The sequence below is a fragment of the Bradyrhizobium algeriense genome, assembly GCF_003062295.1.
Taxonomy (GTDB): domain Bacteria; phylum Pseudomonadota; class Alphaproteobacteria; order Rhizobiales; family Xanthobacteraceae; genus Bradyrhizobium; species Bradyrhizobium algeriense.
Genome location: NZ_PYCN01000003.1, coordinates 1 through 56466, shown reverse-complemented (window position 1 = coordinate 56466; position 56466 = coordinate 1). Strand labels below are relative to the sequence as shown.

The following is a 56466-nucleotide window of genomic DNA, read 5'->3' as shown; positions in this document are numbered from 1 at the left end:
ACCTGATGGCATCATCGTGCTGGGGGCATCAATTGAAGCCGATCTCTCCGTGGCGCATGGAACGCCGGTGGTGCGCGGCGCGCCGGACCGGATCATCGCTGCCGCCGCGCTGGCGAGGCGATATCCCAATGCGCGCGTGGTTTTTTCCGGCGGCAGCGCGAACCTCGTCTCGAACGATGCCAGGGAAGCCGATTTCGCCGGCGCCATCTTCGAAAGCCTCGGCGTCGACAAATCGCGGCTGATCATGGAACGGGGATCGCGCAACACCCAGGAGAACGCCGAATTCGCCAAGGCGCTGCTCAAGCCGAAGCAGGGCGAACGATGGGTGCTGGTGACCTCGGCCTTTCACATGCCGCGATCGGTCGGCTTGTTCCGAAAAGCGGGATTTGCGGTGGAGCCCTATCCCGTCGATTGGCGGGTCGGCGGACGCGATGACTTAGTGGCGCTTTCAAACGTTGCCGTCGAGGGGCTCGGGCGGACCGACCTTGCGGTGCGCGAATGGATGGGCCTCATCGCATATCGGCTCACCGGCAAGATCGACGAGTTGGTGCCGGGCCCGGCGCCGAAGTAAGAGGTCGCAACCCCCATCGAGCCGGGCTACAATCAGGCAAGGCGCTGTTCAGCGCGCCGATGACGGGAGTTGACGCCATGCAACAGCAGACGCCGGAAGCGCTCGATTTGGCCGGCATGGTGGCCGACCTCAACAGCCTGCTTCGCCTGAAGACGACCGTGATCGGCATCAAGATGTTTGCCCGCGTCGAGGAGATGACCGCGATTCCGAAAATCCGCCGTCCCTCGGCGGTGCATACCACCGACCAGATCGTCAGCATGGCCTCGCGGCTCGGCTGGACCGTCGGCATCACCGGTGACGATCTGGTCGGCGCGCAATGTCGTGCGGTCATCGGGCTGGCGCCGCAGGACGAAAAGTTTCTCGCCGGCGAAAACTATGTCGGCGTCTGGCACGGCACGGCCGAGGACGCGCGCAAGCGCCAGGAAGCGCTCGACGTCGTGCCTTTCGGCCGGTACCAGGCGATGGCGGTGAGCCCGCTCACCAGCGGCCGGCTCAACCCGCCCGACATCTGCCTGGTCTATGCGACGCCCGGTCAGATGATTATCCTGATCAACGGCCTGCAATATACCGGCTACAAGAAGTTCGAATGGGGCGTGGTCGGCGAGACGGCGTGCGCGGATTCCTGGGGCAGGGCGCTCAAGACCGGCGAGCCAAGCCTGTCGCTGCCGTGCTTTGCCGAGCGGCGCTATGGCGGCGTGCCTGATGAAGAGATGCTGATGGCGCTGCAGCCTGCGCATCTGGCAAAGGCCATCGTGGGCATGAAGCAACTGGCGAAGAACGGCCTGCGCTATCCGATCGCGCCCTATGGTATCCAGGCCGATGTGCGCGCCGGCATGGGCGTGTCCTACGCGAAGAAATAGGCTTGCGAAAGCGAGAGGAAACCGTCATTGCGAGCGAAGCGAAGCAATCCATGGCGCCGCAAGAGGGAGATGGATTGCTTCGCTCCGCTCGCAAATGACGAGAAGTACTAAAGGGAATCCAAGTATGTCTTCGTCGAAATTCGACATCGTCGTCTATGGCGCCACCGGCTTCACCGGGCAGCTCGTCGCCGAATATCTCGCCGCGCAATACAAGGGCGACGCCAATCTGAAATGGGCGATGGCCGGGCGCAGCAAAGACAAGCTCGCCTCCGTCCGCGACGCGATCGGCGCGCCTGCCGATACGCCGCTCCTTGTGGCCGATGCCAGAGATCCCGCCTCGCTCAAAGCGATGGTGGATCAGACGAAATCCGTGATCAGCACGGTCGGCCCGTATCAGTTTTATGGCAACGAGCTGCTTGCGGCCTGCGTGGCCTCGGGTACCGACTATTTCGATCTCTGCGGTGAGCCGCTGTGGATGCGGGAGATGATCGACAAGCACGAAGCAGCGGCGAAAGCAAACGGCGCGCGCATCGTGTTTTCGTGCGGGTTCGACTCGGTGCCGTTCGAACTCGGCGCCCTCTTTGTGCAAGAGGAAGCCAAGCGGGTGTTCGGCTCGCCGGCTTTACGCGTCAAGGGTCGCGTACGCGACATGCGCGGCACCCTGTCCGGCGGCACCGCCGCGAGCGCCAAAGCTACCTTCGACGCAGTTGCCAAGGATCTCAGCCTCGTTGCGATCCTCAAGGATCCGTTCGCGCTGACGCCCGGGTCCAAGGGGCCAAAACAGCCGCCGGGCAGCAAGCCCACCTACGAGGAAGACCTGCAGTCCTGGGCCGCGCCGTTCATGATGGCGCTCATCAACACCCGTAACATCCATCGCTCGAACATGCTGATGGGTTTTCCGTACGGGAAGGAGTTCGTCTACGACGAAATGGTGCTGACGGGGGCTGGCGAGAAGGGCGAAGCCAACGCCAAGCTGGTGATGGCCGCAAACACCGAAAAGACCGGTCCGAACGCGCCGAAGCCGGGCGAAGGGCCGTCGAAGGAAGAGCGCGAGAACGGGCTCTATGATCTGCTCTACGTCGCCATCGCCCCCGATGGTCGTCAGGTCCGCGCCGCAGTGAAGGGTGACCGCGATCCCGGCTATGGCTCGACGTCAAAGATGATCTCGGAATGCGCGATCTGCCTGCTGCGCGATACGCCGGACGTGCCGGCGGGAATTTGGACGCCGGGGGCGGCGATGCAGCACAAGCTGATCAAGCGGCTTGTCGATCATGCTGGGTTGACGTTCACGGTGGAGAAATAGCGTCGAATTGTACGGTGGGTTACGTCGGTGCCATAATTGCGGAATTGCTGTTCGCCTTCCAGCGTTCGGCGGCGACGAACATGCCCCACATCGTGCCCAGCATCATCCAGAAATGCCGCCAATGGTCGGTATCGATGATAAAGCTCTCGCCGACTGTGCCGAGGAAGGCTGCGAAGACGGCCAGATAGGTCGGCTGCCAGGGCACGCGGACGAACACATAGCGGAAGCTCGTCAGCACCGTGACGAAAATTAGCGCGGGATAGCAGACGCCGGAGAGCCAGCCGCCCGACATGAACGCGTTCAGGTAGGAATTGTGGGTGTCTTCGGGAAAGAAGCGATTGAACTGCAGCGGCCCGATGCCGAAGGGCAAGCCCAGCGCCATCTCGGCGCCGAGGATATGCCGGCCGAAGCGGCCGAAACGGCCCTCGTCATAGCTCTGGTCGAAACTGGCGCGCTGTTTGAACAGCTGCGAGATGGAATCGAACGACAGCAATACCGCGACCAGCGCGGCCGCCAGCACCACCACGACCAGCGCCATGACGATGATGCGCGAGCGCTGCGACTGCGAGCGGCTGGTCAGCACCATCAGCGCCAGCATGACGGCGGAGGTGATGACGAGCATGCCCCACGCCGCGCGTGAAAACGCCAGCAGGATCGCCAGCGACATGATGCCGAACGCGATCGCGTTGCGGAGCGATTTGCCGAACTTGTCCGAAACGACGCTTTGCAGCGCGAACAGCGCAGGCAGGATAAGGAACGCACCGTATACGTTCGGGTCCTTGAAGGTGCCGCGGGCACGGTCGTACAGCGTCAGCAGGTCGCGCCCACCGGGAACGAGATTGAAATAACCCGCGATGCCGGCGAGCGAAGCAATCACGGCGCCGAGGACGAGGCCGCGCCGGAGCATGTCGAGCCGCGCCGCGGTGTCCTCGGAGATGACCATCGCGAAGAAGATGACAGTGACCGCCATGTACCAGGAGGTTGCGATCCAGTTCGGCACGTTCGGGCGGTCCATCACGGCGACCGCGCTGATGCTGTAGCCGATATTGATCAGGAACAGGAGCAACAGCAGCGGGATGAACACCAGCCGCATCCGCAACCCCGTTGCGAAGAAGATCAGCGAGGCGGCCAGCGTCGCCAGCTCATAGGGCGAGGGTTCGATAAAGACGATGGCGCCGCATGCGCCGACCAGCCACACCATCGCGCGCTGCAAGGCAAGCACGCCGGGCGCGGCCGTCATCGATGGGAGCGATCCCCCGGCTGTCGCCGCATACGCCATTACACACTCACGCAACGCAACAAAACAATGCAGCCGCTACTTGCGTCATTGCGAGGAGCGGAGCGACGAAGCAATCCCTCTTTCCCAGCGTTGCGCCGTGGATTGCTTCGCTGCGCTCGCAATGACGGCGAGGTATCCTCAACTCAATACGCGTTCTCGCTTTTGGTCATCAGCGCCAGCGGCGTCTTGAGCAGAATGTAGAGATCGAACAGCACCGACCAGTTCTCGATGTAATAGAGATCGAACTCGACGCGCTTCTGTATCTTCTCGTCGGTATCGACTTCGCCGCGCCAGCCGTTGATCTGCGCCCAGCCGGTGATCCCCGGCTTGACGCGGTGGCGCGCGAAATAGCCGTCGACGGCCTCGTCGAACAACCGGCTCTGCAGCTTGCCCTGCACGGCGTGGGGACGGGGACCGACCAGCGAAAGGTTGCTCTTGAACACGACGTTGAAGAGCTGCGGCAATTCGTCGAGGCTGGTCTTGCGGATGAAGCGCCCGACGCGCGTGACGCGGGGATCGTTTTTGGTTACGACCTTGGAGGCGGTCGGATCGGCCTGATGGTGGTACATCGAGCGAAATTTGAAGACGTCGATGCGTTCGTTGTTGAAGCCGAATCTTTTCTGGCGGAACAGCACCGGCCCCGGGCTGTCGAGCCTGACCGCAAGCGCGACCAATCCCATCACCGGCAGTGCCAGCACCAGGATCACGAAGCCGACGACGTGGTCGAACAGCCACTTCATCACCAGGTCCCAGTCGGTGATCGGCGCCTCGAACACGTCGAGAGTGGGCACCTCGCCGAGATAGGAATAGGAGCGGGGGCGGAAGCGCAGCTTGTTGGTATGGGCTGAGAGGCGGATGTCGACCGGCAGCACCCACAGCTTCTTCAGCATCTCCAGAATGCGGGTCTCGGCCGAGATCGGCAGCGCGAACAGCACGAGGTCGATGCGGGTGCGGCGCGCGAATTCGACGATGTCGTCGACCTTGCCGAGCTTGGGGCTGCCGGCGCAGGTATCCAGCGCGCGGTCGTCGTTGCGGTCGTCGAACACGCCGAGCACCTGGATGTCGGAATCATCCTGGGTCTTGAGCGCCTGGACGAGTTGCTCGCCGTTCTCGTCCGCGCCCACGATGATGGTGCGGCGGTCGAGCCGGCCCTGACGGGCCCAGCCACGCACCAGCGAGCGCAGGAACACCCGCCCGGTCACCAGCGCCGCAATACCGCCAAGGAAAAACGCCGTGAGCCAGAGTCGCGAAATTTCGCTGCCGAGCTTGACGATGAAGGAGGCGCCGATGAACAGCAGGAACACGAACGCCCAGGATGAAATCATCCGGGTCATCTGGCGAAGGTGGCCGCGGAATAGCTGCACCTGGTAGATATCGGCGGCCTGGAAGCAGATCACGGCCGTTGCGGCCACGCCGAAGATCGCCGCGAGAAATTCCCAGTAGAAGCCGGAGAGGGGGACGACATATCCGAAATAAAGCGCGACGCCGATCGCGCTGAGCATCGCAAAATCCATGACGCGAACTGCGCCTGCGATCACGATCGGCGAATAGGCGCGGCCGACTTTCTGGTTGCTGACGGCAATAGCGGCCGAGGTAAGTCTGCGGCGCCGTTCGATCGGTGGGTGATCGGCGGTGACGGTCATCGCGGCCGTTGCCGCGGCATCGAGCATCGAGCGTGCGTTAATCGGTTCCACTGGTCCACGTCCGTTCTGGAGCATGCACATAGGAGCGTGCCTGCCGGTGCGGAATTCCCCACGCCCACGGCTTACGGGACAAATCGGAAGAAACGGTTACGTTGGTAAAGAACGGTTAACGATTGGCAAACGCGTCGCGATATCCGGCAAAGACGCCCTCGACCATCGCCTTCTGCGAAAAATGCATGAAGATTCGCTCGCGCAGCGATTTCGCCCGCGCGGTCGCTGCCGCCGGATCCTTCAGCGCGGCTTCGATCGCTTCCGCCATCGCGGCCGCGTTGCTGGGAGCAAACAAGGCATCGCCATGCGGACCGAAAATCTCGGGGATGCCGCCGATGTTGGCGGCGACCATTGGAATCCCTGCAGCCGCCGCCTCGATCACGACATAGGGCATCGAGTCGCCGCGGGAGGGAACCACCAGCAGCGAGCCTTTGGAGAAGCCGAAGCGCGCCTTGACGTGGCCGATGAACCGCACGGCGTCGCCGAGGCCGAGCTGTTCCACCTGGCCTTTGAGGCTTGCGCTTTCCTCGCCGTCGCCGGCGAGCGTGAGCGTCACCGGACGGCCGCCGGCGCGCAGCCGTGCCACCGTGTCGATCAGGAGGTCGGCGCCCTTGATGTGCCGGAACTCGCCAACATAGATCAGGTCGGTGGCGTCATCGGCCTTCACGACCGCGTCGAATTCAGTGGCGGTGACGCCGTTGAACACGCAGCGCACCAGTCCCTTCGGCGTGCCGATGGTGCGCTGATAGGTGTCGCGCGCAAACGCGCTTTCGAACAGGAACAGGTCGGTATCGTTCATCAGCGCGCGTTCGACGCGGGCGTAGATGTTGCCCTTCAGCGTCGCCACCGGATAATGCAGCGAGCCGCCATGGGGGGTGTAGACCCGGATCCTGTCGCGGGAAGCGGTCCGCAAACGCATGAAGGCGCCGGCCTTGGCGCCGTGACCGTGCAGCACGTCCGGCTTCAGTTCGCGGATCATGCGCTGGAACCGGGCCCACACCAGCATGTCGGTCGGAAGCGGCTCGCGACGAATGGCCGTGCGGTGAACGCCGAGCTTGAGGCGCGGGGCGATTTCCGCCAGCGCCTGCTCGGCGCGTTCGCCGCCGGTGAGGCTGTCGGCGATGATGCCGACGTGATGGCCGCGGTCGGCCTGGCCGTTGGCGAGATCGAGGATATGGCGGAAAATGCCGCCGACAGGCGCGCGCGTGGCGTGCAGGATACGAAGCGGCTGACCGTCAACGACAGGCATGATCAGAACCAGCGCTCGCCGAAGAGCACGAGCGCAGCAACCAGACATGGGATTCGAGCGGGTACGCCTCGCATTACTAGAGTCCTGAAAAAAATGTCGCCCGATTAAGGCCTTTGATGGTTAACAAAAAATGACCGCGTGCCAATAGCCCGTGTTTGCGGGCCGCGAAATGGGGCAAATTAACCCAGCGGCAACCATAATGGAGTGTACTCGGGCCAGGTTCGAGTGGACCAGCAGTGGCGTCCGCGGGAGTGTGCGATGCGTTTGGCGTTCTGGCGTGCAGGCAAGGATAAGCCGGTGGTGCAGCGGGCGATGGCAAGGCCTGCGCCTTCGGCCCCGAAGCCCGTCGCCGCATCAGAATCCGGCGATCTCGATCTGCATGCGCTCGGCCAGACGCTGATGCGCAAGCGAAGTTTGATCATCGTCCCGACGGTTCTGGTGCTGGTGGCATCGCTGGCCGCGGTCAATATGATCACCCCTCGGTTCAAGTCGGAAGCGCGCATCCTGGTGGATGGGCGCGAAAACGTATTCCTGCGGCCGACCGGCGAGCGCAACGAGGAGCGCAGCGCGCTCGACGCCGAAGCCGTGACCAGTCAGGTGCAACTCGTGCAGTCGCGCGACCTGGCCCGCGAGATCATCAAGAAGAACAGACTGGCCGAACTCCCAGAATTCGATCCGGTGTTGCGTGGCGCTTCGCCGGTCAAGTCGCTGCTCGCCTTGATTGGCGTTGTGCGCGATCCGTTTTCGCTCACTCCGGAAGAGCGCGTGCTGGAGGCCTATTACGAGCGCTTCACGGCCTATGCGGTCGACAAGTCCCGCGTCATCGTCATCGAATTCCAGTCGCGCGATCCCGATCTGGCCGCCCGCGTCGCCAATTCGATCGCGGAAGGCTATCTGGTGCTGCAGCAGGACGCGCGGCAGGATCAGGCAAAGGACGCGGTCAAATTTTATACCGGCAGGATCGACGAGTTGCGCAAGGAGGTTTCGCAGGCCGAATCGCGGGTCGAGGAGTTTCGTTCCAAGTCGAGCCTGTTCGTCGGCACCAACAACACCACGCTGTCCAATCAGCAGATGGGCGAGCTCAACACCCAGCTCAACAACGCGCGTGCACTGAAGTCGGATGCGGAAACCAAGGCGCGGCTGATTAAGGAGATGCTTGATACCGGTAGGCCGATCGAAGCTTCCGAAATTCTCAATTCAGAGCGGATCCGCGGGTTGTCGGAGCGGCGCGCCACGCTGCGCACCCAGCTTGCCGAACAGTCTTCCACGCTGCTTGGCGGCCATCCCCGTATCAAGGAATTGAAGGCGCAGCTCGCCGATATCGATCGGCAGTTGCGTGAGGAGGCGGGCACGGTGTCCCGCTCGCTGGAGAACGACGCGCGTATTGCCGGCGGCCGGGTCGAAAGTGCCGTGGCAAGCCTCGAACAGTCGAAGAGACAGGCGTCCTCGAGCAACGGCCAGGACGTTCAGCTCCGCGCGCTCGAGCGCGATGCCAAGGCGAAACGCGACCAGCTGGAGTCCTTTCTCGCCAAATATCGCGACGCGAGCGCGCGTGAAAACCTCGAGGCGACGCCGACCGACGGCCGCATCATCTCGCGGGCCACCGTTTCCAACACCCCGGCCTATCCGAAGAAGCTGCCGATCGTGCTGATCGCGACGCTGGCGACCTTGCTGCTCACCTCGGGTGCTATTGTGACCGGCGAGCTGTTGCGCATGACCGCGCCGCGGAGACCCGGTGCGGCGTCGCCGGAAGTTGTGCGCGAAATCGCGCCCGAAATCGTCATAGCTGCTCCGCCGGAACCGGTGCGTGCGCCGGCGATCGCGCCAGAGCTTCCCGTGGCGGACCTCGCTGACGTGGATCACGCCGAGCCGGTGTTGAATGAACCGCGCGTGGACAGCCCTCGCATGGACACCGCGGCGGAAATCGGTGAAATCGAGCAAATGGCGGATGTTCTGGTTGGGGCAGGCACCGCGGCGCGCAAGGTGACCGTGCTCGGCACGGCATCGAGCGAGAGCATCACGCTGACTGCGCTGACGCTGGCGCGGCTGATGGCCCAGCAGGCGAAAGTCGTGGTCGTCGATCTCGTGGCTTCCTCGCCGATGATGACGGCAGCATCGGCCGATCCGGTTGCGCCCGGGCTTGCCGAACTGATGCAGGGTGAGGCGTCGTTCGCGCAGATCATCACCAAAGACCGGCTGTCGCGCGTTCATCTCGTCGGCGCCGGACGCCCGGGTTTCGACCGCGCGCAGCTCCAGTCGCCGAGGTTGACGCTTGCGATCGACGCGCTGCTGCGGGTCTATGACCATGTGCTTATGGACGCCGGCACGGCCTCCGATCTGCCGGCCGAATTGCTGACGTCACAGGCGCAGGCAGTCGTGGTGCCCGAAGCATCGATGACGCAAGATGCGCGCGCGCTGATGTGCGACCAGCTCAGGGCGGTCGGCTTCTCCGAGGTGACGATGCTGAGCAAGCCGTGCGAGGTGTCCGATACGGTCGAGCCGGGCCCGCGCGTGGTAGCGGCGTGAGCGAATTCGTATGGTGGACAAAGCGAAGCGTGCCCACCATTCAACGACTTGAAATCGGATAGATGGTGGGCACGGCGCTATCGCGCCTTTTGCCCACCCTTCGGCATTTTGTTTAGCTGAACGCGCTGCGCAGCTTTTGCGCCATCTCCAGCAGCGCCGGATTGTGCTTCACCAGCCGCTTGGTGCGGTTGAGGCCTGACATCACGCCGGCGGCGAGCTTGCCGCGCTGGCTGAGCGGAATGAAGCTATCGAAGATCGGCTCGTCGCTCTTGCAGAACAGTCGCTTGTAATCGTCCGATCCGATCCCCAGGTCGAGCGCGCCATAACCCTGTCCGGCATAGTGATCGATGATGTCGCGCATCAAAATCAGGCCGGGGCTGTATTTCGAATTCGTCGACATCGTGTAGGTATTGAACATCATCGAGAAGCGATGGCCGTCGGCGACGCCGGCGAAGATCGCGATCACTTCCTCGTCGCATTCCAGCGCGTGGATATCGATGGCGTGCTTGCCGCCGCCGAGCCGCGCGGTGCAGGCGCCGCGGACGAAATCCTCGATGCCGGGATCGGCGAACACGTTCGGCAGCTTCTGTTCGGCCATCCGCAGCGGCTTGACGCGGAAGAACCAGTCGAGCAGCCGCGTGATGTCGGCCTCCGATGACGCGACGTGGCTGCGATAGCCGGGCAGGGACTGCAGCCTGCGTTCCTTGCCCTTGAGGCGGCGCCGGAACGAATTGCTGACCAGCGCCGTGGACGCGGCGCCGGGCTCCATCACCAAGAGCGGGCAATCATTGGCGGAGGGCTGATGCGGCAGCAAGGCAAGCGGATTGGGCAGATCGCGCCAGCGAACCGGTTGCTGGTGCAGTGTGAGGACGTCGGCTTCGGATCGCTGCGCTATCGCTGATATCAGGCCCTCGAGATCGGCTTGCGTTGCGCTTGCGGCGAAATCGCGGTCGAACAGCGCCATGTTGAAGGTGGAATGCTTGCCGCCCATGAAACTGGCGCAACGCGCGCCGTAGGCGTGCCTGAGCGCGAGCGGGAGCAGCACCAGCGGACGGCGTTCCGCGTCGTAGGCGACCACGATAAAAGGAACGAGGCCGTCACGCTCGCCGACCGCCCGCTGCCAGGGACTGAGAAAGTCGAACCGCTGATACGGCGTGAAGAAGGTTTGCGCGCCTTCCAGGCTGCGCCAGATGCCTTCCGCGGCAGTGAGGTCGTGGACGACGTCGATGCCGGCGATGCGGCTCGCTTTCGACCACCCATCTGCATCCGCCGTTCGGTCATCAATCGCGGCAGCCATGGTCATCGCAGAGCCCGTGCTATATGAAATTGTTTACAATTTTCGGCTTTGGCCGACCTTCGCAGGGAAATGTCAACAAAGGGTAATAACAATCCGGCCGCGGCGGGGCAGGCGCGGTCGGAAGTGGGGACGGAGCTTGGCGTCGGATATCGGAATTTTGCGGCGGGCCGGGATGGAGCTCGCCTATTTCAGCGGCTACTTCAGGCTGAAGCAGCGGGAGACCGGCGGTGCCGGCGTCATTTTGCGGTTCGAGCGCGTGCGTCCGCGCGAATCCCGGCCGTTTCAACCGAACCGATGGCGTGAAATCACGCCGCAATTTCTCGACCGGACGATCCGTGCGCTGAAGCGCTGGAACTTCGATCTGATCACGATGGATGAAGTGTGCCGGCGGGCGGTCACGCTGCCGAGGGCTAATCGATTTGCCTGCCTGACCTTCGACAGCGGCTGCAAGGATGTCATCACGCAGGCCTATCCGGTGCTGTCGAAGCACGGCGTGCCCTTCACCGTGTACCTGCCGACCGCGTTTCCGGACGGGCTCGGCGAAGCCTGGTGGCTTGCGCTGGAAGACATGATCGCGCGCGAGGATCGCATCAGCCTGGTGATCGACCGCAAGGAGCGGCGTTTCGCAACAGGCAGCACGCCGGAGAAGTATGACACTTTCGAATTTCTGGCGAGCTGGATGCGGACGCTGCCGCCGCCGGATCTTTCGTTCGCAATCCACGACCTCTGCACGCGCTACTCCGTCGATCTCGCGGCGCTGTCGCGCGCTGCGTCGATGGATTGGGACGATCTGGCGAAGCTCGCCGCCGATCCTCTGGTGACGATCGGCAGCGCAACGGTGAACTATCCCACGCTGTCGAACCTGAAAGAGGCCGACGCGCAACGCGAAATGACCATGGGCAAGGCGGTCGCGGAGACTGCCTTGCATCGCGCCGTCAGGCATTTCGCCTATCCGTTCGGCGATCGGCAATCCTGGCGCCGCGAGCATGTCGTCATAGGGCAGGAGGCAGGTTTCGCCAGCGCGGTATCGACGATCGCGGGGGTCGTCGAGGCCAAGGGATATACAAATCTGCACGCGCTGCCGCGGATCGCCTGGGACGGCCGGCAGCGTTCGCTGCGCATGATGCGGGTGATGCTGTCGGGGATGATGTTTCCGCCGGTCAGGCCGACCAGGGACAATTGGGTTTAGGGCGTGAGTTCATAATCCGGAATGCCTATGGGCTTGGCGATGTCCGAATTACCCTCGGAAGCGGCCATCTGGCCATCGATGCCTCCGTAAGCCGTTCGCACAGGATGTCTTGCTGAATGCCATTTCGAAAGCTGTTTCTTAGCTAAGAAGAACGCGGAGTCGTCACGCAGCTCGATTAACGGCAAGCCTCAACGGCAAATCGTCATCCATTTTGAACTCCAAAAATCCGCTTAGATTGCAAAAAGATGCCACTTTTTCCCGATTAGGTTGCGGTTACCGAACAGACGGCATGGAACAATCGGCCTGTAATCAGCAATGGGTGGATTAAGAGGGGGCCCATGGCTCGAGAGCGTAGACGCGGCCGACACGCAGTGACCTTTGAAGAGCGACTGGCGGAAGAAGCACGGAAGTTCAAAGAGGCGGCCGAACAGCAACCTCCCGGCAGCAGGGCCCGAGAATTGCTCTTGCGGCGAGCTCGGCAGGCCGAGACGGCATCGCACATCAACGAGTGGCTGACATCGCCCGGACTGCAACCGCCCAAGGCATTGGAAAACTGGCTCTCTGATCAGAAGAAGTAAGGCCGACTCAATTGGCAGCCTTCGATTTCGGCATCGGCTCCGTAGGCGACTATCGCGCGGCAGTGCACTATAGCGGGAGCAGGTGGCAAATGGGGGTGAGCGGGCCGCCGCTAATCCTTTAATTTCCATGCCCGGAATGCTTGACGAAGGCCAGGGAACAATCGGCATAGCTGAGCGTCAATTCCAGTGCTTCCAGCCGAAAGGCGCCCCCCCGACTGCTGGAGGAAAACCCGTATCGTTCGGGTTGGCGGCCCCCGGTGGGGGCCGTTTAAATTCGAATGATCACGGCATCGCAATTGAAGTCCGTCAAAAAGCGCGGCTTCTGGTAAGGGTCATTCGTGTCGATTTGACCGGACCTCGGTGACTTCCGGTCTGTGCCGGTGAACGGACATTCTCACGATAGGCGGGCATGTCTCAAAGGTGCCATGAGGCGAAATTCCCGAGTGACAAGCGCATGTTTGCTTTAGCCTTCAAAAGCGGACATCTCTCGTTCTATGAGTACATGCCCTAATCTAGGCGGCGCGGTCCGGCCGTGACATCCAGCTGATGATCGGCATCGCCGGCAGCACCCATCCGAGCCCGGCCACGACATAGAAGATCGCCTGCAGTAGGCCTGAGCTGGCCAGCCACGGCGTCTGCGCGATGGTCATTCCCAATAGCGACCACACCACGACCAGCACCAGAAGTGCGATGGTTCCGAAGAATTTGCGGGTGCGTATCGTCATGGCGGATATGTCAGGCTCGTGGCGGGTTGCGCGCGGGAAGGGGCGGACTATAAGGGGCGCGCCAATTCAATCAAGCGCGCCTTCGGGGCGGGCTAAGATAGCTTTCAAGACGGGTTTATGATCGCTAGTTCCGCACAGCAGGCCCCGCATCTCGGCGCCGTCAGATGGTGGCTGATCGTGGTCGCCGTGCTGATCGCGGTCATGGTGCTGGTCGGCGGCGCCACGCGGCTGACGGAATCCGGATTGTCGATCGTCGAGTGGAAGCCGGTGACCGGCACGCTGCCGCCGCTCAACGAGGCGCAATGGGCGCAGGCGTTCGAGGGCTACAAGGCAATCCCGCAATACCGCGAACTCAACGCCGGCATGAGCCTTGCGGAGTTCAAGACCATCTTCTGGTGGGAATGGAGCCACCGCCTGCTCGGGCGCGTGATCGGCGCGGTCTATCTGCTGCCGTTCCTGTACTTCCTGTGGCGTGGCGCGCTGGGCGCTGAGCTGAAACGGCGGCTGTGGGTGATCTTTGCCCTCGGCGCGCTGCAGGGTGGGGTCGGCTGGTGGATGGTCGCGTCGGGCCTCACGCAGCGGACCGAGGTGTCCCAGTATCGGCTGGCGACGCATCTGGTGCTGGCCTTGATCATTTTCGCCTCCATCGTCTGGACGCTGCGGCGGATGACCGCGCGTCCGCAACCCGTTGTCCCGTTGTGGCTGAAGGTCTCCGGGGTGGCTTTGCTCGGTCTGACTTTCGTCCAGCTTTATTTCGGCGCGCTGGTCGCGGGGCTGCGGGCGGGCAGGGTGTACAACACCTGGCCCGAGATCGACGGTGCATTCATTCCGTCGGCGGCGCGGCTGTGGTTCGAGGAGCCGTGGTGGCGCAATCTGTTCGACAACACGCTCACCGTGCAGTTCGAGCACCGCATGACCGCTTATGCGCTGCTGATCCTTGCGGTGCTTCACGTTATCGACGCCATGCGGTCGCGAGCCGGCGCTGCCGTTATCGGCGGCGCGTGGTCGCTGGTGGCAGCGATCACGCTGCAGGCCGCGCTCGGCATCCTCACGCTGCTGCACCAGGTGCCGATCGATCTGGCGCTGGCGCATCAGGCTGTCGCGATCGTGGTGCTGACGCTGGCGGTCCTGCAGACCGAACGCCTGGTTGCACGCCGCGTCGGGCACGACCGGCAGGAACTGGTTCTGCCGCTCGGCCAACCCGGCTGAAATTGAGCAATTCTAATCTGCCGGCATTCCGGGAAGTGCCCGATTTGCAGGGGGTTCTTGCTGTGCGGCGGCCTTGACGCGTTTGTGTGGGGCCGCACCGCTTTACTTGGATGGTTTGGACGATAAAACGAAACAAAAACAGGTCTCGTCTCATGTCCTCAGCATTCATCCAGGCCGCCGTCATCCTGCTCCGCGAGGGGCTCGAAGCCATGCTCGTGATCGCAGCGCTGGCGGGCTATCTGACCAAGGCCGGCGCCGGTCATCGCATTCAGGCGCTTTATGCCGGCGCGCTCGTCGCCGTTGCGGCCAGCTTCGTTGCGGCCTGGTTGTTTGCGGTGCTGAACTCGGGCGATCACAGCGACATCCTGGAAGGCATTATCATTTTGCTTGCCGCCGCCCTGATGCTCTACGTCAGCGGCTGGTTGATGGTGAAGCAGGATCCGCGCGGCTGGCAGGAGTATCTTTCCCAGAAAGCGGACCAGGCGCTATCGCAGGACACGGTGTGGGCGGTCGGCGCGCTGGCCTTCCTTGCGGTTTTTCGTGAAGGCGCGGAGACCGTTCTGTTCATCAATGCGCTCGCCAAGACCGAGGGCGGCTGGAGCGCGGGGCTGTTTGCCGGACTTGCCGCGGCGACGCTCGGGCTGGCCGTGCTGTTTTATTTCATCAACCTGATTGCGCGGAAGCTGCCGCTGCGGCCGCTGTTCATCGTCACCTCGGCGTTCCTGTTCGTGATGGCGATCAAGTTCATCGGCGAGGCGGTGCAGGAGTTCCAGGAACAGGCGATCATCACCGTTACCGAGGTCAAGGGCTCGGCGTTCCTGAGCGCGATCGGCCTCAATCCATCGATGGAAGCGCTCTCGATCCAGGGCCTGGTGATCCTGTTTGCGCTGGCGACCTATTCGGTGGTCCAGCGCAACAACCGCCTGATGCGTGAGGACAAGGCCGCTAACAAGGCCACCATGCGCGCGGCTGAGTAGCTCGTCGCGTTACGCTGCCTGCCGACTGAGTCCGAGATAATCGAGCCCAATATCGAGCGCGGCGGAGCTGTGGGTCAGCCAGCCGGCTGAAATCAGGTCGACGCCGGTCGCGGCGATCGCTTTGGCGGTCTCGGCCGTGATGCGGCCGGAAGCTTCCGTGATTGCCCGGTCGCCGGTCATCGCCACCGCCTGTCGCAGTTGCTCGACCGTCATGTTGTCGAGCAGGACGGCATCCACGCCGATCGCGAGAACCTGTTCAAGCTGGGCCAGCGTGTCGACCTCGATCTCGATCTTGACGAGATGGCCGGCATGCGCTTTTGCGCGCTCGATCGCGGTTCTGACATCGCCTGATAGCGCGATGTGGTTGTCCTTGATCAGAATGGCGTCGTCGAGCCCAAAACGGTGATTGCTGCCGCCGCCGGCGCGAACCGCGTATTTTTCCAGCGCGCGCAGTCCGGGCGTGGTCTTGCGGGTGCAGACGATGCGCGCCTTGGTGCCTTGTGCTGCCGACACCAGCGAGGCCGTCGCGGTGGCCACGCCGCTGAGATGACAGAGGAAGTTCAGGGCGGTCCGTTCGCCGGTCAACAGCCCGCGCGCCGGTCCTTCGATGGTCGCGATCACATCTCCCGGCGTGACGACGCTGCTATCAGGCCGCTCGGCGGTGAGCCGGATGGCAGGATTCACGAGCTGAAATGCACAGCGCGCGATGTCGAGTCCGGCGACGACACCGGGTTGGCGCGCGCGCAGCACCAGCGAAGCTTGCCGGTCGGCCGGGACGATCGCATCCGCCGTGATGTCGCCGGCGCGTCCGAGGTCTTCGAGCAGGGCGGTTCGAACCAGCGGCTCGTACATGAGGGGCAGAAGCGGCGTAAGCGTCACGGCTGGGCACTCCCAACAGACAGAGATCCGGTTTCAACGATGTCGCGGGCGGTCTCGACTGCGTCTGCAAGCGAGATGGATGAAGGCACGGCCGCCGGCAGGGCGTCGGGGAAGTCGCTGCGATAGTGCCCGCCGCGGCTTTCCTCGCGCCGCCAGGCGGCGACGGCGATCATCAGTCCCACCAGCGCGGGATCGGTTGCCGCGCCGTGGGCGCTGCCGAGCGGATAGAGGCCGCGGATCGCGCGTTCGATGCCGTGCCGGTCGCGGAGCACGCCGAGGCCTTGCGACAGGATCGCCCGCACGGCCGAAGGGTCGGATGCGGGCGCAAGCGCATTGGCCGCGCGCGTTTTCAGCGGACCGCGGCTCGCGCCCTGGACGCTCCGCGCGACCCATTGCGCACAGACGATCGCTTCCATCAGCGAATTGCTGGCGAGCCGGTTGGCGCCATGCAGCCCGGTGCGGCTGACCTCGCCGCACGCCCAAAGCCCGTTCACGCTGCTGCGGCCTTCGATATCCACCGATATCCCGCCCATGTGGTAGTGCACCGCCGGCCGGACCGGTATCGGATTGGTCGCGGGATCGATCCCGGCCATTTTGCAGAAGGCGGAAATGACCGGATAGCGTTTTGCAAATTCCGCTCCCGGATGTTTCCGCGCATCGAGGAACACGCGATGGCCTTCGGCGCGGCGGCGCCAGACCGCACGCGCGACGATATCGCGGGGCGCAAGTTCGGCGCCGGGCTGGTCCGCCATGAAGCGTTGCCCGGTGTCGTCGATCAGGATTGCGCCATCGCCACGCACGGCTTCGGTGACCAGCGGCATCGGGCGCGACGGCCCGTCGAAGGCGGTCGGGTGAAACTGGATGAATTCGAGATCGGAGAGTTTTGCGCCCGCGCGTGCCGCGAGCGCCAGCCCCTGGCCGAAGCAACCGGCGGGATTGGTGCTGTCCAAAAACAGCCCGCCAATGCCGCCTGTCGCGATCACGACGCGACCGCTGTCGATAACGAGCGGACCGTGCGCGTTCACCGCGAGCACGCCTTTGACGGCATTGTCCTCGACGATCAGGCTCCGCGCTTCGACGCCTTCCAGCAGAGTAATCGACGGGCAGCGGCGCACCGTTGCGATCAGCGCACGCATGATCTCGCGGCCGGTGCCATCGCCGGTGGCGTGCACGATCCGGTTGCGGCCATGGGCGGCTTCGAGCCCGAGCCGCCAGCCGCCATCGGGCCTGCGATCGAAGGCGACGCCAAGCCTCGCGAGATGCTCGACCGCCGCAGGCGCCGCGTGAACGATTCGGCGAGCGACGGCTTCGTCGCACAGGCCTGCGCCTGCGGCCAGCGTATCGGCCAGATGCAGGGCAGGGTCGTCATCCCCGCCCATCGCGGCGGCAAGCCCGCCCTGCGCCCACAGGCTCGACGCCTCCGCGCCGAGCGGCGCCTTCGACAGCAGCAACACCGGTTCCGGCGCCATCTGCAGCGCCGTCATCAATCCGGCGGCGCCGCCGCCGATGATGACGGGACGGTTGTCGAGCGCTGAAATCTCCGGGCTCATATCGCCAGCATCCTTTCGACAGCACGCCGGGCTGATACAGCGATGGCGGGATCGATCGTCACCTCGTGCCGGCCGGTCTCCAGCGCATGGCGGATGTTCTTCAGCGTGATCCGCTTCATGTGCGGGCACAGATTGCAGGGCCGGATGAACTCCACGTCGGGATGGAGCACGGCGACGTTGTCGCTCATCGAGCATTCCGTCAGCAGCACGACCCGGGGCGGGCGTTGTTGGCCGACGAAGTCCGACATCGCCGCCGTCGAGCCGGAGAAATCGGCTTCCGCGACCACTTCGGGCGGGCACTCCGGATGCGCCAGGATGGTCACGTCAGGGTGATTTTCGCGCAGTTGCCGGACGTCGGATGCCGTAAACAGCTCATGCACCTCGCAGTGGCCCTTCCATGCGATGATCTTCACGTTCGTCTGCGCCGCGATGTTCTGCGCGAGATATTCATCCGGCAGCATGATTACGCGCTCGACGCCGAGCGACTCCACGACCTTGAGCGCATTGCCCGAGGTGCAGCAGATATCGGACTCCGCCTTCACGGCCGACGAGGTGTTGACATAGGTGACGACGGGGACGCCGGGATAGCGCTGGCGCATCAGCCGCACGTCCTGCGCGGTGATGGAGTCGGCGAGCGAACAGCCTGCCGCTAGGTCCGGGATCAGCACGGTCTTTTCCGGATTCAACAGCTTGGCCGTCTCGGCCATGAAGTGCACGCCGGCCAGCACGATGATGTCGGCATCGACCTTGGTGGCTTCGCGCGCCAGCAACAGGCTGTCGCCGACGATGTCGGCGACGCCGTGGAAGATTTCAGGCGTCTGGTAGTTATGCGCGAGGACGACGGCGTTGCGGCTTCGCTTGAGTTCGAGGATGGCGTCGACGTCCTCGGCGAAGATGGCCCATTCAGGTGGCGGGATGACCCGTTTGACCCGGTCGTAAAGCTCTGCGGAACGCGCGATTGCAGTGGAGCTGAGGCTGGCCATTTATACTCTCCTTGAGTATATCTTGGCTTATACTTATCCTGAGCATAACCGATGTCAAGTGCGCGATAGCGGGAGCTTGGTTCCGGCGATCGCCCGTTCGGCCAGCACGCCGTGGCGGAACCGGAACAGCTTGGCCGGGCGGCCGACGGTATCGGCGGCGATTGCGCCAGTTTCCTCAACGAGTTGCTGCTGCTCGATCAGGCGGCGAAAATTCTGCTTGTGCACCAGCCGGCCTGCAAGCGCCTCAACGCTGCGTTGCAGTTGCAGCAGGGTGAATTCCGCCGGCATCAGCTCGAACACCACGGGACGGTATTTGATCTTGGCGCGCAACCGCGCGATCCCGGTGGCGAGAATGCGGCGGTGATCTCCGGTCATTGGTTTGCCCGGAATGACGGTCGTCGCCGGTGCCCCGTCACGCACGGCTTCCGGGACTAGGCCAGCTTCATAGAGCAACTCGTAGCGCTGCAGCACCAGCTCCTCGTTCCATTCGCGATCGTCGAAGCCAAACGTGATGGCTGCGCGCTGCCAGCGTTCGCGCTGCACGCTCGTCGTCGCCGCGGACTTTGCCCACGCCCGCAGCCGCGACGCCAATGTCTTCGCCAGCGAAGCGGGGAGACCGGCCCGCTGATCCTCCCATGGAAAATATTCGTACCAGCCGGACCAATGCGCCTCAAAACCCGCGCCGACCTTGTCTTCGCGGGTCAGGCCCAGATAGCTGATCGAGATCGAATGCGGCGACTTGGCATCGCCGGCCCGCCCGCGATCGGCGAACGTATAGAGCTGCTCGACATAGCCGAGCGGATGGCCGGTCTGCGCCTCGACCCATGCCCGCAATCCCGTCTGCAGCGAACGGTGCGCAAATTCGAACGGGCCGCTCGGCAGCGCGCCGTCGTTGGCGATGGTCATGATCTTGGGCTCGCCGTCGGTCACGGCGACAAGGACGGCGACGAGATCCGCCGTGGTCGCATTGGCAGCGCCCATTTTGCTGGCTTTCCGCGGTGCCCCTGCCACGTTGGTCGTCCGTCTCCGTTATTGTCTAATGCGCGTTTAGCAATATCCGTACACGCCGCAAGCGTACGGCAGACGGTTCCAATAGGGGCCATAGGACGGGCCGCCGTAATAGGGGCCGTCATAGCTGTAGGAATGGTTGGTACCGTAATAGCCGGGCAGCGTGGAAGAGCCCGGCAGCAGCGGCGTGCCGTAGACGCGCGGCGCATAAGGCACCACGCCCACCGGCGTGAACAGCACGTCGGGATCCTCTTCCTCGACCACCACCAGCGTGCGGCCGCGGCGCACATAAAGGGGAGCAGCGGCGGGCGCCACCGTGGTCCGGTAGTTGTAATGGGCGCGGGGCAGGCCGGGCGGCAATTTGCTGGCAGCGCGAACCGCGGCGTTTTTGGGGGCGGCGCGCTTGGGGGCGGGGGTGCCCTCGGCGCTCTTGGTGGCGGGGCTGTCCGCGCTCTTGGGAGCGGGGGTTTCGTCGGCGGCGGCGGTTCCGATCGCGAAGATCGCGATCAGGAATGGCGTCATCCAGCGCAGCATCGTTGGCTCCGAATCATCGAGGGCGGCTCAGCGCCACTTTATGCCGGAATGAGCGTTAACGAGAGGCTTGTGATTCTAGGATGAAGGGACATCGCGCTGTCACCCCGACACGTCATTCCGGGGCGATGCGAAGCATCGAACCCCAATGTGCAATTGCACATTGTGGAATCTCGAGATTCCCCGATGCGCAATTGCGCATCTGAGGTCTGGTGCTAACGCACCATCCCGGAATGACCGTGCATCACGCGCTCAGCGCCTGTTCCAGATCCGCGATCAGGTCTTCCTTGTCCTCGATGCCGATCGACAGGCGTACGACATCGGGTGCGGCGCCGGATCTCACCTTGGCGGCGTCGTCGAGCTGGCTGTGCGTGGTCGATGCCGGATGAATCACCAGCGAACGGGTGTCGCCGACATTGGCCAGATGCGAGAACAGTTTCAGGTTCGACACCAGGTTGACGCCGGCGTCGTAGCCGCCCCGCAGGCTGAAGGTGAACACCGCACCGGCGCCCTTCGGCGCGTATTTGCGCGCGAGCTTGTTGTACTTGTCGCTCGCGAGGCCGGCATAGTTCACCGACGCCACGGCGGAATGACCGGCAAGGAATTCCGCGACCGCCTTGGCATTCTCGCAATGCCTCTGCATGCGCAGCGGCAGCGTCTCGATGCCGGTCAGGATCATGAAGGCGTTGAACGGCGAGATCGCCGGGCCGAGGTCGCGCAATCCCAGCACGCGGCAGGCAATCGCGAAGGCGAAATTGCCGAACGTCTCCTGGATCCTGATGCCGTGATATTCCGGCCGCGGCTCGTTGAGCATCGGATATTTGTTGTCTTTTGACCAGTCGAAGGTGCCGCCGTCGACGATGATGCCGCCGAGCGAATTGCCGTGGCCGCCGAGAAATTTTGTCAGCGAGTGTACGACGATATCGGCCCCATGATCGATCGGGCGGATCAAGTACGGCGTCGCCAGCGTGTTGTCGACGATCAGCGGCACGCCGGCCTTGCGGGCTACTTCCGCGATCGCCTCGATGTCGGTGATGCTGCCGGCTGGGTTGGCGATCGATTCGATGAAGATCGCCTTGGTGCGCGGCGTCACCGCGCTCTCGAAACTGCCGATATCATCAGGATCGGCCCACGCCACGTTCCAGCCAAAGCTCTTGAACGCATGCGTGAACTGGTTGATCGAGCCGCCGTAGAGTTTTCGCGCGGCGATGAACTCATCGCCCGGCATCAAGAGTTGCTGGAGCACGACGACCTGGGCGGCGTGTCCCGAGGCAACCGCGAGCGCCGCGGTGCCGCCTTCCAGCGCCGCAATGCGCTCTTCCAGCACGGCGGTAGTGGGGTTGCCGATGCGGGTATAGATGTTGCCGAACGCCTGCAGCCCGAACAGCGAGGCGGCATGGTCGGCATCGTTGAACACGAAGGACGTGGTTTGATAGATCGGCGTCACCCGTGCGCCGGTGGTGGGATCGGGCTGCGCGCCGGCATGCACGGCAAGGGTCGAAAATCCCGGGAGACGGTCGGTCATCTGTGCGTCCTGTTCTTGGGCTTGTTCTTGAGCTTGTTCTTGGGCTGGCTTGAAAATGCGGGCGATGCTGATCGGAGCCGCGTCCGGCGTCAAGGCGAGGGATCACATATCGTGAATTAGAAAGGCGTCTGCTTCTTCTTGCGGCGTGTTCGAAACGATCGTTTCGTATTGCGTCACGTCGGCTCGCTTTTGTTCTTTGCGGCGCGATCCGATGCTGCCGTTGCGCCGCCGCCGACGCTCGTCCGGTTCAGCGACAGCCGCATGCCCTGGGTCGGGATCGGCGCGCGCTTCGAGCTCAGTGTGCGCGAATTGACGCCCATCCATGAAATTTCCGACGACAACCGCCCATACTCGATCTTCGGGCAGCGGTTCATCACCACCTTGAGGCCGGCCGCTTCGGCCTTCTCGGCAGCCGCGTCATCGCGCGCGCCGAGCTGCATCCAGATCACTTTCGGCGGCGGCGACAATGTCAGGGCCTCGTCGACCACGGGCATGATGTGGCTGGAATTGCGGAAGATGTCGATCATGTCGACGGGACGGCCGATATCCGACAGCGAGGCGACGAAGGGCTTGCCGAGCAGGCTCTTGCCGACGTGACCCGGATTGACCGGGATCATGTCGTAACCGCGCTGCGCCAGGTACTTGAACGCAAAATAGCTCGGCCGCACATTGACGGGCGAGGCGCCGACCATCGCGATCGACTTCACGCCATTGAGGATGCCGCGGATGTAATTATCGTCGTAATTGTCGTGGTTCATTTCTTTTCCAGTTCGTCGTTCCGGGATGGTGCGCTAGCACCAGACCTCAGATGCGCAATTGCGCATCGGGGAACCTCGAGATTCTCCGATGCGCAATCGCGCATCGTAGTTCTCGCTTCGCGAGCCCCGGAATGACGACGCTCTGCGTCGTCACTTATCCTGCCATTTCGGCTCGCGTTTCTCGATGAAGGCGCCGATGCCTTCCTCGGCGTCGCGTGCCATCATGTTCTCGGTCATCACTTCCGCCGTGTAGCGGTAGGCGTCGGCAAGGCTCATTTCGGCCTGGCGATAGAACGCTTCTTTGCCGAGCTTGACGGTATAGGCGGATTTGAGCGCGACCTTCTGTGCCAGCGCGATCGCCGCATCGCGCTCGGTGCCGGCGGCGACGACGCGGTTGACGAGGCCGATGTTCTTCGCCGTCGTCGCCGAAATCGGCTCGCCCGTGAGCAGCATCTCCATCGCCTGCTTGCGCGGGATGTTGCGCGACAGCGCCACCATGGGCGTCGAGCAGAACAGGCCGATATCGACGCCGGGCGTGGCGAAGCCCGCGGCTTCGGAGGCGACCGCGAGATCGCAGCTTGCCACAAGCTGGCAGCCGGCGGCGGTCGCGATGCCCTGCACGGCAGCGACCACGGGCTTCGGCAGATGCACCACCGCCAGCATCATCGCGCTGCAGGCGTTCATGATCTGCCCGAAATAGGCGCGTCCGCGATCGGCATCGCTGCGGCGCGCGGTCAGCTCCTTCATGTCGTGGCCCGCGGAGAAGGCCGGACCGTTGGCCGCGATGACGACGGCGCGGACGCTGTTGTCGTCGTGGATTTGCTTCAGCGCACTGTGCAGCTCGGCGATCAGGCCCTCCGACAGGCTGTTGCGCGCCGCTGGTCGGTTGAGGGTGAGCAGGCGGATGCTGCCGATGTTTTCCTGCAGCAGGATCGGAGGTTGTGGCGTGGGTGCGCGGGCGGTCTGGGCGGGCATTTCCGAGGTTTCCACTCCGAGATTTTTATTTGGGCTTTGATGACAACCTAATGTAACAGGCACCCTGATGCGAGGGCAGGGGCGGCATGGCGGCAGCGAAAATGAGCGTGGCTGAGCTGGAGAAGTTCCTCCGCGAGGAATTTCCGCAGGCCTTCAGCGACGGCGATATCACCATCGAGAGCGCCGACGGCGAAACCTGCCTGCTGCGGCGGCGCTATGACGAGCGCATGCTGCGTCCGGGCGGCACGGTGTCGGGGCCGACGCTGATGGCGATGGCTGATTTCGCGATGTATGTGGTGCTGCTCTCGGCGATCGGCCCGGTAGGACTGGCGGTAACGACCAACCTCAACATCAATTTCCTGCGTAAGGGCCTGCCAGGCCAGGACGTGCTGGCAGCGGCGAAGCTGTTGAAGCTCGGCAAGCGCCTGGCGGTCGGCGAGGTCAACCTGCTGTCGGGATCGTCGCCTGATCCGATCGCCCATGTGACGGCGACCTACTCCATTCCAAATACGTAGGGTTTTTAGCGGTACTATTGCACCATATTTATAAGTGACTGTTCTTGCAGAGATAATTTATGCGCGCCGGCGTTGACGGATAACGCGCCGTTCTCTAGAAACCCGCCAGTTCGGCGCATCTGGCGCCGATTTCCATTTTCACGGATTTCCTCACATGAAAACCTATTCGGCAAAGCCCGCCGAGGTGACGAAGAAGTGGGTGCTGATCGACGCCAAGGGTCTGGTGGTCGGCCGTCTCGCCACGCTCGTCGCCATGCGCCTGCGCGGCAAGCACCTCCCGACCTACACGCCCCACGTCGATTGCGGCGACAACGTCGTCATTATCAACGCGGCGCATGTCGTGCTGACCGGTCGCAAGCGCGACAACAAGGTCTACTACAAGCACACCGGCTTCATCGGCGGCATCAAGGAGCGCACCGCGAAGTCGATCCTCGAGGGCCGTTTCCCCGAGCGCGTGGTCGAGAAGGCCATCGAGCGCATGATCCCGCGTGGTCCGCTCGGTCGCGTGCAGATGGGCAATCTGCGCGTTTATCCCGGCGCCGAACATCCGCATGAAGCCCAGCAGCCCGAGAAGGTTGATATCGCTTCGATGAACCGCAAGAACATGAGGGCCGCATAAGATGTCGGATACCATGCAGTCTCTCGACCAGTTGGCGTCGCTGAAGACGGCCGCTCCGGAAGCGCCGAAATACGTCAAGAAGGTCGACAAATATGGCCGCGCCTATGCCACCGGCAAGCGCAAGGACGCGGTCGCCCGCGTCTGGATCAAGCCGGGCGCCGGCAAGATCGTGGTCAACACCCGCGAAGTCGAAGTCTATTTCGCCCGCCCGGTTCTGCGCATGCTGATCCAGCAGCCGCTGGTCGCCGCCGCGCGCGCCGGCCAATACGACGTCATCTGCACGGTCGCCGGCGGCGGTCTGTCGGGCCAGGCGGGTGCCGTGCGTCACGGCATCTCGAAGGCGCTGACGAACTTCGAACCGGATCTGCGCGGCGTCCTGAAGAAGGGCGGCTTCCTGACCCGCGACTCCCGCACCGTGGAGCGCAAGAAGTACGGCCGGGCGAAAGCGCGCAAGTCGTTCCAGTTCTCGAAGCGCTAATTGCTTCGCTAAAATTTGCAGCGCTTGCTGCATTCGCGAAAGAAAAAAGGGCGCCCGATCGGGCGCCCTTTTTGCTTACTATTTAGTGATGGGTTACCACGGATTTTCGTGAAAACTTGCTTACCCGCACAAACGAAAATGGAACACGGCGCTCCTAGTGTCCCCAATGCGATGGCGCGAAATTGCATTTCAGTGTGCGCCGAACAAGTTGCATCACACGCGTTCGGGTGAGCCCATGTCGTTCGATACTTCCACGCTATATCTGTTTGCCACGATGGTTGCAGGCATGCTCGGGGCCATGCTGCTGCTGTTCGGCAAGCAGGAAAACATTCCAGCCTTGAAGTGGTGGGGGACGGCCTATCTGCTTGGCGCATCGTCGGTGGCGATCTGGACCATCGGCGGGGCCAGACTCGGCGAGCCGCTGTTGCTGGCGCTGCATGCGCTGGGCTTCGTGGCCTGCGGCATGGTCTGGAATGCCTCGCGCGTCTTCCACGGCCGCAAGCCCAATTTGCCGGGGCTGTTGTTCGGCGCGATCGTCTGGATCAGCATGGTGCTGGCTGTGCCATCATTGAATCCCGCCATGCGGCTGATCGTCGGTGCGGCGATCGTCGCGATCTATGCGGGGCTGACGGCTTCCGAATTGTGGAGCGAACGCCGGCGGACGATGCACAATCGCTGGCCGACGATTGCCGTGCCCGTGATGCATGGTTGCGTGCTGGCGCTGCCGATCCTGCTCGGCAGCCTGCTGCGCCCGCATGACGAAACCTTCACCAGCAGCATCTGGGTGACGGCGTTCTCGATCGAACTGGTGCTGTATGCGATCGGCACCGTGTTCGTCATCTTCATGCTGGTGTCGGACCGCGCCGTGACGGTGCACAAGACCGCGGCTTCGGTCGATCCCTTGAGCGGAATGCTGAACCGCCGCGGTTTCACGGAAGCCAGCAACCGGGTGATCGAACGCGAGGCCGCCGCGGGGCGGCCGGTGACGGTGATGATTTTCGACATCGACCATTTCAAGAGCATCAATGACCGCTTCGGCCATCCGGCGGGCGACGAGATCCTCAAACTGTTCTCCACCGTCGTGGTCAGCAGTTTGCGCATCAGCGACCTGTCGGGGCGGATCGGCGGCGAGGAATTCGCGGCGTTGCTGGCGTGTTCGCTGGACGAGGGCGTGATCGTAGCCGAGCGCGTGCGCGAGGCGTTCGAGGCTTCCAATATCGCCTGCGAGGAAGGTCCGGTCGACACCACCGTCAGCATCGGTGTCGCCGGCGGTCCGGCCGGCACGGAGCTCGACGTGTTGCTGGCGGCGGCCGATACCGCGCTCTATCAGGCCAAGCGCGGCGGCCGTAACCGGGTCGAGGCCGCGGAAGAGCTGCCGCTGTCGCTGGAGAACTGGCGGCGCAAGACCGCTGGCCGCGCAGCTTCGCAACGCCATGTACCGGCGGCGACCTGAACGCTTCGACCGAACAAGGCGATATCTGCGGAGTTCGATCTGTCACTTTCGGCGGCGATCGCGGCGGAAACGATGCGCGGTAACCTCGCGTTTACCATTCCGTCCATATCCTCTGCGCCATGGATTCACCTCGCAGACGAAACCCACAGGCCGCCCTGATGTCGCTCGAAGCGGCCGCAGCCTCGGCCCGCGGCGGCTTTGGCTGCATGTTCTCGACCTCGGAAGAATTCGAGATGGCGCTCATCACGGAGCGTCGTGCGCAGGGGCGTTATGATCAGCGCAGAATGCGCTGGCCTGCCATCATGTTCATCGGCTGTGCGCTGATGATCGCCGGCACGGTGCTGCTATTCGGCTAGGCGGTGATCCCTCATTTCGCCAGCGGGTCGGGGCGCACCTGAATATGCACCGCCCGCGGCTTTGAGCCCTTGCCGCCCTCCATCAGCCATGGTGTGCGATCGCCGCTCGAACTCCACAGCCCGCGGCCTTTCCAGCCCGCGACCGGATCGTCAATGCGCCCGTCGAGGCCCTTGGCAAAAAAGCCGAGCGGATAAGGGATGCGCAGCATCACCATCTGCCCGTCCTTGAGAGCAACGAAACCGTCGTTGAGGTTGGCGGTGGAGATCGGAATGTTCTCGCCGAGGCCGACCGTGTTGTGGTGATCGACCCAGGTGTAGTAGCTCGCCTCGGCGCTCGAGCTCTCGAACCCTTCAAAGCCGGGGCCCGGATATTTGAAGTAGGAAAAGCCCTCCGCGCAGTGGTTGCCGGTCGCGCTCGGACCGTTGAGCGGGTTCTTGCATTTGCTGCGATCGAAGCGGATCAGGCTGCCGTTCGAGCCCGAGCCCCAGAGCACGCCGTTCTTGTCGATGTCGCCGCCGCGAACGCCGATGCCTTCCTTCGGAATGGCATAAAACTCCGACAGTTTGGTCTTGGGATCGAAGCGCATGAAGCCGGGCTGGCCGACGAACACGTTGACGGTGTACCAGACCGAGCCGTCGGTCGGATGCGGCATCACGGCGTAGGGGCCTGAGCCGGCGACCCGCATGTCCTTGTCCGCCTCTGCCGGCTTGCCCGGCTCGGTGTATTCGTCGACCTTGCCGTTGCCGTTGGTATCGAGAACGAACGGCGCCCAGCCCTGGGCTTTGACGACGTCGCCGGTCTCGTCCCATAGCCGGGTGTTGATCCAGCCGGCGACCGGTCCGGTCCCCGACGTCCAAAGCGTATCGTCGGCATCGTAGCCGAATTGCGGGTGATGGGTGCCGAAGCAGGTGTCGATGAAACTGTATTTTTGAGTCTTGGGATCGAACACCGTCACTTGCCGGCCTGAGCGTTCAAGCGGGAAGGCCTTCGCCGACGGGTGGTCGGACCCTTTCCGGCAGTAAGCCGGATTTTCGATGCCGCGCACCGCCGCCGCCAACCACACACGGCCCTTCTTGTCGAACATGCTGTTGTGATTGTTGGTCCGCTGGCTCCAGATCTTCTCGTCACCCCAATAGGCCGAGGGGCTGACCGGATTGAGGAGAGCCGTGCCATGGAGCGGAGGGCCGAACGACTCCGGTGCATTGGGATCGGCGACCGGCATCCTGGAGAACGTCACCTTGTGCGTCTTCGGATCGAGGATCGGCATGTCGTCGGATGAGTATTCGTTCGCGCCGTACAGCGGGCCGTAGGCGTTGACCGTTGGGTAGCGCCGGTCCGAGGAAATCAGATCGTGGACGAAGTGCTTCTCCGTCGCCCATTCCCACGACGAGATGACGACGTTGCGTTCGATGCCTGCCGGCCGCGGCGGCTTGGACTTTGGCAGCTCGCCCTTGGCAACCCGGTCGGTCCAGTCGCCGAAATATTTGAACGGCACGCCGCCGAGCTGGCCCGCGAGCCGATTCACCATCCATTCCCCGGTCTGGCCTGAGGAGACGCGGCGTATCCAGGCTTCCTCGCCCGATTTGAATTCGCTGAACGCGCCCGGGATCGTGCGCGTGGACTCCTGGCCGAGCTGATGGCAGCCGATGCAGTCGACATTGTTCATCCGCTGGCGCCAGATATCCTGCGTGATCTCCTTCGGGATGTCGGTAGTGCCGCCGAAATCCTTCGCCGGCGGGATCTTCATCATCGTGTACCAGTAGATCGCCGAGTAATAATGGGCGGCTGCGGCCTCGTTCGGGGCCGGTACCGCCGTGAGGTTGATCTGCTGGCCGGGCTTGGCGCGCAACCTGGGCGAATCCACCAGCCCATAGCCGCGCACCCAGACCGCGTAGTTCACGCTCAGTGGCAGGTCCGGGATCACGTAACGGCCCTGATCGTCGGTGACGACGATCTTGGCGAATTTCGTCGGCAACTCATTCGTTTCCGCGATCACCCAGACGCCGGCTTCCGGCCCGTTGGGTCCGGCTACTACGCCGCCGATGTCGTCATTGTCGATCGCAACCGCCGCCGGTTGCTGCGCGTGCGACGGCGCCGCCAAGGTGAGCGCGCCCGCTGCCGCAGCCAGGGTGAAGGAGAACAGGATCCGATTGAGATTCATCGCTTCTCTCTCCCTGGCCGTGAGCTTGCCGCTCGTTGTTTGGCGCAAGCCTACATCAAATCAGGGTTGAGGCGCGAGCATGTCACGCGCGCGATTTCCTCATGCTTGATGCCGCGAACGGCCAGCGTGCGTCGCAGCAACGCATAAGCGCCGCATATGTCTTTTGCTTTTGGGGCGACTGGGCTAGACACGCGAATTCTCATGAGAAGGCGTAACTCCGATGATCACCGAAATCGCACAAATCGACGTCAAGCCCGGCACCGAGAAGGATTTCGAGGCGGCCGTTGCCAAGGCGCGTCCGCTGTTTCTGCGCGCCAAGGGCGGCAAGGGCTTTGAGCTGCACAAGTCGATCGAGAAGCCGCAGCGTTACCGGTTGATGGCGCAGTGGGAGACGCTGGAAAACCACACCGTGGATTTTCGCGGCTCGGAAGATTTCACCGCATGGCGCGCGCTGGTCGGGCCGTATTTTGCTTCGCCGCCCGAGGTCGAGCACACCGAGACGGTGCTGACCACGGCCGACTAAGGGCGTTCAGGCGGCCGCTGCTTCGGCCGGCAGACGCTCCGTCTTGAAATGGTCGATCATCACCTTGGCGATCGCCATCAGCGGCAGCGCGAGCGCCAGCCCCCAGATGCCGAACACGACGCCGAGCAGGATCTGGAACGCAAACAGCGTGGCCGGCGGAATATCCAGCGCCTGGCGCTGGATGATCGGCGTCAGCACGTAGCTTTCCAGTGCGTGCACGCCAAGAAACAGGATGAAGGCGGAGAGGGCAGCGACCCATCCCGAGGCGACGCTGGCCAGCACCACGATCAGGCCGCCGAGGATCGCGCCCACCGTGGGGATGAAGGCGAGCAGTCCGGCCTGGATGCCCAGGATGAACGAGCTCTGGATGCCGATGATCGATAGCCCGATCCAGGTCACCAGAAACACCGCGACCATGGTGATGATCTGCGCGATCAGCCAGCGCTCCAGCGTCTCGCCGATCCGGTCGACGATCGCGACCGCCCGCGTACGGTGTCTGGCGGGCGCCATGAACAGCAGTCCGTCGCGGTAGATGCTTGGCTGGGTCGCAAAGGCTATTCCCAGAAACAGCACGATGAAGAAGTTTCCGACCGCGCTGGCGGTGCCCAGAATCAGTTTCAGGCTCTGGCTGAAGATGGCGCCGCCGCTGGCCGCAATCGTGCCGGCGCTGGGAAGCGCGTGGGGTGTCGGCGTTGTTGCCGCCGGCGCGGCATCATCCGACGGCGACGACACGGTGCCGAAGTCGAAGAAACTCGTGTCGATGCCGTTCCGTTCCAGAAAGCCCTTGACGTTGACAAGCTGCGACTTGAGCGTGTTGCTCAGCGCCGTCGTCTGCTGGGCGATCGTGGTGCCGCCGAGAAAGACGATGCCCGACAGCATGCCCGCGACCACCAGGCAGACCACTGTGAGCCGCAGCGCATGCGGCAGCCGCACCACGCGCCCGAGCAGGTTGCTCATGGCGTTGAGGGTGACGCCGAGCAGGACGCCGGAAAATATCAGAAACAGCGTCGCGGCGAAGTGCCAGGTGAACGCGAGCAGCGCGGCGAACAGCACCACGCCGATGCCGCCGACCGATATCGCCCACGCCAGATCGTTGCGGGCCTGAAGGCGATTGTCAGTCGGACCTGTCACGTTGATTCCTTCTCGCGAGACATATTGCGCCGCCAGTCATTCGCCAAAATCGGGCCGGGATCAAGCGGGCGGGCGCGCGCCGGTTTGACGCTGTCGCACCCGGTATGCCAAGCGGTGTGTGGATCTGATAGGGCGGGCCGGCGAGGATGAGATGAATTTCAAATGGTTCGGCCCGATTGCGCTGCTGGCGGCGCTGGTGATCGGGGACCAGATCAGAATCAACCGGCCTGCCCACAAATATCGCCTGATAGTCGAGGTCGAGACGCCGGAGGGGCGCAAGTCGGCTTCTGGCGTGATGGCCGTCCATCCCGATCGCAGCTACACCCGCCGCGGTCAGACCCGCACTCTGGGTGACGCCGTTTTGGTCGATCTCGGGCAGGGCAAGAACCTCGTCGCGCTGTTGGCCCATGTCGACAACAATCTCGTTCTTGACGACATGAACTACGTGGCCTTGCGGGCCTATGCGGCGGCCGCCGGCAAGCGCGTGCCGTTCAGCGAGATGAGCCGGCTGACCGGCACAGTGCCGGTGAAGGGTGCGCTGATCCCGGTGCTCGTCAGTTTTGCCGATCCGGCCACGCCCGGCACTGCGCGCCTGGTGCCGCCCGACGATGCCGAAGCGGTGCTCGGCAAGGGTTATCGCCTCCAGCGGATATCGACTGAGGTGGTGCCGAACGGATATTGGCCGCTCGATTTCGGCGGCCCTCTGGGCGAGCCGGTGACGCGCGGAATCCAGGCAAAATTGCCATGGCTGAGCGGTGCCGGCGATTCGGCGGCCACGGCGCTCCGCGCGGCCGGTTTGCCCGAGGTCCAGGCGATCGATGCCCAGGAGGCCTTCACGCGGAAATAGCAGGGCAGCCCCGCTGCCGCTCTGCGGATATTGATCCGCAGCCGGGCCGCAGGCATTATCTTCTGCAATCATGGCCCAACCCGGAAGATCCTTGCACAGGACGATGACAGCGGAATTTTTGCGATGAGGCGGGCCGTGGTCGGGGTGATCGGGAACGCCTATCGCGTTGAAAATCGTTTCCAGACCCAGATGGTCGGAGAGCGCAATCTGCGCGCGGTCGCCGACGTGGCGGGGGCGCTGCCGCTGATGTTCGCGGGCTCGCCCGAGATTACCGATATTGGCGCGCTTCTCGACGTCGTCGACGGCGTGGTGCTGACCGGGGCGCGGGCCAATGTGCACCCGACGCGGTTCAAGACCGAGCCACATGAGCGGCACGAGCCCTACGACATCCATCGCGACGACGTCGCGCTGGCGCTGACGGAGGCCTGCGTTGCCCGCGGCGTCCCGATCTTCGGCATCTGCCGCGGCCTGCAGGAGATGAACGTCGCCTTTGGCGGCTCGCTGCATCCCGAAATCCGCGAGATCCCCGGCCGCATGAACCACCGCATGCCGCGGCTGGAGAATGGCGAGATCCATCCCGACCCGACGGTCGTGTTTGCCGACCGCCATGACGTCCACCTCACGCCCGGCGGCACCTTTGCAAACCTGCTCGGCTGCGAGACCATCCGGGTGAATTCGCTGCATGGGCAGGGCATCCTCGAACCCGGCGAGCGCGTCGTGATCGAAGGCATCGCCGAAGACGGCACCATCGAGGCGATCCGAATCGCGGACGCCGCGAGTTTTGCGCTCGGTGTCCAATGGCACGCCGAGTACGACCCGCAGCGCAACCCGATCAACCGAAAGCTGTTCGAAGCGTTCGGCGAGGCGCTGAAGGCGCACGCGCGAACCGGCTAGGCGGCCGCAAAGAACGGTCGCGTGACAAGGGAGGATGAGATGCGGGACCGCAAATGGTCGAGACGCGACCTGCTCAAGGCATCGACGGCGTCCGCTGCAGGCCTGCTGTTTGCCGAACCCCTGAAGGCCGCAGTGCCGCCGGCGGCGGAGGTGACACCGGCCCTGATCGAAGCCGCGAAGAAGGAGGGCAAGCTGTCGTTCTATTCGGCGCTTGAACTCAATACCGCCGAGCGACTGGCGAGGACTTTTGAGGCGAAATATCCTGGGATCACCGTGCGCGTGGAGCGCTCCGGTGCGGAGCGGATTTTCCAGCGCATCGCGCAGGAGCAGGGCAGCGGCATCAAGGCCGTCGACGTCGCCAATTCGACCGATACCGCGCATTATCTCGAATGGAAGAAGAACGACTGGCTGGCGCCTTACCTTCCGAGCGACGTGGTCCGGCATCTTCCCTCCGATCAGATCGACCGGGACGGCATGTACGCGACGTCCTGTGCATGGACGGAGGCGATCGGCTACAACACCAACCTCGTCAAGCGCGAGGAGGCGCCGAAGAGCTATGCCGACCTGCTCGATCCCAAGTGGACGGGCAAGATGGTCAAGGCCCATCCGGGCTACAGCGGCGCCATCCTGACCACGACGTTCCTGCTGGCGCGCGATCTCGGCTGGCCGTATCTGGAGAAGCTCGCGCAGCAGAAGATCATGCAGGTGCAATCGGCCGCCGATCCGCCAAAGAAGATCCTGCTCGGCGAGCGTGCCGTGATGGCCGACGGCAATGATTACAATCTCGTGCTGCTGAAGGACCAGGGCAAGCCGGTCGAGGTGGTGTATCCGGCCGAAGGCTCGCCGCTGATCATCGTGCCATCAGGCATTTTCCGCAGCGCGCCGAATCCGAATGCGGCAAGGCTTTTCCAGAGCTTCTTCTTCAGCGCGGAGGCCCAGCAGATGCTGGTCGACGTCTTTGCGCATCGCTCCTTTCACGCGCAGGTGAAGGAGAAAGGCGAGCACATCCCGCTTTCCAGCTTGAAACTGCTGAAGGCCGATCCGGCCCAGGTGCAGGCGCAAAGCGAGGAGATCAAGGCGCGCTACGCCAAGATCTTCGGGGTGTGATGCCGGCACCCTCCAGCGCGGGAAATACGCCGAAAGCGGTTGCAACCAAAAGGAATCATTGGATAGTACTGCAACCATTCGAGTTTTGGGACGAATCATAAAGGCGGCCTGTATCAAGCGTCCTCCGTACTTCTACGGAGGCGGAAAAGATGGGATCGGGTCCGGGAAGTCGGCTAAGTCATCCATCATCTCCAGACTGGTGAAGCCATGACGCAACCAAGACGGCTCGCGCTGGCGATGGCGTTGCTGGTCGTCGTGACGTCCTGCGTCGTGAGCGCAGTGACCTATTATTTTGCGACGCAAGCCGCGCCGGGCGGGCCTCTGGCGACGATTGTCAGCGCGGCGCTGCTGGGCGGTACGATTGCCGGCGTGCTCGCGGTGGCTGTCGCTGCCGGTCCTGCGCGATTCTGGCGTAGCGCGCTGCCCGACGTCACTGGGCCCGTGGATGGTCGCAGCGGACGGGAGCAGGGGCTCGCTCATCAAACGCTGACCGACAGTGAAATGGCGCAGGCGATCGTCGAAAACGCGCTCGATGCCTTCGTTCAGACCGATGGGTCCTGCGTCATTCTCGACTGGAGCCCGCACGCCGAGGCCTTGATGGGATGGACGCGCGCGGAAGCCCTCGGCAGGAGCGTGGAAGAGCTGGTGTTTCCGGAAGCACAACGCCCCGTGCACCGGCAATGGGTGGACCGCTTCCTGAGCGAGGCATCGGGCGACGCCGCCGGCGGGCGATACGAAACGCCGCTGTTGCACAAGGATGGACGCGAATTCTTCGCAGAGGTGTCGCTGACGGCGCTGCGCCGCGGTGAAGGCTACCTCATCAATGCGTTTGTCAGGGACATCACCGCAAAGCGCGCCGCTGAAGAACAATTGTTCCAGGCGCAGAAGATGGAATCGGTCGGGCAATTGACCGGCGGCATCGCCCACGACTTCAACAACATGCTCACCGTGATCACGGGCACGATCGAAATCCTGGCAGACGGCGTCAAGCACGATCCGGCGCTGACGTCGATCGCCAAGATGATCAATGACGCGGCCGACCGGGCGTCGCAGCTCACGGCGAACCTGCTTGCCTTTGCCAGAAAGCAGCCGTTGCGGCCGCTTGAGACCGACGTCAATGCGCTGATCGAGGAGGTGATCAAGCTCTTGGCGCCGACGCTCGGAAGGCGGATCGAGATCGGGACGGCGTTGAGCGAACAGGCCTGGCCGGCCCTGGTCGATCGCAGCCAGCTCATTTCGGCGCTGGTCAATCTCGCCATCAATGCCCGCGACGCCATGCCTGATGGGGGGAGGCTGCTGTTCAGGACGGGTAATTTCACGCGCGACACATGCGACGCAGAAGTGGGCGGACTCGGCGCGGGCGACTACGTCGCCGTCGAGGTCATCGATAGCGGCGCCGGCATTCCGCCTGCCATACGCGACAGGATTTTCGAGCCGTTCTTTTCGACCAAGCAGTTCGGTACCGGCACCGGACTTGGGCTGAGCATGGTGTTCGGCTTTGCAAAGCAGTCCGGCGGCAGCGTCGTGGTCGATGGCGACGAGGGCAAGGGCGCCTGTTTCCGCATCTATCTGCCGAAGGCCGACGTCGAGCCTTCGGGCGCGCTTCCGGCAAGCGATGCCTCGCCGCCTGACGACGACGAACTGCGCGGGGGATCGGAAACCATCCTGTGCGTCGAGGATGATGATGTCGTGCGGGCGCATGTCACCGGCCGTCTCGAAAGTCTCGGCTACAAGCTCATTGTCGCTTCCAACGCGACCCACGCGCTCGAACTGGTGAATTCCGGCGCAGCGTTCGATCTCCTGTTCACCGACATCGTCATGCCCGGCGCCATGAACGGCCGGCAGCTCGCGCAACAGGTCGCCGAACTGCGCCGGCCGCTCCGGGTGCTCTACACCTCGGGCAACACCTTCGGCGCGTTCGATGCGAGCGGGCATCTCGGCGAGGGCGTGCTGCTGCTGACCAAGCCGTACCGCAAGGCCGAACTCGCGCGCATGGTGCGCCTCTGCCTCGACCGCGCGATCGACCACATGGGCGATCCGATCCCGCTGCCGTATTCGGTGCAGGAGGATCTGGAGCGGTTTCTGAGGGATAATCCGCCGGAAAAGAAGTAGCCGCGAACAAGCAATACGCAAGCCCGCATGAGCGCAGCGATATGCGGGGGCAGCGAAAATCCTGGATGTCGCTTTCGCTCATCCGGGCTACGCTTGCTGCACGCTCGCCAAGGCTACGCTTGCTGCATCGGAGGTCGCGACGAAGCGTAGTTGCGGTGACGCTGCGTTAGCGAAAACCGAAGCTTTGCAAGAGCCCAGGTGTCTGGCTATTTTGCACCGGCTGCTGCTCCGGTGCTCGGGCGTCCGGTACTGGCGCGATCGGCATCGGTGCACTTTCTTCCCGGGTCCTCACTCGATGCTGTCGCGGGGGCCGGATCTCTGCTCGAGCATTTTGCACGGACCGGACCCGTCGGTGCTTTTTCACGGGCCGAACCTGCGCTGGGGCATCTTGCACCACCCGTACAGGAGCAACTTGCACGGGCTGTACGGGCACGGCCTGTGCCCGTGTATCTTGTTCGTCCGCCCAGGCCTGGAATTGCTTGAACAAGGCTTCAGTGAGCGGGTGGGCGATCTCGGCCTGGCTCTGATCAGCAGGTTCAACAGCCGCAGCAATTTCGTCGCGCACCGGCGCGTCACTTGTCGTGGTCGGCAAATCCTGCGTGCTGGCGATTGATTGAATTGCTGGTGCCGGCGGATCGGTGTCAGGCTGAAGCGCTGGCTTGTCGACCCATGTAGCCGTGACGTTCGCAACGAGCGCTACTGGATCTCCCACCGACAGGATCGCGATACCGATCGCTGCTGTCGCCGTTACCCCCAAAATGCTCGCCTTGAGGATTCTCAACGAGAGAGCCGCCCTGCCCAAAACCTTCCCGATATCCGGCTGCACGGTTTCTTCGGCTTGCTCGGAGAGAAAGACAGGATAACGATCGTCCGGCGGGAAACCGTCTTTTGTCACCATTTGGTCGATACCGCCTCTTATCTGTTCTGCTGCACCAGTACCTCGCCAGCGAGGTCTAAAAGCGACAATCACCGCCACGATTTAGGAGAAGTTTTGACTTCATTGGGATTCGGGAACCGCAAGATCACGCGGGAACCCGGATTGCTGGCATGAGGCGGAAATGACCGCCGCAAAAACAAAAGGCGCCCCGCGAGGAGCGCCTTTCGCATTTCCCGGCCAGTGTGCCGGCGGAAAATCCGCCAACGATCACTGCGAACAGACCGGGTGCGGGGTCATCTCGAAGCGCTCGACTTCGGTCATCTTGAGCTCGATGAAGCTGTCGTCGAACACGCCGCCGTTCTTAAGGAAGGCGCGGTCCTTATCGAGGTTTTCCACTGGTTCACCAGCGATGATGTCGTCACTGGGCCACACGACGTGCGGGCGCAGCGGCCGGCCGCAGCTCCATTGTGGATACGCCTGCAGCAATATTCACGCCCGTCTGCCCCTGAACGGATGCCGGCTGCATGATGATCCTGCGGTCCGGGCCTCCAACCAGGACGTTGGCACTCGCTCCGGCGCCGACTGTGCCGCCGGCGGTCGCACCGGTATGGGTTCCCGCCAATGCCCCCCGGGGCAGCGTTGCAGGCGCGAAGACCGCCCAGGCCAGCTGGCCGCCGGTCGTAGCACCGATGTCGAGGCCAAGCGTGCTGACGGTGCCCTCATAAGCCTCGCGTGCCCTACCTTTCGCTGACGCATAGATGCAGCTCAGTTGCCGCTGCCCTCCGACAACGAGGCCGACACCGGGCGATATGTTGCAGGTGAGCGTGCCGACCCTTGTCCGCCCGGTGTCCTGAGCCGTGGCCGGAGCCACGGCGAGGGCGAGCGCCAGGGCGGCGCATGTGGTTGCGAGACTATTCAACGTTTTTCTATACAGCATTGCTTTGGTCATGGGCGTCCCTCCGTCGACGCATTTGATGGACCCCCTCAACGCGCAGCGACACTGCGATGTTCCCGTTCCGACCTATAACGGCCGTACAGGCGGGCAGTGGAAACATGGTCCATCGATCGCTTACGGCCATATGAGCGGAATTCGCGGCGGCATTCGGCCGTATGAGTGCACGAACCACGCCGCCGAAACGCCTGACTTTCCTACACAAAAACAAAAGGCGCCCCGCAAGGAGCGCCTTTCGCATTGTTGGATGGTGATACGGGCGGCGCGAACGCCGCGCGGGATCACTGCGAATAGTACATGTCGAACTCGACCGGATGCGGGGTCATCTCGAAACGCTCGACTTCGGTCATCTTCAGCTCGATGAAGCTGTCGATGAAGTCGTCGTCGAACACGCCGCCGGCCTTGAGGAACGCGCGGTCCTTGTCGAGGTTTTCCAGCGCCTCGCGAAGCGAGCCGCACACGGTCGGGATCTGCTTCAGCTCTTCCTTCGGAAGGTCGTAGAGGTCCTTGTCCATCGCCGGACCCGGATCGATCTTGTTCTTGACGCCGTCGAGGCCGGCCATCAGCATCGCGGCGAAGCCGAGATAGGGATTGGCCATCGGGTCGGGGAAGCGGACTTCGACGCGCTTGGCCTTCGGGTTTGCCGTATAGGGGATGCGGCAGGAGGCCGAGCGGTTGCGCGCGGAGTAGGCGAGCAGCACGGGAGCTTCATAACCCGGGACCAGACGCTTGTAGGAATTGGTCGACGGGTTGGTGAAGGCGTTGATCGCTTTTGCGTGCTTGATGATGCCGCCGATGTAGTGGAGGCAGGTCTCCGAGAGGTCGGCGTATTTGTTGCCGGCGAACACCGGCTTGCCGTCCTTCCAGATCGACTGGTGGCAGTGCATGCCGGAGCCGTTGTCGCCATAGACCGGCTTCGGCATGAAGGTGGCGGTCTTGCCGTAGATGTGGGCGACCTGGTGGATGCAGTATTTGTAGATCTGCATCTGGTCGGCCATCAGCGTCATGGTGTCGAACTTCATGCCGAGCTCGTGCTGGGCGGAAGCGACTTCATGGTGATGCTTCTCGACCTTGACGCCCATCTTGGCCATGGCGCCGAGCATTTCGGAACGCATGTCCTGCACGGAGTCCTGCGGCGGCACGGGGAAGTAGCCGGCCTTGGTGCGGATGCGGTGGCCGAGATTGCCGCCCTCATATTCGGTGTCCGAATTGATCGGCAGTTCCGAGGAGTCGAGCTTGAAGCCGGTATTGTAGGGCGTGGTCTGGTAGCGCACGTCGTCGAACACGAAGAATTCGGCCTCGGGGCCGAAGAACACGGTGTCGCCGACGCCAGACGATTTTACCATCGCCTCGGCCTTCTTGGCGATGCCGCGGGGGTCGCGGTTGTAGGGCTCGCCGGTGGTCGGCTCGAGCACGTCGCAGACGATGACCATGGTGGTCTCGGCGAAGAACGGGTCGATCGTCGCGGTCACCGGATCGGGCATCAGGCACATGTCGGATTCGTTGATCGCCTTCCAGCCGGCGATCGAGGAACCGTCGAACATCTGGCCTTCAGCAAAGGTGTCTTCTTCGATCATGCTGACGTCGAAGGTCACGTGCTGCCACTTGCCGCGCGGATCGGTGAAGCGCAGGTCGACGTATTTGACGTCGTTGTCCTTGATCGATTTCAGGACGTCTTTGGCGGTCTTCATGAATACCCCTTTTGGCTGCGGGACGGTTTCCAGGAATCTAGCGACAACGAGACTTCGCAGACGATCGGTTGAGGTATCGCGAACGAAATCAGGCCGCCGGAGCAGCCCTTTTCTTGTTTTTCAGTCGCAAAATTCGGATAGCACCCGGCTTAGATAGCGTCCAGCCCGGATTCTCCGGTTCTGATCCGGATCGCTTCCTCGATGTTGGAGACGAAGATTTTGCCGTCGCCGATGCGGCCGGTCTGGGCGGCGCGGCGGATCGCGTCGATCGCCTTCTCGACCAGGTCGTCGCCAATCACGATCTCGATTTTCACCTTGGGCAGGAAGTCGACGATGTATTCCGCACCGCGATAGAGCTCGGCGTGTCCCTTCTGCCGGCCGAAACCCTTGGCTTCGGTGACCGTGATACCCTGCAACCCGACTTCCTGAAGCGCCTCTTTCACCTCGTCGAGCTTGAATGGCTTGATGATGGCTTCAATCTTCTTCACTGAGCGCCTCCCGGGCATTTCCAAATTCAGAGTGTAGATGGTTTCGATGTCGCGCGAGGCGCCGTCTGGTTTGATCCTTGCATCCGGCAAAGCCGGATTGCTCATAATTGCCGCTAACTGCGACGATCATGTGCTCGGTTTTCCAACCGGCTTCCTCAAAAGCAGGGTCTATGCCAAGTTGTTAACGCGGCTGATTTTGAAACGTTATCAGACTTTTAACGGGCAAGTGGAAGAGGTTGAGCCGGACGACGTATGATAGCGAAGCTTACAAAATAGGCAAATCGATCAATTCATGTGCAGGCGAGGCCGGGAGGGCCGCGGGGTGCGACGTGGATATGCCTCCAGAAAAGGCCGACGGATCGAGGATTCGGCATGGAAGTTTTGACCACGACTGAGATGGAGCGTGCCGACCGGTTGACGATTACCGCCGGCACGCCGGGCTTCGCGCTGATGATGAGCGCGGGGCAAGCCGTGGCGGAGGCCGCAATGGCTCTCGTCGAGGAAGGACCCATCATGGTGGTCGCCGGCCGCGGCAACAATGGCGGCGACGGTTTTGTGGCGGCGGCCGAACTGGCGGCGCGCGGCCGCGAAGTGTCGGTCATCCTGCTGTGCGAGCGCGACAGCCTGCAGGGCGATGCCGCGCTCGCTGCACGTGGCTGGAAGTATCCGGTGCTGCCGTTCAACCCGCAGGCGATCGGCAAGCCGGCGCTGATCATCGATGCGCTGTTCGGTGCCGGGCTCAATCGTCCGATCAAGGGCGACCCGCTCGAGGTGATCGAGGCGGTCAACGCCAACGGTGCGCCGGTGCTTGCGGTCGACCTGCCGAGCGGGATCAACGGCACGACCGGCGCGGTGATGGGTGCCGCGATCAACGCCGTGGAGACCGTGACCTTCTTCCGCCGCAAGCCGGCGCATCTGTTGATGCCGGGGCGCAAGCATTGCGGCCGGGTCCGCGTCGCCGATATCGGCATCGATGCGCAGGTGCTCGAGGAGATCGCGCCGCGGACATTTGAGAACGTTCCGCAGAGCTGGCAAAAATCCTTCGCCGTGCCTGACATCGACGGCCACAAATATGCCCGCGGTCACGCCGTCGTGCTGTCGGGCGAACTGGCGTCGACCGGCGCGGCGCGGCTCGCGGCCCGCGGCGCCTTACGGGCGGGGGCCGGGCTGGTGACCTTGGCCTCGCCGCGCGACGCGTTGGCCGTGAATGCCGCGGCGCTGACCGCGGTGATGGTTCGCCCCGTCGATACCGTGGTCGAATTCGCCGACATGGTCAGCGACAGGCGCCTCAATTCCATCGTGATCGGGCCGGGCGCCGGCGTCAGCGCCCGGACGCGCGATCTCGTCCACACCGCACTGTCGGCGAAACGCGGCCTCGTGCTCGACGCCGACGCGCTGACGAGTTTTGCCGAAGCGCCGGAGCGGTTGTTTGAAGCGATCAAGGCTGCCGAGGACGCCCACGTCGTGCTGACCCCGCATGAGGGCGAGTTTCCGCGCCTGTTCAGCGACATCAGCAACAAGCATCCCGGCCGCTCCAAACTGGAGCGGGTGCGCGACGCCGCCGTACGCTGCGGCGCGGTAGTGCTGTTGAAGGGGCCGGATACGGTGGTGGCATCACCGGATGGCCGCGCCAGCATTGCTTCCAACGCGCCGCCGTGGCTCGCCACCGCCGGCGCCGGCGACGTGCTGGCTGGAATGATCGCAGGGATGCTGGCGCAAGGCGTGCCAACGTTCGAGGCCGCCTGCATCGGCGTCTGGATGCACGGCGAAGCTGCCGGCGAGGCGGGACCGGGGCTGATCGCCGAAGATTTGCCGGAGGTGCTGCCCGCGGTGTTCAGGCGACTCTATGACGGGTTCGGGATTGAGTATTAGGCAACTCGAACTCGATGATATGGACGCGGCGGCGCGCGTCCATCGCACGGCGTTCGACCATGCGTTGCCTTGGCTTACCGGTTTGCACACGCCTGACGAGGATCGATGGTTCTACCGGGAACGCGTGTTCACGGGATGTCAGGTGCACGGGGCTTTCGAGGGCGGTTCGTTGGCCGGAATCATCGCCTTCCGAAGCGACTGGATCGACCAGTTGTACGTGCTGCCGGAAGTACAAGGACGCGGCGTCGGCAGCGAATTGCTGCAGATCGCAAAGCGCACGTTCGATTGCCTCCAGCTTTGGACGCTTCAGCGAAATCTGAGAGCGCGACGCTTTTACGAAGCGCGGGGTTTTGCGCTCGTCGAGGAAACCGACGGCGCCGGCAATGAAGAAAAGGAATCGGACGCGCGCTATTTCTGGACGCGCCCGTAAGGCGACGCGTTATCCAACCTGATACTTCGCCACTGCCGCCTCGTTCCAATCCAGCCCAAGGCCGGGCCCTCTTGCCGTGACCGTGCCGTCGACGATCTTGGCCGGGTGAGCGAGAATCACGCTGGCAAAATCGAGGAATTCGAGCCAGTGCGCGGTTGGTGTCACCGCCAGCATATGGGCGCTGGCCTCCGCAAACAGATGGCTCGACATCGGAATATTGGCGGCTTCCGCTTGGGCTGCGACCTGCAGCCAGCCGGTGACGCCGCCGCACTTCATCAGGTCGGGCATGATGAAATCGCTGGCGCCGGCTTCGATCGCTTCCGCGAAGCCGCGCGGGAACCACCAGTTCTCGCCGGCCTGAATCGGTGTCGGTGAAGTGTCGCGCACCTTGGCGTGTCCCGACAGGTTTTCCTGCGGCACCGGTTCTTCGATCCAGTGCAGATCGTAGGGTTCGAGGCGGGCGATACGGCGCGCCGCTTCGGCCGGATCGAGTGACTGGTTGAAGTCGATCATCAGCGCGACGTCAGGGCCGAGGAGGGCGCGCACGCCCTTGACCATCCGCTCGTCATTGGCGGCATCGCCGTCGCCGACCTTGATCTTGATGCCGCGAAAACCCTGTTCGAGCGAGCGGCGCAGCGCCCTCTCGTCGGCAACGGGATCGACGACGCCATAGCTGTCGTAGGCCCTGATCGGTTTTGCCGATCCGCCGAGCAGTTCGGCCACTGGCCGACCTGAGATCTGCCCAAGTGCGTCCCAATAGGCCATGTCGAGGCCGGACACCGCCATGCCGACGAGGCCCTGCCAGCCGAGCAGGCGGAATTTGGCGTCCATCGCCGCCATCAAGTCGTAAGGCGCGATCGGCTTGCCGATCAGCTCTCGCCCAATTTCTTCGATCAGATGCACCAGCGGCTTCAGTGTCAGCCTGGCGTAGGCAAAAATGTAGGAGTGGCCGGTAATGCCCTGATCGGTTTCGACATCGATCAGGACCAGCGGGGCCACATCGAACACGCCGAAGGCGTTCTTCACAGGACGCGCGAGCGGCACCACGAGGGCTCGCGCCTTGACGCTGCGGATCGCCGGAACCGGTTTGCTCATGGCTTGCTCCTCACTCGACAACGTACCACCGCACCAGCCGCGGCGCCGCCCAGTCGGTCGCCACGGATTCGATCAGGTAGCGCCCGGCATGTTCGGCCAAAAAGGCGATGCGCTGGGTCTGGCCGGGCTCGATCGCCAGCGTATCCAGCCAGAATGGCTTCCAGCCATCGTCGAGCCGGTCCAGCAGCCGGAAATGATGACCGTGGAGGTGGAAGACGGTGGCGATGGCGGCGCGGTTGGTGAGGGCCAGCACCGCCACGCGGCCGGCCTTGGTGCGGAAGGCGGGCGGGGCGGTGGCGATGAATTTGGCCGGCGCCACCCAGTCGCCCGATGGTCCGCCGAGGGGCAGATCGACTCGTGTGGCGTTCTTGAGGTCGAGCCGTTCGGGGAGGCCGTTGGAGGGCAGTGGCGGGGCCGGGGGCAGCGGAGCCGTGCGGATCGGCGGTTCGCTGGCGACGCGAATCTTGCCGATCGGGCGGGCTTCCTTGCCATCGTGCAGCAGGATCGGGGTTTCGGTGCTGGCCACCGCGGTGACGTCGATAAACGCATCGATCCGGCCGCCCGGCGCCAGCACCACCGCGCCATTTCGGGCCTGGAACGGCTCGGATGGTTGGCCGTCGACGGCCATCACGCGGACCTCGAGCCCCTCCAGTTTGAGTGCAATAACAGAGCGTTGACAGCCGCAGATGATGCGAAGCCTGATCCGTTCGTTGATCCGGACTGAGAGATCGAGCGAAGTCCGGCCGTTAATCGTATGGACTGGCACGGTGTCTCCGGGATCGGTCCCCGGTGCCATCGCGGTTCCATCCAGTCTTACCCGCCAGTCCTCAATCAGGAGAACCTCGTCGCGGTCGACAGCGACAGGCTCGGTTTCCCGGACGATCAATGGCCGTGGCCGTGATGGTTGAGCCTGACCATCGCCAAGCAGCCCGGATTCGCAGAGGAAGGTCCCGGCGTGGCGCAGCAGCAGTTGCGCAGCGTCCTTGCCGCCGGCTGCGAGCTGCGGCCGGCCCGTCAGCGGTTCGGTTGCCGAGGCGCCATCGATCCCTCGCCAGTTGAGGATGGCGGGCACCGGCAGCCCATTGCCAAAGTCGATTGCGAGGGTATCGCCGCGCTTGAAGGTGAGTTCAGGCCCTTGCAGCGACCAGATTGGTGTGACCGCGCTTCCCGAGCGGAGTGCCAGGCTGTCGGGCTTGGCCTGCAATGCCAGGGAGGGCCGGCCTTGGGGATTACCTTGTTGGGCCCGGCCTGCCACGGGCCATATCGGGACCAGCGCGGCCGCCCCCAAACCAGCCATCAGTTCACGTCGATCCAGCGGGAATTCGGGGCTTGCCATCGGACCAATGCGGACCATTTTTTGTTGTGCCTGTCCTAGCTGTGACGCCTTGCCCCGGTGCTGTCAAAAAGGGCCATTTTTTTGCTGCGGAGGTGTAGGCTCATGTTATAAGCCCGCCGCCCGCGGCATCGCGGCCGGGTATGGATGCTTTTCACGCGGGCGTGGCGGAACTGGTAGACGCGCTGGATTTAGGTTCCAGTGACGAAAGTTGTGGGGGTTCGAGTCCCTCCGCCCGCACCAAGCGCTCTATCCAAGCGTTTGCATGACGAATACTGGAGGGCCTGCTTCCCCATCGGGGGAGCCAAGGTCCGCCGAACCACCGGCGCAGGCTGCAAGGCCAAGCCTCGAACATTTGACACTGCCGGGCCTGTCTGGCCCGGCGCAAGCGGAAGAAGATTGACACCATGCAGGTCACCGAAACCCTCGCCGAGGGATTGAAGCACGAGTTCAAGGTCAGCGTTCCCGCATCGGATCTCGATGCCAAGGCGGGCGCCAAGCTGGTCGACCTCAAGGACAAGGTGAAGCTCAACGGCTTCCGCCCCGGCAAGGTGCCGGTGAGCCACCTGAAGAAGGTGTACGGCCGCTCTGTCATGGCCGAGACCATCGACCAGACCATCCGCGACACCAACACGCAGATCTTCACCGATCGCGGTTTCCGCCTCGCGACCGAGCCGAAGATCACCATGCCGACCGAGCAGAACGAGGTCGAGGAGCTGCTCGCCGGCAAGACCGACCTGACCTACACGGTTGCGATCGAGGTGGTGCCGACGATCCAACTCGCCGATTTCAAGACCTTCTCGGTGGAGAAGCCCGTGGTCGAAGTGACCGAAGCCGAGGTCGATGAGGCCATCAAGCGCATCGCCGACCAGAACCGTCCCTATGCCGCGAAGGCCGAGGGCGCCAAGGCCGAAACCGGCGATCGCGTCACCATCAGCTTCAAGGGCAGCATCAACGGCGAACTGTTCGACGGCGGCACCGGCGAGGGAATTCCGGTGGTGATCGGCGCCGGACAATTCATTCCGGGTTTTGAGGAACAGCTCGTCGGTATGGGAACAGGGGAGACCCGCACCCTGAAAGTGTCGTTCCCGAAGAATTACGCGAGCGAGAAGCTCGCCGGCCAGCCGGCCGAGTTCGAGACCACCGCAACCCTGATCGAAGCCCCGGGTGAAACCAAGGTCGACGACGAGTTTGCCAAAACGCTCGGCCTGGAATCGATCGACAAGCTGAAGGAGGCCGCACGCGAGCGTCTGGTCGCCGAGTTTGCAGGGGCCACGCGCCAGCGCGTCAAGCGCGCGCTGCTCGACCGTCTGGACGACAGCCACAAATTCGAGGCGCCGCCGTCGCTGATCGAGGAAGAATTCAACCTGATGTGGAACTCGATCAAGGCCGAGATGGAATCCTCAGGCAAAACCTTTGCAGACGAGGACACCACCGAAGAGGCCGCGAAGGAAGAGTACAAGAAGATTGCCGACCGCCGCGTCCGGCTCGGCCTCGTACTGTCGGAAATCGGCGAGAAGAACAAGATCACCGTGACCGATGACGAAGTCGGCCGCGCGGTGATCGAGCGTGCGCGTTCGATGCCGGGCCGCGAGAAGGAAGTCTGGGACTACTATCGCAGCAATGCCAATGCGCTGGCCCAGCTTCGTGCGCCGATTTATGAAGACAAGGTGGTCGATTTCATCCTCGAACTCGCCAACGTGACCGAGAAGAAAGTCTCGCGCGAGGACCTGTTCAAGGACGAAGACGAGAAGAGCGCAGCCTGACCGGGTTGGTCAGGCTGATGTTAATGATGAACGGCGAAAGCGGCGTGATGGCAGCATCCGTCGCTATGAGATCGCCTGCGAATCAGCTTGAACTCGTCTCATTCGGCTCGCCATTGCCCGGCCTTGTCGCCGGGAAATTGGCTCATATCTGTGAGCGGCTCGCTACCCGCGAGTTCTGAGCCGAAGTCCTGCATCACGGGACGTTCGTCCGTGCGCGGCAATCATGCCTGCCTTGCCGATGGATGTTCGCCCCCGCTGTTCTCTACCTAACCCTCTACTAACCCTTGGGTGACTAATGCGCGATCCCGTTGAAGCCTACATGAACCTCGTGCCCATGGTGGTCGAGCAGACCAACCGCGGCGAACGCGCCTACGACATTTTCTCGCGGCTCCTGAAAGAGCGCATCATCTTCGTGACCGGTCCGGTCGAAGATGGCATGTCGACGCTGACAGTCGCGCAGCTCCTGTTCCTCGAGGCGGAAAATCCCAAGAAGGAAATCTCGATGTACATCAACTCGCCGGGCGGCGTGGTGACATCGGGGCTTGCGATCTACGACACGATGCAATTCATTCGTCCGCCGGTGTCGACGCTGTGCACCGGACAGGCCGCCTCGATGGGCTCGCTGCTGCTCGCGGCCGGCGCAAAGGACATGCGTTTCTCGCTGCCCAATTCGCGCATCATGGTGCATCAGCCTTCGGGCGGCTTCCAGGGGCAGGCCACCGACATCATGCTGCATGCGCAGGAGATCCTGAATCTCAAGAAGCGCCTCAACGAAATCTATGTGAAGCACACCGGCCAGACCTACAAGGCGATCGAGGACGCGCTCGAGCGCGACAAATTCCTGACCGCCGATATGGCCCGCGATTTCGGCATCGTCGACAAGGTGATCGACAAGCGTCCCGAAGAGGCGGCGGTAACGAAAATCCCGTAAGGACACGGATTGGCGTCTTTCGCGTTGACCTTAACGGCTGGTTGCGCTGAAACGGGAAAATATGGCCGCTGGCGGCCTGTCCATGCCCCCGCATGGACAGAAAGTTCCGGTTTCGTGCCGGCTTTGCTGCGTGGCAAACGCGCAACGCTCGCTCGATTTCGTCAACTTCTCCCCGTGCCAACGCCGCAAATCACGGTATTGTCACGGGTAGCCAATCCGCGCCCGATTAGCGAATTCTTGATAGTCGGGTGTCAGCATGGTTGGCTGTGATGGTTGGGCTAAGATCGCGGGGGATTCGAGAAACCGTGATTCGCACGGTGCGTATTTGAGTTAGGGTCTTTTCTGGTACGGAATTTGCTCTATCTACCTTCAGGTCCGGCGAAGTGCCGGAATGGGTCGATCGGGTAACGGATCGAACGGCGGACGGAGACAAGAATGAGTAAGGTTGGCACGAGCGACTCCAAGAACACGCTGTATTGCTCGTTCTGTGGAAAGAGCCAGCACGAAGTCCGCAAACTCATCGCGGGTCCAACCGTATTCATCTGCGACGAGTGCGTCGAACTCTGCATGGACATCATCCGTGAGGAGAACAAGTCTTCGCTGGTGAAGTCGCGCGACGGCATCCCGACGCCGAAGGAAATCTGCAAGGTGCTGGACGATTACGTGATCGGCCAGAGCCATGCCAAGAAGGTGCTCTCGGTTGCGGTCCACAACCACTACAAGCGCCTCAATCACCAGACCAAGCACAACGACGTCGAACTCGCGAAGTCGAACATCCTGCTGATCGGTCCGACCGGCTCGGGCAAGACGCTGCTGGCGCAGACGCTGGCTCGGATTCTCGACGTGCCGTTCACGATGGCGGATGCGACCACGCTGACCGAAGCCGGCTACGTCGGCGAGGACGTCGAGAACATCATCCTGAAGCTGTTGCAGTCGGCCGACTACAATGTCGAGCGCGCGCAGCGCGGCATCGTCTATATCGACGAAATCGACAAGATCAGCCGCAAGTCCGACAATCCGTCGATCACCCGCGATGTGTCGGGTGAGGGCGTGCAGCAGGCGCTGTTGAAGATCATGGAAGGCACGGTCGCCTCCGTGCCGCCGCAGGGCGGCCGCAAGCACCCGCAGCAGGAGTTCCTGCAGGTCGACACGACGAATATCCTGTTCATCTGCGGCGGCGCCTTCTCTGGCCTTGAGAAGATCATCTCCGCGCGCGGACGCTCGACCTCGATCGGTTTCGCCGCCCAGGTTCTGGCGCCCGAAGATCGCCGCACCGGTGAAATCTTCCGCCATGTAGAGCCGGAAGACCTCCTGAAGTACGGCCTGATCCCGGAATTCGTCGGCCGTCTGCCCGTGGTCGCGACGCTGGAAGATCTCGACGAGGCCTCGCTGAAGAAGATCCTGACCGATCCGAAGAACGCGCTGGTGAAACAATACCAGCGGCTGTTCGAAATGGAGAACATCGAACTCACTTTCGCCGACGAGGCGCTTGGCGCGGTCGCCCGCAAGGCGATCGAGCGCAAGACCGGCGCGCGCGGACTGCGTTCGATCCTCGAAAGCATCCTGCTCGAGACCATGTTCGATCTGCCGGGCCTGGAAGGCGTCGAAGAGGTCGTGATCTCGCGCGAAGTGGTCGAGGGAACTGCCCGTCCGCTCTACATCTACGCGGACCGTTCCGACCGGGCCGTCGAGAGCAGCGCCAGCGCCTGATCGCGCTCGCGTCACCACGCTGGGTTACCTCCAAATAGCGCGGCTGCCGGATTCCGGCGGCCGTTGTTGCGTCAGCGTTTTGCGCGCGTTTAGCCCCAATTAGTGGGCATTTTTCCGTGACTTGACACCCCCATACCCGATAGCCACCTAATGCCAATGGTGGCGGAAATCACGTTCGAGATTCGTCGCAAAATCATCCGGTGAGAGGCGGCAGCGAAGGCGGCCGAGTGACCCGGAACTCCCGGCACCTTGTGGCGGTTGCGCTAAACGAAGCGGACTGCGTGCAAGGGGGCAAAACAAAAGGAATAGGCCATGACCACCCCAAAAACTCGGCCAACCATCGTTCTCGGCGAAAGCCATTCGTATCCGGTGCTGCCGCTCCGCGACATCGTCGTTTTTCCGCACATGATCGTGCCGCTGTTCGTCGGCCGCGAGAAATCGATCCGCGCCCTCGAAGAGGTGATGAAGAACGACGCGCTGATTCTGCTCGCGACGCAGAAGAACGCGTCCGACGATGATCCAAGCCCGGATTCGATCTATGAGGTCGGTACGCTCGCCAGCGTGCTGCAGCTGCTGAAGCTTCCCGACGGCACCGTGAAGGTGCTGGTCGAAGGGCTCGAGCGCGCGCGCGTGCAGAAATATTCCGACCGCAGCGAATATTACGAGGCGACTGCGGTTGCGCTTGCCGACACCGACGCCAATTCGGTTGAAGCCGAAGCGCTGGCGCGCTCGGTCGTGTCCGACTTCGAAAGCTATGTGAAGCTGAACAAGAAGATCTCCGCCGAAGTCGTCGGCGTGGTTCAGGCGATCACTGATTTTGCCAAGCTGAGCGATCAGGTCGCGCAGCATCTCGCCGTCAAGATCGCCGATCGCCAGGGCATCCTGGAGACGTTGTCCGTCACGCAGCGCCTGGAGAAGGTGCTGGGCCTGATGGAGAGCGAAATCTCGGTGCTGCAGGTCGAGAAGCGCATCCGCTCGCGCGTCAAGCGCCAGATGGAGAAGACCCAGCGCGAGTATTACCTGAACGAGCAGATGAAGGCGATCCAGAAGGAGCTCGGCGACGACGAAGGTCGCGATGAGCTCGCCGATCTGGAAGAGAAGATTGCCAAGACCAAGCTTTCCAAGGAAGCGCGGGAGAAGGCGCAGCACGAGCTGAAGAAGCTGCGCCAGATGTCGCCGATGTCCGCGGAAGCAACCGTCGTGCGCAACTATCTCGACTGGCTGCTGTCGATTCCGTGGAACAAGAAGTCCAAGGTCAAGAAGGATCTGGAGGCCGCGCAAGCGGTGCTGGACGCCGACCATTACGGGCTTGAGAAGGTCAAGGACCGCATCGTCGAGTATCTCGCCGTGCAGTCGCGCGCCAACAAGCTGACTGGACCGATCCTGTGCCTGGTCGGACCTCCCGGCGTCGGCAAGACCTCGCTCGGCAAGTCGATCGCGAAGGCGACGGGCCGCGAGTTCGTGCGCGTGTCGCTCGGCGGCGTGCGCGATGAAGCCGAGATCCGCGGTCACCGCCGCACCTATATCGGCTCGATGCCCGGCAAGGTCATCCAGTCGATGCGCAAGGCGAAGACCTCGAATCCGCTGTTCCTGCTGGACGAGATCGACAAGATGGGCGCCGATTTCCGCGGCGATCCGTCGTCGGCGCTGCTTGAGGTGCTGGACCCCGAGCAAAATGCGACCTTCAACGACCACTATCTGGAGGTCGACTACGATCTGTCGAACGTCATGTTCATCACGACCGCGAATACGCTGAATATTCCCGGCCCCCTGATGGACCGCATGGAGATCATCCGGATCGCCGGCTACACCGAGAACGAGAAGGTCGAGATCGCGCGCAAGCACCTGATCCCGAACGCCATCTCCAAGCATGGCCTCGATTCCAAGGAATGGTCGATCGACGACGATGCCTTGTTGCTGATGATCCGCCGCTACACCCGCGAAGCGGGCGTGCGTAATCTGGAGCGTGAGCTCTCCACACTTGCCCGCAAGGCGGTGAAGGAGCTGATGATCTCCAAGAAGAAGTCGGTCAAGGTCACCGAGAAAACGCTCGAAGACTTCCTCGGCGTGCCGAAGTACCGCTTCGGCGAGATCGAAAGCGAGCCACAGGTCGGTATCGTCACCGGACTTGCCTGGACCGATGTCGGCGGCGAGTTGCTGACCATCGAAGGCGTCATGATGCCCGGCAAGGGCAAGATGACGGTCACGGGCAATCTGCGCGACGTGATGAAGGAGTCGATCTCGGCGGCGGCGTCTTACGTCCGCTCGCGGGCGATCAACTACGGCATCGAGCCGCCGCTGTTCGACCGGCGCGACATCCATGTCCACGTACCTGAAGGGGCGACCCCGAAGGACGGACCGTCGGCGGGTGTGGCGATGGCCACCGCGATCATCTCGGTCATGACGGGCATCCCGGTTCGCCACGATGTCGCGATGACCGGTGAGATCACGCTGCGCGGTCGCGTGCTGCCGATCGGCGGTCTGAAGGAGAAGCTGTTGGCGGCTGCCCGCGGCGGCATCAAGACGGTGCTGATCCCCGAGGACAACGCCAAGGATCTCACGGAGATTTCCGATGCGATCAAGGGCGGCATGGAGATCATCCCCGTGGCCCGGCTCGACGACGTCGTCGCCAAGGCGCTGGTTCGCACGCCGGTGCCGATCGTCTGGGAAGAGGACACCAAGGTGCCGGTCAAGCCCGATGGCGCCGACGAAGCGGCCGGTGGCCTCACGGCCCACTGAGCCAGTTTGTTGCGAAACGATAAAACGGCGCCTTCGGGCGCCGTTTTTGTTTTGCGCGGGTCGAAACTTCGATTTGGCAAGCGGAGTTGGAAGGGGATGGAAATCGACGGGCAATGCCATTGCGGGCGGGTGACCTATCGGGCCGACATCGATCCCGCGAAAGTATCGATCTGTCACTGCACCGATTGCCAGAACCTGACGGGCTCACCGTACCGGGTCACGGTGATCTGCTCCGAAGCCCAGGTCCGCATGACGGGCGCGCCGGCGAAGATTTACGCGAAGACCGGCAACAACGGCCGCACGCGTTTCCAGCATTTTTGCGAGGGTTGTGGTTCCCCGCTGTTCACCAGCGGCGACGGCGGGCCGGACGACTGGGGCATCCGCTGGGGCAGCATCCGCCAGCGTGGAGAACTCAAGCCGGCGCGGCAAATCTGGTGCCGCTCCGCCGCGCCATGGATCAACGATATCAGGGATTTGCCGGGACGGCCGGGCGACTGATGCGACCGGACGCCCGAGCTATCCAACCCTTGCATCAAAGGGGGCCGCAGGGCTAAACAGGCGGCTCAAGGGCGGCTAGCTCAGCTGGTTAGAGCATCTCGTTTACACCGAGAGGGTCGGCGGTTCGAATCCGTCGCCGCCTACCAGCCTTCGCGCTGACGCGCTACGGCTCGGCAAGCCAGCCTTGGCATCAGCGCGAAGGCTGTCGCGCCGAAGCTCGAAGAGCGAAGGCGGACTGATCGAAAGTTTCCGCACACATGGACGCCCCCCAAGGCCACGAACAAAACGCCGACCAGGTCGCCTACTGGAATGGACCGGCCGGGCAACGCTGGGCCGCGCGGCAGGCGGAGCAGGATGTCGTGCTCGGGCCGGTCGCCGACCTTGTGATCGACCGGGCGAAGCTGAAGCCGGGCGAGCGCGTCATCGATATCGGCTGCGGCAGCGGCGCTACGACGATCGCGTTCGCGCGCGAGGTCGCGCCGTCAGGCCATGTGCTCGGCGTCGACGTATCCGGCCCGATGCTGGAGCGGGCGCGGCAGAGCGCGCCGAGGGACCTTTCGATCGATTTCGTTCTGGCGGACGCGACCGTCTATCCGTTCGAGCCTGCCAGTTTCGATGTGCTGGCCTCGCGCTTCGGCGTGATGTTCTTCGCCGATCCCGCGCTGTCGTTCGCCAACATGCGCAAGGCGCTGAAGCCGTCCGGCCGTCTTGCGTTCGCGTGCTGGCGCGAGCCGCGCGAAAATCCGTTCTTCATGGCGCCGCTGCAGGCCGCCTACAAGCACGTGCCAAAGCTGCCGCAGCAGGGGCCGGAAGATCCCGGGCCGTTCGCGTTTGCCTCGGAGGCGCGCGTGCGCCGCATCCTCGATGCGGCCGGCTTTACCGGCGTCGAGATGGAGGCGTGTCCGCTGCTGCTGGATTCCGCGATCGGCCGCGGTCTCGATGGCGCGGTGCAGGGCGCGCTCGAAATCGGGCCGGTGAGTAGGGCGCTGGAGGGCCAACCGGAAGAACTCCGGAAGGCTGCCGCCAATTCGATCCGCGAAGCGCTGACGCCGTTCGCAAAAGGGGATGCGGTGCTGCTGCCGGCGTCGGTCTGGATCGTCACGGCAAGGGCTTCGTAATTCAAGCGGGCGCGCCGTCGCACCACACCGTCATTGCCAGCGAAGCGACGCAATTGAACGCCGGATCGCCACCGCCACGCCACCAAATCGCCTAACGACTCAACGAACAGTTGAAATAGGCTGGCGGCGATGCGCATGGGTGCAGTAATGATGCGCTTGTCCAATCTATATCTAACTCCGGCCCAGACTGGGCTGATTTTGGTCGCGGTGCTTCTGCTTGGCGCGATGCTCGTTCAAGTCGTCACTGTGTCCGAACACCGCGAGCTGCGCACGCACACCGCTCCTGAGAACGGTGGTCGAGTCACCCCGGACATTAGTGTTGCAGACCTGCGTGGGTCGCTGCCGTAAGATAACTTGCTGGACGGCAACGTGCGTCCACCCTGCAACGGGCGCGAGGAACGTTATTTGATCGTCGCCTGCACGGTAATTACCGACGTGCCGGAAGCCGTCGGCCCCTGACCCGTCGCTTTGATGGCAAAGCTATCGCTACCCTTGTATCTAGCCTTCGCCTTGTATTCGTACGTCGTTATGTTGAGCTTTTTCAACTTGCCGTGCGCCGGCTTTTTTAAGATGTCCGAGCTGGTCACCGTGCCGCGCATCGTGATTGGGAACTGGCAACTTTGCCCGGACGTGACGCTGATGTCGCCGGTCGAGTTCTCGCCCCAATCCGCTAATTCCACTAATTTTGGACAGTCAGAAGCGGCTAGCGCTGGAGACGCGGACATTGAGCCTGTGGCTCCAACGATAAGCGCCAAAGCGGCGACCTTGGACAACCGCATAGCCGACTCCCTCATTTTCAAAAACGTGGCGTACCTGGCTTATAACCACGTCGCCATCGCTCCCTTGCGCAAAACGCTTGGCGTTTGTCGCAGGCATCGGCGGGATGGAGCGTCGCCGAACTCGCTACGCCCTTTCTTCCCAGATCATGGCCAGGTGCACGATGGTCTCCGCCGCCTTTTCCATGTCCTGGCGGCTGACCCATTCCAGCCGCGAGTGGAACGCGTGTTCGCCCGCGAAGATGTTGGGGCAGGGCAGGCCCATGAACGACAGTCGTGAGCCGTCGGTGCCGCCGCGGATCGAGCTGCGCACCGGTGTCAGGCCTGCGCGACGGATCGCCTCGATGGCGTAGTCGACGGTTTCGGGGTGGCGGTCGATGACCTGCTTCATGTTGCGGTATTGCGCCTTGACGTCCATCCGGTACGTCGAGCGCGGATAATCCTTCATCACCTCTTTAACGATGCCTTCGAGCACGGCTTCCTTTTGCTGCAGCCCCTCGTCGGTGAAGTCGCGCACGATGAAGCCGATGGTGGCTTTCTCAAGTGCGCCGGAAATGCCGATCGGATGCAAAAAACCTTCCTTGCCCTCAGTGGTCTCCGGCGAGCAGGTGTCCCTGGGCAGGCGGTCGACGATGGCGGCCGCGATCTTGATCGCGTGCTCCATCTTGCCTTTTGCAAAGCCGGGGTGGGTCGAGACACCCTCGATGGTGATGATGGCGCCGTCGGCCGAAAAGGTTTCGTCCTCGATATTCCCGGCGGTTTCGCCGTCCATCGTATAGGCGAAGTCGGCGCCGAGTTTCTTCAGGTCGGCCTTGTCGACGCCGCGGCCGATCTCCTCGTCGGGCGTGAACAGGATCTTGATGGTGCCGTGCCGGATGTGCGGATTTTGAATCAAAAACCGCGCCGCATCCATGATCTCGGCGAGGCCGGCCTTGTTGTCGGCGCCCAGCAGCGTGGTGCCGTCGGTAGTGATGATGTCGTGGCCGATCTGGTCGGCGAGCGCGGGGTGATCGGCGGTGCGGATCACCTGCGTGGGATCGGCCGGCAGCACGATGTCGCCGCCGCGATAATTCTTCACGACCTGCGGCTTGACGTTGGCGCCGGTGCAATCAGGAGAAGTGTCCATGTGCGAGCAGAAGCAGATCACCGGTACCTTTTTGTCGGTATTGGCCGGGATCGTCGCATAGACATAGCCGTGCTCGTCGAGATGGGCATCTGCGAGCCCGATCGCCTGCAACTCGGACGCCAGCAGGCGGCCCAGATTCTTCTGCTTCTCGGTGGAAGGGCAGGTCGGCGACGTCGGATCGGACTGGGTGTCGATCACGACATAGCGCAGGAAGCGCTCGGTGACATCGTGGGTGAAGGCGAGGGGGGAGGCCGGCATGACGATCCGAAAAGCTGGGGCAAGGGAAGCGTTCTATAACAGAAAAGCGCCATTCCGGGTCTCCTGCCGGAATGGCGCTTCTGGCCGGATCAGGAGGCGCCTCGGATCACACGGCTTCCTTGAGTTCCTTGGCCGCGCGGAAGGCGACCTTCTTGCTGGCCTTGATCGGGAGCGGCTCGCCGGTGGCGGGGTTGCGGCCCATGCGGGCGGCGCGCTTGCGGACCTGGAGGATGCCGAGCCCCACGATACGGACCCGCTCGCCCTTCTTCAGGTGTTTTGCGACCTTGCCGACCATGTCGGTCAGGATCGCCTCGGCGGCTTTCTTCGACAAATCATGTTCCTCGGCCAGCGCTGCGGCCAGATGCTTGAGTGTGATGGTGGCTGGAGTCGCTGCTTTCTTCGCCATATCTGGCCCTCCTCGTTGGTTGAATGGCTTGCAAGCGCGTTTGTGAAACCGGTCCGCGCCGGGAAAATGCCTTGCGTGGTGACTTGAAACCCCGGGGATACGATGCGACCAGAGTGGGAGGGTTTCAAGAAACCCAGACGTATCAGGCCTTAAACGATTCGGGCGATAGCTGCCTGCGCTGTTTTGCCCGGAAACAGGCCGTTATTTGCATCGGAATCGCAGAAACGCCCGCCTGACGCGGGGATTCGCAACGTCCTTGACTAAGCGGTAGCGGCCCTTTATGCCCTCGGTTCTGCGCGGATCAGAACATGATTACGGCATCCGCGGGAGTAGCTCAGTTGGTTAGAGCGCCGCCCTGTCACGGCGGAGGCCGCGGGTTCGAGTCCCGTCTCTCGCGCCATTTATCAATGTGTCCAGCCCGGAGACATAGGTAACGGGTCGTACCTAAGACATGGGTGACAACCTCGTGCCGAACGGGTTGTCGAGGGGTTGCAGGGTTTTCTGCTCCAGGTCGAAGTATCCAAGATCATAGTGCAT

Annotated in this window: 52 protein-coding genes and 3 tRNA genes (1 of these 55 only partly in view); 30 read left to right on the top strand and 25 right to left on the bottom strand. The window is 63.1% G+C overall.

Annotated elements, in window-relative coordinates; translation table 11 throughout:
* From C7G61_RS07830 to C7G61_RS07820, 3 genes are all read left to right on the top strand, one after another.
* Positions 1-571, top strand: partial view of a YdcF family protein gene (locus C7G61_RS07830; protein ID WP_108513544.1) — the 3' portion only. Its footprint begins 233 nt before the window's first position; the window shows 571 of its 804 coding nt (coding positions 234-804); its start codon lies beyond the left edge, outside the window; it ends in the stop codon at positions 569-571.
* A 77-nt stretch (positions 572-648) separates the two neighbouring features.
* Complete coding sequence (locus C7G61_RS07825) at positions 649-1431, top strand: DUF169 domain-containing protein (protein ID WP_108513543.1); 783 nt, start codon at positions 649-651, stop codon at positions 1429-1431.
* 124 nt (positions 1432-1555) lie between these two features.
* Positions 1556-2734: a saccharopine dehydrogenase family protein gene (locus tag C7G61_RS07820; RefSeq protein WP_108513542.1), complete on the top strand. Its 1179-nt coding sequence runs from the start codon at positions 1556-1558 to the stop codon at positions 2732-2734.
* Positions 2735-2753: 19 nt separating this feature from the next.
* Here C7G61_RS07820 and C7G61_RS07815 read toward each other — a convergent pair whose 3' ends face one another.
* The 3 genes from C7G61_RS07815 to C7G61_RS07805 all read right to left on the bottom strand — a co-directional run bounded on the left by C7G61_RS07815 (position 2754) and on the right by C7G61_RS07805 (position 6956).
* A complete protein-coding gene (locus C7G61_RS07815) occupies positions 2754-4013 on the bottom strand; it encodes an O-antigen ligase family protein (protein ID WP_108513541.1) in 1260 nt (419 codons plus the stop codon).
* 143 nt (positions 4014-4156) lie between these two features.
* On the bottom strand, positions 4157-5707 hold the full coding sequence (locus tag C7G61_RS07810) for an undecaprenyl-phosphate glucose phosphotransferase (protein WP_190241723.1): 1551 nt from the start codon (positions 5705-5707) through the stop codon (positions 4157-4159).
* A gap of 115 nt (positions 5708-5822) precedes the next feature.
* On the bottom strand, positions 5823-6956 hold the full coding sequence (locus tag C7G61_RS07805; RefSeq protein ID WP_108513539.1) for a glycosyltransferase family 4 protein: 1134 nt from the start codon (positions 6954-6956) through the stop codon (positions 5823-5825).
* A gap of 258 nt (positions 6957-7214) precedes the next feature.
* Here C7G61_RS07805 and C7G61_RS07800 point away from each other — a divergent pair, with 258 nt between their 5' ends.
* Positions 7215-9482 (top strand): GumC family protein, encoded by a 2268-nt coding sequence (locus C7G61_RS07800; RefSeq protein WP_108513538.1) that lies wholly within the window; start codon positions 7215-7217, stop codon positions 9480-9482.
* Between the two features lie 112 nt (positions 9483-9594).
* Here C7G61_RS07800 and C7G61_RS07795 read toward each other — a convergent pair whose 3' ends face one another.
* Entirely contained in the window at positions 9595-10785 is a 1191-nt protein-coding gene (locus tag C7G61_RS07795; protein ID WP_108513537.1) for a GNAT family N-acetyltransferase, read from the bottom strand.
* Between the two features lie 130 nt (positions 10786-10915).
* Here C7G61_RS07795 and C7G61_RS07790 point away from each other — a divergent pair, with 130 nt between their 5' ends.
* Both C7G61_RS07790 and C7G61_RS07785 read left to right on the top strand, forming a co-directional pair.
* Positions 10916-11968, top strand: coding sequence for a polysaccharide deacetylase family protein (locus C7G61_RS07790; protein ID WP_190241722.1), 1053 nt, complete (start codon positions 10916-10918; stop codon positions 11966-11968).
* Positions 11969-12339: 371 nt separating this feature from the next.
* Positions 12340-12546, top strand: a complete 207-nt coding sequence (locus C7G61_RS07785) for a hypothetical protein (protein WP_338026057.1) — start codon at positions 12340-12342, stop codon at positions 12544-12546.
* Between the two features lie 512 nt (positions 12547-13058).
* On the opposite strand, the gene C7G61_RS07780 is transcribed toward C7G61_RS07785, so the two are convergent.
* Positions 13059-13271 carry a DUF2842 domain-containing protein gene (locus tag C7G61_RS07780; RefSeq protein ID WP_108513535.1) on the bottom strand — a complete coding sequence of 71 codons (213 nt, stop codon included), beginning with the start codon at positions 13269-13271 and terminating at the stop codon, positions 13059-13061.
* Between the two features lie 117 nt (positions 13272-13388).
* On the opposite strand from C7G61_RS07780, the gene C7G61_RS07775 reads away from it, so the two are divergent.
* Together C7G61_RS07775 and C7G61_RS07770 are read left to right on the top strand one after the other, a co-directional pair.
* Positions 13389-14480, top strand: a complete 1092-nt coding sequence (locus C7G61_RS07775) for a COX15/CtaA family protein (protein WP_108513534.1) — start codon at positions 13389-13391, stop codon at positions 14478-14480.
* Positions 14481-14632: 152 nt separating this feature from the next.
* Entirely contained in the window at positions 14633-15457 is an 825-nt protein-coding gene (locus C7G61_RS07770) for an FTR1 family iron permease (RefSeq protein ID WP_108513533.1), read from the top strand.
* Between the two features lie 9 nt (positions 15458-15466).
* Here C7G61_RS07770 and nadC read toward each other — a convergent pair whose 3' ends face one another.
* From nadC to C7G61_RS07725, 8 genes are all read right to left on the bottom strand, one after another.
* Positions 15467-16336: a carboxylating nicotinate-nucleotide diphosphorylase gene (gene nadC, locus C7G61_RS07765; protein WP_108513532.1), complete on the bottom strand. Its 870-nt coding sequence runs from the start codon at positions 16334-16336 to the stop codon at positions 15467-15469.
* Entirely contained in the window at positions 16333-17886 is a 1554-nt protein-coding gene (locus tag C7G61_RS07760) for an L-aspartate oxidase (RefSeq protein WP_108513531.1), read from the bottom strand. The genes nadC and C7G61_RS07760 overlap by 4 nt, the downstream gene beginning before the upstream one ends.
* A complete protein-coding gene (gene nadA / locus C7G61_RS07755) occupies positions 17883-18869 on the bottom strand; it encodes a quinolinate synthase NadA (protein WP_108513530.1) in 987 nt (328 codons plus the stop codon). Before nadA ends, C7G61_RS07760 begins: the two co-directional genes overlap by 4 nt.
* Before the next feature lie 54 nt (positions 18870-18923).
* On the bottom strand, positions 18924-19850 hold the full coding sequence (locus tag C7G61_RS07750; RefSeq protein WP_108513529.1) for an NUDIX hydrolase: 927 nt from the start codon (positions 19848-19850) through the stop codon (positions 18924-18926).
* Positions 19851-19916: 66 nt separating this feature from the next.
* Positions 19917-20399 (bottom strand): hypothetical protein, encoded by a 483-nt coding sequence (locus C7G61_RS07745; RefSeq protein WP_145963576.1) that lies wholly within the window; start codon positions 20397-20399, stop codon positions 19917-19919.
* 253 nt (positions 20400-20652) lie between these two features.
* Positions 20653-21933 carry an O-acetylhomoserine aminocarboxypropyltransferase gene (locus C7G61_RS07735; RefSeq protein ID WP_108514059.1) on the bottom strand — a complete coding sequence of 427 codons (1281 nt, stop codon included), beginning with the start codon at positions 21931-21933 and terminating at the stop codon, positions 20653-20655.
* A gap of 173 nt (positions 21934-22106) precedes the next feature.
* A complete protein-coding gene (locus C7G61_RS07730; protein ID WP_108513527.1) occupies positions 22107-22691 on the bottom strand; it encodes a CoA-binding protein in 585 nt (194 codons plus the stop codon).
* Positions 22692-22841: 150 nt separating this feature from the next.
* Positions 22842-23666, bottom strand: a complete 825-nt coding sequence (locus tag C7G61_RS07725; protein WP_108513526.1) for an enoyl-CoA hydratase — start codon at positions 23664-23666, stop codon at positions 22842-22844.
* Positions 23667-23752: 86 nt separating this feature from the next.
* Between C7G61_RS07725 and C7G61_RS07720 the strand changes: the two genes are divergently transcribed.
* From C7G61_RS07720 to C7G61_RS07700, 5 genes are all read left to right on the top strand, one after another.
* The gene (locus tag C7G61_RS07720; RefSeq protein WP_108513525.1) at positions 23753-24181 is read left to right on the top strand and encodes a PaaI family thioesterase; all 429 of its coding nucleotides are present in this window, start codon (positions 23753-23755) and stop codon (positions 24179-24181) included.
* A 154-nt stretch (positions 24182-24335) separates the two neighbouring features.
* Positions 24336-24800: a 50S ribosomal protein L13 gene (gene rplM, locus C7G61_RS07715; RefSeq protein ID WP_057858836.1), complete on the top strand. Its 465-nt coding sequence runs from the start codon at positions 24336-24338 to the stop codon at positions 24798-24800.
* A 1-nt stretch (position 24801) separates the two neighbouring features.
* Positions 24802-25278, top strand: a complete 477-nt coding sequence (rpsI, locus tag C7G61_RS07710; RefSeq protein ID WP_108513524.1) for a 30S ribosomal protein S9 — start codon at positions 24802-24804, stop codon at positions 25276-25278.
* A gap of 235 nt (positions 25279-25513) precedes the next feature.
* Positions 25514-26731 (top strand): GGDEF domain-containing protein, encoded by a 1218-nt coding sequence (locus C7G61_RS07705; protein WP_108514058.1) that lies wholly within the window; start codon positions 25514-25516, stop codon positions 26729-26731.
* Positions 26732-26850: 119 nt separating this feature from the next.
* Positions 26851-27087, top strand: coding sequence for a hypothetical protein (locus C7G61_RS07700; RefSeq protein WP_108513523.1), 237 nt, complete (start codon positions 26851-26853; stop codon positions 27085-27087).
* An 11-nt stretch (positions 27088-27098) separates the two neighbouring features.
* Here the strand turns inward: C7G61_RS07700 and C7G61_RS07695 are convergent, their stop codons facing one another.
* Positions 27099-29249 (bottom strand): carboxypeptidase-like regulatory domain-containing protein, encoded by a 2151-nt coding sequence (locus tag C7G61_RS07695; protein ID WP_108513522.1) that lies wholly within the window; start codon positions 29247-29249, stop codon positions 27099-27101.
* Between the two features lie 220 nt (positions 29250-29469).
* Between C7G61_RS07695 and C7G61_RS07690 the strand changes: the two genes are divergently transcribed.
* Complete coding sequence (locus C7G61_RS07690; protein WP_108513521.1) at positions 29470-29772, top strand: antibiotic biosynthesis monooxygenase family protein; 303 nt, start codon at positions 29470-29472, stop codon at positions 29770-29772.
* A gap of 6 nt (positions 29773-29778) precedes the next feature.
* On the opposite strand, the gene C7G61_RS07685 is transcribed toward C7G61_RS07690, so the two are convergent.
* Positions 29779-30903, bottom strand: coding sequence for an AI-2E family transporter (locus C7G61_RS07685; protein ID WP_108513520.1), 1125 nt, complete (start codon positions 30901-30903; stop codon positions 29779-29781).
* A gap of 151 nt (positions 30904-31054) precedes the next feature.
* On the opposite strand from C7G61_RS07685, the gene C7G61_RS07680 reads away from it, so the two are divergent.
* The 4 genes from C7G61_RS07680 to C7G61_RS07665 all read left to right on the top strand — a co-directional run bounded on the left by C7G61_RS07680 (position 31055) and on the right by C7G61_RS07665 (position 35863).
* Positions 31055-31750 carry a hypothetical protein gene (locus C7G61_RS07680; protein ID WP_108513519.1) on the top strand — a complete coding sequence of 232 codons (696 nt, stop codon included), beginning with the start codon at positions 31055-31057 and terminating at the stop codon, positions 31748-31750.
* A 123-nt stretch (positions 31751-31873) separates the two neighbouring features.
* Positions 31874-32644, top strand: coding sequence for a gamma-glutamyl-gamma-aminobutyrate hydrolase family protein (locus tag C7G61_RS07675; RefSeq protein ID WP_108514057.1), 771 nt, complete (start codon positions 31874-31876; stop codon positions 32642-32644).
* Between the two features lie 39 nt (positions 32645-32683).
* A complete protein-coding gene (locus tag C7G61_RS07670; protein ID WP_108513518.1) occupies positions 32684-33751 on the top strand; it encodes an ABC transporter substrate-binding protein in 1068 nt (355 codons plus the stop codon).
* 207 nt (positions 33752-33958) lie between these two features.
* Entirely contained in the window at positions 33959-35863 is a 1905-nt protein-coding gene (locus C7G61_RS07665) for a PAS domain-containing sensor histidine kinase (RefSeq protein ID WP_108513517.1), read from the top strand.
* A 166-nt stretch (positions 35864-36029) separates the two neighbouring features.
* Here C7G61_RS07665 and C7G61_RS07660 read toward each other — a convergent pair whose 3' ends face one another.
* The 5 genes from C7G61_RS07660 to C7G61_RS07645 all read right to left on the bottom strand — a co-directional run bounded on the left by C7G61_RS07660 (position 36030) and on the right by C7G61_RS07645 (position 39871).
* A complete protein-coding gene (locus tag C7G61_RS07660) occupies positions 36030-36761 on the bottom strand; it encodes a hypothetical protein (RefSeq protein ID WP_108513516.1) in 732 nt (243 codons plus the stop codon).
* A gap of 246 nt (positions 36762-37007) precedes the next feature.
* The gene (locus C7G61_RS45895; protein ID WP_244608186.1) at positions 37008-37136 is read right to left on the bottom strand and encodes a glutamine synthetase; all 129 of its coding nucleotides are present in this window, start codon (positions 37134-37136) and stop codon (positions 37008-37010) included.
* Between the two features lie 22 nt (positions 37137-37158).
* Positions 37159-37659 carry a DUF992 domain-containing protein gene (locus tag C7G61_RS07655; protein ID WP_244608185.1) on the bottom strand — a complete coding sequence of 167 codons (501 nt, stop codon included), beginning with the start codon at positions 37657-37659 and terminating at the stop codon, positions 37159-37161.
* Positions 37660-37973: 314 nt separating this feature from the next.
* Positions 37974-39383, bottom strand: a complete 1410-nt coding sequence (gene glnA, locus C7G61_RS07650) for a type I glutamate--ammonia ligase (RefSeq protein WP_108513515.1) — start codon at positions 39381-39383, stop codon at positions 37974-37976.
* Positions 39384-39532: 149 nt separating this feature from the next.
* Positions 39533-39871 (bottom strand): P-II family nitrogen regulator, encoded by a 339-nt coding sequence (locus tag C7G61_RS07645; protein ID WP_011441447.1) that lies wholly within the window; start codon positions 39869-39871, stop codon positions 39533-39535.
* A gap of 46 nt (positions 39872-39917) precedes the next feature.
* Between C7G61_RS07645 and C7G61_RS43820 the strand changes: the two genes are divergently transcribed.
* From C7G61_RS43820 to C7G61_RS07635, 3 genes are all read left to right on the top strand, one after another.
* A complete protein-coding gene (locus tag C7G61_RS43820; RefSeq protein ID WP_190241720.1) occupies positions 39918-40127 on the top strand; it encodes a hypothetical protein in 210 nt (69 codons plus the stop codon).
* A 116-nt stretch (positions 40128-40243) separates the two neighbouring features.
* The gene (locus C7G61_RS07640; RefSeq protein WP_108513514.1) at positions 40244-41743 is read left to right on the top strand and encodes an NAD(P)H-hydrate dehydratase; all 1500 of its coding nucleotides are present in this window, start codon (positions 40244-40246) and stop codon (positions 41741-41743) included.
* Entirely contained in the window at positions 41718-42173 is a 456-nt protein-coding gene (locus tag C7G61_RS07635; RefSeq protein ID WP_108513513.1) for a GNAT family N-acetyltransferase, read from the top strand. Before C7G61_RS07640 ends, C7G61_RS07635 begins: the two co-directional genes overlap by 26 nt.
* 9 nt (positions 42174-42182) lie before the next feature.
* On the opposite strand, the gene C7G61_RS07630 is transcribed toward C7G61_RS07635, so the two are convergent.
* On the bottom strand, positions 42183-43268 hold the full coding sequence (locus C7G61_RS07630) for an enolase C-terminal domain-like protein (RefSeq protein ID WP_108513512.1): 1086 nt from the start codon (positions 43266-43268) through the stop codon (positions 42183-42185).
* Positions 43269-43278: 10 nt separating this feature from the next.
* Positions 43279-44604: a multicopper oxidase family protein gene (locus tag C7G61_RS07625; protein WP_244608184.1), complete on the bottom strand. Its 1326-nt coding sequence runs from the start codon at positions 44602-44604 to the stop codon at positions 43279-43281.
* Between the two features lie 155 nt (positions 44605-44759).
* Between C7G61_RS07625 and C7G61_RS07620 the strand changes: the two genes are divergently transcribed.
* From C7G61_RS07620 to C7G61_RS07585, 8 genes are all read left to right on the top strand, one after another.
* A tRNA-Leu gene (locus C7G61_RS07620) sits at positions 44760-44844 on the top strand.
* 164 nt (positions 44845-45008) lie between these two features.
* The gene (gene tig, locus C7G61_RS07615; RefSeq protein ID WP_108513510.1) at positions 45009-46367 is read left to right on the top strand and encodes a trigger factor; all 1359 of its coding nucleotides are present in this window, start codon (positions 45009-45011) and stop codon (positions 46365-46367) included.
* A 295-nt stretch (positions 46368-46662) separates the two neighbouring features.
* A complete protein-coding gene (locus C7G61_RS07610; protein ID WP_108513509.1) occupies positions 46663-47298 on the top strand; it encodes an ATP-dependent Clp protease proteolytic subunit in 636 nt (211 codons plus the stop codon).
* Between the two features lie 435 nt (positions 47299-47733).
* Positions 47734-49008, top strand: a complete 1275-nt coding sequence (gene clpX / locus C7G61_RS07605) for an ATP-dependent Clp protease ATP-binding subunit ClpX (RefSeq protein WP_027537232.1) — start codon at positions 47734-47736, stop codon at positions 49006-49008.
* A 312-nt stretch (positions 49009-49320) separates the two neighbouring features.
* The gene (lon, locus tag C7G61_RS07600) at positions 49321-51747 is read left to right on the top strand and encodes an endopeptidase La (protein WP_108513508.1); all 2427 of its coding nucleotides are present in this window, start codon (positions 49321-49323) and stop codon (positions 51745-51747) included.
* Positions 51748-51843: 96 nt separating this feature from the next.
* On the top strand, positions 51844-52245 hold the full coding sequence (locus C7G61_RS07595) for a GFA family protein (protein ID WP_108513507.1): 402 nt from the start codon (positions 51844-51846) through the stop codon (positions 52243-52245).
* Between the two features lie 69 nt (positions 52246-52314).
* A tRNA-Val gene (locus C7G61_RS07590) sits at positions 52315-52391 on the top strand.
* A gap of 111 nt (positions 52392-52502) precedes the next feature.
* Positions 52503-53363 carry a class I SAM-dependent methyltransferase gene (locus C7G61_RS07585; protein ID WP_108513506.1) on the top strand — a complete coding sequence of 287 codons (861 nt, stop codon included), beginning with the start codon at positions 52503-52505 and terminating at the stop codon, positions 53361-53363.
* Positions 53364-53764: 401 nt separating this feature from the next.
* On the opposite strand, the gene C7G61_RS07575 is transcribed toward C7G61_RS07585, so the two are convergent.
* The 3 genes from C7G61_RS07575 to C7G61_RS07565 all read right to left on the bottom strand — a co-directional run bounded on the left by C7G61_RS07575 (position 53765) and on the right by C7G61_RS07565 (position 55929).
* A complete protein-coding gene (locus C7G61_RS07575) occupies positions 53765-54142 on the bottom strand; it encodes a hypothetical protein (protein WP_190241719.1) in 378 nt (125 codons plus the stop codon).
* 124 nt (positions 54143-54266) lie between these two features.
* On the bottom strand, positions 54267-55523 hold the full coding sequence (gene pepT, locus C7G61_RS07570) for a peptidase T (protein WP_108513504.1): 1257 nt from the start codon (positions 55521-55523) through the stop codon (positions 54267-54269).
* Between the two features lie 106 nt (positions 55524-55629).
* Positions 55630-55929 carry an HU family DNA-binding protein gene (locus tag C7G61_RS07565; RefSeq protein WP_108513503.1) on the bottom strand — a complete coding sequence of 100 codons (300 nt, stop codon included), beginning with the start codon at positions 55927-55929 and terminating at the stop codon, positions 55630-55632.
* A 323-nt stretch (positions 55930-56252) separates the two neighbouring features.
* On the opposite strand from C7G61_RS07565, the gene C7G61_RS07560 reads away from it, so the two are divergent.
* A tRNA-Asp gene (locus tag C7G61_RS07560) sits at positions 56253-56329 on the top strand.
* The last annotated feature ends 137 nt before the right edge of the window (positions 56330-56466 follow it).

What these genes read in the sequence shown, in the direction of transcription:
- nadA (WP_108513530.1), bottom strand. Translation starts at nt 18,869, where the DNA reads ATGGCCAGCCTCAGCTCCACTGCAATCGCGCGTTCCGCAGAGCTTTAC.
- C7G61_RS07700 (WP_108513523.1), top strand. Translation starts at nt 26,851, where the DNA reads ATGGATTCACCTCGCAGACGAAACCCACAGGCCGCCCTGATGTCGCTC.
- C7G61_RS07820 (WP_108513542.1), top strand. Translation starts at nt 1,556, where the DNA reads ATGTCTTCGTCGAAATTCGACATCGTCGTCTATGGCGCCACCGGCTTC.
- C7G61_RS07735 (WP_108514059.1), bottom strand. Translation starts at nt 21,933, where the DNA reads ATGACCGACCGTCTCCCGGGATTTTCGACCCTTGCCGTGCATGCCGGC.
- C7G61_RS07770 (WP_108513533.1), top strand. Translation starts at nt 14,633, where the DNA reads ATGTCCTCAGCATTCATCCAGGCCGCCGTCATCCTGCTCCGCGAGGGG.
- C7G61_RS07795 (WP_108513537.1), bottom strand. Translation starts at nt 10,785, where the DNA reads ATGACCATGGCTGCCGCGATTGATGACCGAACGGCGGATGCAGATGGG.
- C7G61_RS07635 (WP_108513513.1), top strand. Translation starts at nt 41,718, where the DNA reads ATGACGGGTTCGGGATTGAGTATTAGGCAACTCGAACTCGATGATATG.
- C7G61_RS07825 (WP_108513543.1), top strand. Translation starts at nt 649, where the DNA reads ATGCAACAGCAGACGCCGGAAGCGCTCGATTTGGCCGGCATGGTGGCC.
- C7G61_RS07665 (WP_108513517.1), top strand. Translation starts at nt 33,959, where the DNA reads ATGACGCAACCAAGACGGCTCGCGCTGGCGATGGCGTTGCTGGTCGTC.
- C7G61_RS07720 (WP_108513525.1), top strand. Translation starts at nt 23,753, where the DNA reads ATGGCGGCAGCGAAAATGAGCGTGGCTGAGCTGGAGAAGTTCCTCCGC.
- glnA (WP_108513515.1), bottom strand. Translation starts at nt 39,383, where the DNA reads ATGAAGACCGCCAAAGACGTCCTGAAATCGATCAAGGACAACGACGTC.
- C7G61_RS07725 (WP_108513526.1), bottom strand. Translation starts at nt 23,666, where the DNA reads ATGCCCGCCCAGACCGCCCGCGCACCCACGCCACAACCTCCGATCCTG.
- C7G61_RS07705 (WP_108514058.1), top strand. Translation starts at nt 25,514, where the DNA reads ATGTCGTTCGATACTTCCACGCTATATCTGTTTGCCACGATGGTTGCA.
- C7G61_RS07690 (WP_108513521.1), top strand. Translation starts at nt 29,470, where the DNA reads ATGATCACCGAAATCGCACAAATCGACGTCAAGCCCGGCACCGAGAAG.
- C7G61_RS07595 (WP_108513507.1), top strand. Translation starts at nt 51,844, where the DNA reads ATGGAAATCGACGGGCAATGCCATTGCGGGCGGGTGACCTATCGGGCC.
- C7G61_RS07670 (WP_108513518.1), top strand. Translation starts at nt 32,684, where the DNA reads ATGCGGGACCGCAAATGGTCGAGACGCGACCTGCTCAAGGCATCGACG.
- pepT (WP_108513504.1), bottom strand. Translation starts at nt 55,523, where the DNA reads ATGCCGGCCTCCCCCCTCGCCTTCACCCACGATGTCACCGAGCGCTTC.
- C7G61_RS07780 (WP_108513535.1), bottom strand. Translation starts at nt 13,271, where the DNA reads ATGACGATACGCACCCGCAAATTCTTCGGAACCATCGCACTTCTGGTG.
- C7G61_RS07775 (WP_108513534.1), top strand. Translation starts at nt 13,389, where the DNA reads ATGATCGCTAGTTCCGCACAGCAGGCCCCGCATCTCGGCGCCGTCAGA.
- C7G61_RS07805 (WP_108513539.1), bottom strand. Translation starts at nt 6,956, where the DNA reads ATGCCTGTCGTTGACGGTCAGCCGCTTCGTATCCTGCACGCCACGCGC.
- C7G61_RS07625 (WP_244608184.1), bottom strand. Translation starts at nt 44,604, where the DNA reads ATGGCAAGCCCCGAATTCCCGCTGGATCGACGTGAACTGATGGCTGGT.
- C7G61_RS07815 (WP_108513541.1), bottom strand. Translation starts at nt 4,013, where the DNA reads ATGGCGTATGCGGCGACAGCCGGGGGATCGCTCCCATCGATGACGGCC.
- C7G61_RS07680 (WP_108513519.1), top strand. Translation starts at nt 31,055, where the DNA reads ATGAATTTCAAATGGTTCGGCCCGATTGCGCTGCTGGCGGCGCTGGTG.
- C7G61_RS07585 (WP_108513506.1), top strand. Translation starts at nt 52,503, where the DNA reads ATGGACGCCCCCCAAGGCCACGAACAAAACGCCGACCAGGTCGCCTAC.
- C7G61_RS07630 (WP_108513512.1), bottom strand. Translation starts at nt 43,268, where the DNA reads ATGAGCAAACCGGTTCCGGCGATCCGCAGCGTCAAGGCGCGAGCCCTC.
- C7G61_RS07750 (WP_108513529.1), bottom strand. Translation starts at nt 19,850, where the DNA reads ATGGGCGCTGCCAATGCGACCACGGCGGATCTCGTCGCCGTCCTTGTC.
- rplM (WP_057858836.1), top strand. Translation starts at nt 24,336, where the DNA reads ATGAAAACCTATTCGGCAAAGCCCGCCGAGGTGACGAAGAAGTGGGTG.
- C7G61_RS07760 (WP_108513531.1), bottom strand. Translation starts at nt 17,886, where the DNA reads ATGAGCCCGGAGATTTCAGCGCTCGACAACCGTCCCGTCATCATCGGC.
- C7G61_RS43820 (WP_190241720.1), top strand. Translation starts at nt 39,918, where the DNA reads ATGTCGCGCGAGGCGCCGTCTGGTTTGATCCTTGCATCCGGCAAAGCC.
- C7G61_RS07640 (WP_108513514.1), top strand. Translation starts at nt 40,244, where the DNA reads ATGGAAGTTTTGACCACGACTGAGATGGAGCGTGCCGACCGGTTGACG.
- C7G61_RS07565 (WP_108513503.1), bottom strand. Translation starts at nt 55,929, where the DNA reads ATGGCGAAGAAAGCAGCGACTCCAGCCACCATCACACTCAAGCATCTG.
- C7G61_RS07660 (WP_108513516.1), bottom strand. Translation starts at nt 36,761, where the DNA reads ATGGTGACAAAAGACGGTTTCCCGCCGGACGATCGTTATCCTGTCTTT.
- clpX (WP_027537232.1), top strand. Translation starts at nt 47,734, where the DNA reads ATGAGTAAGGTTGGCACGAGCGACTCCAAGAACACGCTGTATTGCTCG.
- C7G61_RS07800 (WP_108513538.1), top strand. Translation starts at nt 7,215, where the DNA reads ATGCGTTTGGCGTTCTGGCGTGCAGGCAAGGATAAGCCGGTGGTGCAG.
- tig (WP_108513510.1), top strand. Translation starts at nt 45,009, where the DNA reads ATGCAGGTCACCGAAACCCTCGCCGAGGGATTGAAGCACGAGTTCAAG.
- C7G61_RS07745 (WP_145963576.1), bottom strand. Translation starts at nt 20,399, where the DNA reads ATGACGCCATTCCTGATCGCGATCTTCGCGATCGGAACCGCCGCCGCC.
- C7G61_RS07730 (WP_108513527.1), bottom strand. Translation starts at nt 22,691, where the DNA reads ATGAACCACGACAATTACGACGATAATTACATCCGCGGCATCCTCAAT.
- lon (WP_108513508.1), top strand. Translation starts at nt 49,321, where the DNA reads ATGACCACCCCAAAAACTCGGCCAACCATCGTTCTCGGCGAAAGCCAT.
- C7G61_RS07675 (WP_108514057.1), top strand. Translation starts at nt 31,874, where the DNA reads ATGAGGCGGGCCGTGGTCGGGGTGATCGGGAACGCCTATCGCGTTGAA.
- C7G61_RS07610 (WP_108513509.1), top strand. Translation starts at nt 46,663, where the DNA reads ATGCGCGATCCCGTTGAAGCCTACATGAACCTCGTGCCCATGGTGGTC.
- C7G61_RS07575 (WP_190241719.1), bottom strand. Translation starts at nt 54,142, where the DNA reads ATGCGGTTGTCCAAGGTCGCCGCTTTGGCGCTTATCGTTGGAGCCACA.
- rpsI (WP_108513524.1), top strand. Translation starts at nt 24,802, where the DNA reads ATGTCGGATACCATGCAGTCTCTCGACCAGTTGGCGTCGCTGAAGACG.
- C7G61_RS07695 (WP_108513522.1), bottom strand. Translation starts at nt 29,249, where the DNA reads ATGAATCTCAATCGGATCCTGTTCTCCTTCACCCTGGCTGCGGCAGCG.